The organism is Amycolatopsis plumensis (assembly GCF_042652605.1).
Lineage (GTDB): Bacteria > Actinomycetota > Actinomycetes > Mycobacteriales > Pseudonocardiaceae > Amycolatopsis > Amycolatopsis plumensis.
Window position 1 is genome coordinate 2776210 of sequence record NZ_JBHSJY010000001.1, and the last position, 55348, is coordinate 2831557.

Sequence of the window (55348 nt, forward strand, 5' to 3'; positions counted from 1 at the left end):
CGGTGCCCAGCTCCTGCGAAGCGGCGTTCAGCTTCTCGATCGCCTCGCGGATCTTGGTCGAGTCCGTGCCCTTCAGCGACTCGTTGGCCTCGTCGATCGCGGACTTGACCTTGCCCTTGAGCTCCTCGGGCAGCTTGTCGTCGTTGTCCTTGACGAACTTCTCGGTCTGGTAGACCAGCGTCTCCGCCTGGTTGCGGGTCTCCGCTTCCTCGCGGCGCTTCTTGTCTTCCTCGGCGTGGGCCTCGGCGTCCTTGACCATGCGCTCGATGTCGTCCTTCGGCAGCGCGGAGCCACCGGTGATCGTCATCGACTGTTCCTTGTTCGTGCCCAGGTCCTTCGCGGTCACGTGCACGATGCCGTTGGCGTCGATGTCGAAGGTGACCTCGATCTGCGGCACGCCACGCGGGGCAGGCGGGAGACCGGTCAGCTCGAACATGCCGAGCTTCTTGTTGTGCGCGGCGATCTCGCGCTCACCCTGGAACACCTGGATCTGCACCGACGGCTGGTTGTCGTCCGCGGTGGAGAAGATCTCCGAGCGCTTGGTCGGGATCGTGGTGTTGCGCTCGATGAGCTTGGTGAAGACGCCACCCTTGGTCTCGATGCCGAGCGACAGCGGCGTGACGTCCAGCAGCAGGACGTCCTTGACCTCGCCCTTCAGCACGCCGGCCTGCAGCGCCGCGCCGACCGCGACGACCTCGTCCGGGTTCACGCCCTTGTTCGGCTCACGGCCGCCGGTCAGCTCCTTGACCAGGTCCGACACGGCCGGCATGCGGGTGGAACCACCGACGAGCACGACGTGGTCGATGTCACCGACGGCGATGCCCGCGTCCCGGATGACGTTGTTGAACGGGTTGCGGGTGCGCTCGAGCAGGTCCGCGGTGATCTTCTGGAACTCGGCGCGCGAGAGCGTCTCGTCGAGGAACAGCGGGTTCTTGTCCGCGTCGACGGTGATGTACGGCAGGTTGATGCTGGCCGAGTTCGAGCTGGACAGCTCGATCTTCGCCTTCTCCGCCGCCTCGCGGATGCGCTGCAGCGCCATCTTGTCCTTGGTCAGGTCGATGCCGTTCGTGGCCTTGAACTTGTCGACCAGCCACTTGACGATGCGCTCGTCCCAGTCGTCACCACCGAGGTGGTTGTCACCGGAGGTGGCGCGGACCTCGACGACGCCCTCGCCGATCTCCAGCAGCGAGACGTCGAAGGTGCCACCACCGAGGTCGAAGACCAGGATGGTCTGCTCCTTTTCGCCCTTGTCCAGGCCGTACGCCAGCGCCGCGGCGGTCGGCTCGTTGACGATGCGGAGCACGTTCAGGCCGGCGATCTGCCCGGCCTCCTTGGTGGCCTGCCGCTGGGCGTCCTCGAAGTACGCCGGGACGGTGATCACGGCGTCGGTGATCTCCTCGCCCAGGTACGCCTCGGCGTCGCGCTTGAGCTTCATCAGCACGCGCGCGCTGATCTCCTGCGGGGTGTAGGCCTTGCCGTCGATCTCGGTCTTCCAGTCGGTACCGATGTGCCGCTTCACGGACCGGATCGTCCGGTCGACGTTCGTGACGGCCTGGTTCTTCGCCGGCTGGCCGGTCAGCACTTCACCGTTCTTGGCGAAGGCGACGATCGAAGGGGTGGTCCGGGAGCCTTCCGAGTTGGCGATGACCGTCGGCTCGCCGCCCTCAAGGACGGCGACGACCGAGTTGGTCGTGCCGAGGTCGATGCCGACCGCTCGCGCCATGGTGCTTCCTCCTGTGTACGGCTGCTATGTTCGTGACCTGCAGGTTCGTTCTCGCCTTGAGCGAGGCCCTGGCAAGTTTTATCCGGCCTTCGCGCACTCCGTCAAGCCGGACTTGAGTCGACTGCGCTCAACCTCTGTACCCAGCCTAACGAGGCGGTTCGGGTTCTTGTTCCCGGGTCCGGCGGCCAAGTGCGGTGTGACGCCGCCCACTCGGTGGTCGGGCCGGCCGGAATCCCGCTCGCGGCAGGGAGCGCGGCCGACCGGCCGCCGCCGCTCCCGAGCCCGGGCGCGGCCTCCGCCGCCGGCTGGGTGCCGGAGGGCGCGGGGGAACGTCTTGAATGACTCATTCATGACCTCCGAGGTCATGAATGAGTCATTCAAGACACCCGCCCCGGGCTTCTCCCGGCTTCGGGTCCCCGGGCTTCCCGGCCCCCGGCCCCCCGGCTCCCGGCCTTTTCGGCCTTCCCGGCGCTCGGCTCCCTTCGGCCCCTGGGCTTCCTGGCCCCGGGCTCCCCGGCCCCGCTCCGGCCCCGGCTCCCCGGCTAGGCCTTCCCCGGTCCTCAGCCCGGACTTCCCGGCTCCCGGCGCTCCCGGCCCTCGGCGCTCCCGGCTCCCGGCCCGGCTCCTCCAGGCTTCCCGGACTTCCCGGCCCCCGGCCCCCGGCCCCCGACCCCCGGCCCCCGACCCCCGACCCCCGACCCCCGACCCCCGGCCCCCGGCCCCCGGCCCCCGAGGGATGATCCCGCCTCACCGGCAGACCGCGCCGCGACCCGGCACGACCCGATCCACCAGGTAAGCCACCTCGGCCGCCCGCGCGCACGCGGAGTTGAACAGCCCGGTGTGCCCGTCGTCCGTGCGGGTCAGCAGGGCCGCGCCGTCGATGGTCGCCGCCAGGCCGCGGGCCCAGGCCAGGGGTGTCGCCGGGTCGTGGGCGCCGCCCACCACCAGGATCGGCGGGGCGCCGTGCACCGGGTGGGTCTGGGGTGGGTTCTTCGCCTCGACCGGCCAGCCCGTGCAGCCGCTGGCGAAGTCCCAGTACTCCGAGTACCGCCAGCTGTGCGGCGCCACCGCGCGAACCAGCCCTGCCATGAGGCCCATGTCCGCCGGTCCGGTGAACGGCGACGGGAAGTCGTGGCAGCCGATCGCCCGGTAGGCCGCGTAGAGCGGGGACAGGAACTGGCTCCGCTCGGTCAGCCCGCGCGCGTCCGGGAACTCGCCCCCGGCCGCGGCCAGGGCCGTGCCCAGCATCGGCCAGTCACCGCGGATGTAGAGGTGGCCGTACACCCCCGCCGAGACCTCGTCGGCCGTCGCGGGGCGGCCCAGGTCGCTCGACCAGATCGCGCCGCGGGCCGCCCGCGCCACGACGTCGTCGTAGAAGCGGAGGACGTCCTGGCCACGCAAAGCACAGTCGGCCGCCCCTCGGCACCAAGCCGCGAACCGGACCAGCGCGTCCTCGGTGGCCGCGGCCTCCTCCAGGATCGCTTGGTTCATCGGCCGCGCGTGGTCGATCGCGCCGTCGAGCACCATCGCCCGCACCCGGCCGGGGTACTTCGACGCGTAGACCGCGCCCAGCTCGGTGCCGTACGAGAGACCCAGCCACGAAATCCGGGGCTCGCCGAGCGCCGCCCGGATCGTCTCGATGTCTTCGGCCGCGCTTTGCGTGTCCGTGTGGGCCAGCAGCGGCCCGGTGCGCGCCAGGCAGTCCTCGCCCGCCTTCCGGTTGTGCGCGACCAGCGCGTCGAACCCCGCCCGCGTCGACGGGTACCGGTCCAGCACCGGGTCGAACAGCGTCGCCGCATCGCACGTGATGCGTGGCGTGCTGTACCAAACCCCGCGCGGGTCGAACCCCACGACGTCGAAGCGCTGCCGCAGCGCATCGAGCTCCGGCGAGGCCAGCCCGCCGAACTGCGCGAACCCGACTCCCGAGCCGCCGGGCCCGCCCGGGTTGACCAGCAGCGAGCCGATCCGGTGGGCCGGATCGCGCGCGGGCAGCCGGGCCAGCGCCAGCTGCGCCGACCCCAGCTCCGGCCGCGCGCGGTCGATCGGCACCTCGACCGTCGCGCACTCCGCCGACGGCTCCTGCTGCGTGGCGCATGGATGCCACGTCAGCACCGAAGCCGAAGCGACGGCCGGTACCGCTGCCATGACCACTACCGCCGCGATGACCGCGACGATCCGGCGCACGTCCATGATGTTTCCTCCCCCTGCCCACGCCGGCCTTCGGCGTGCTTCCTTCCTAACAGCGGCCACCGACAGTTCAGGAGCGGCGGGCGGTCCAGGAGGAGAGGAAGAAATCCGGATTTCCTTGCTGCACAAAGACTTCCGCGGGAGAGCCAACCCAAGAAGTCACACGATAGTGGTAATCCGCGGGGACCGGCACGCCCTGCGCCGGCGTTTCCGACGCCCCGCCCCGCGCGAAGCCGACGGCCCCGAACATCGTGACGGCCCCCAGCAGCGCGGCCACCAGCACGCGCCGTTCGATCCTGCCCATCGAAAACCCCCGTCGTAAAAGGAAAGTCAGGCCGCGTGGACCGTGACGCTGCCGCTCTCGGTGGTCAGGTCCAGCAGGTGCTGAGCCGAACCGTCGGTCGGGACGTCGAATTCGCGGTGCCCGCTGTCACTGCTGCCCTGGATGCGGTACGGACCACCCGGCACGGCCAGTTCGATGCTGCCGCTGTCGGCGTGCACCTTCACGTCGTTCGCCTGGGCCAGCGTGAAGTCGACGCTGCCGCTGGAGGCCGTCACGTCGACCGGGCCGCGCACGTCGCGACCGGTGATGCTGCCGGAGTCGCTCTGCAGCCGGACCTCGCCGACGTCCCGCAGGTCGATCGAGCCGCTGGCCAGCCGCAGCTTCACCGCACCGGAAACGTCCTCGACGCGGGCGTGCCCCGAATCGGACTGAATGTCCACACTCGACACCCCGGCGATGTCCAGCCCACCGGAGTCGAGGTTCCCCGTGACGGGCACCCCCGCGGGCACGACGACCTCGAAGTCGACCGTGCAGTTCGTGCCGCACGTGCCGAGCACCAGCTGGTCGCCGTCCACGCGGTAGAAGGACCCCTCCGGCTTGCTCCGCCAGTTGTAGTGCACCTCTTCGCGCACCGTCGACGGCCCCGAGCCGGTGCGGATCTTCACCGATCCCGAGTCGCCTTCCAGCTTCACGCTGCGGATGGCCTGCGAAACGGTGCTGGTGTTCTCGTACTTCGAACCCCAGCCCCAGCCGAGCGCGGTCGCCAGGCCGACGCCGATCAGAACGATGCCACCCAGAGCCAGAAGCGGGCGCGCCATGGTCGTTGGTCCCCTCAGTGTTGTTTCCTCTGCGTGAGAAAACGTTAGGGCGGGGTGAGCGGGCCGTACATGGGGGTATCCCCCCGAAAGACCCTGAGATCCCTCCCTGAGACGGGGTGGTGCTCGGGGGCATAACCTGGCGCAAGTCTCCAGTTCCGTGATCAGGAGGATCCATGCCGCAAGCACCCGGCCCGTACGAATCCCTGCCCGAAGTGCCGTCGTTCACCCTGCGCAGCAACGACGTCGCCGACGGCGAAACCCTGGCCACGCCGCACTTGTCGGGCATCTTCGGCGCCGGCGGCGAGGACCAGTCGCCGCACCTGGCGTGGGAGGGCTTCCCGGCGGAGACGAAGAGCTTCGCGATCACCTGCTACGACCCGGACGCCCCGACCGGCAGCGGGTTCTGGCACTGGGCGGTGTTCAACGTGCCGGTGTCGGTGACGGAGCTGGCGTCCGGCGCGGGCGACGGCTCGGGCCTGCCCGAAGGCGCGGTGACGCTGAAGGGTGACGGCGGGGTCAAGCGGTTCCTCGGCGCCGCGCCGCCGCCCGGGCACGGCCCGCACCGCTACTACTTCGCCGTGCACGCGCTCGATCTGGACAAGCTGGACGTACCGGAGGACGCGACACCGGCGTTCCTCGGCTTCAACATGTTCGGGCACACGCTGGCCCGCGCGGTGATCACGCCGGTGTACGAGAACAAGGGCTGAGTTTTCCCCGCGGGCCCGGCGCTGTTGCGGATCGGCAACGGAGCCGGGCCCGTTTTTGTCGGACCCCGATGACACACTGCGCTCATGTCACCACCGATAGCGACACCCCGGTCCAGAGCGCTGGGGTTCGGACTGCGGAAAGCGCGGAAGGCGCGCGGGTACGGGCTGCGCGAGCTGGCCCGCGCCACCGATGTGCACGCGGCGGAACTGTCCAATTGGGAGCTCGGCCTGCGCGTGCCCAAGATCGAGGAGGTCGCGCTCCTGCTCGGGCAGCTGCGGGTGCTCGGCGCCGAACGCGACAGGTTGTTCGAGCTGGCGCGCACCGCGCGTGAGCCGAACTGGCTCGAGAAGGAGATGCCCGACGCCCCGGCGATCCTGACGTCGCTGGCCGAGTACGAGCGCACCGCGGCCGCGATCTTCAGCTGGCAGCCGATGCTCGTGCACGGCCTGCTGCAGACGCCGGACTATGCGCGGACGATCCTGGCCTACGGCGGCTCCGCTCCCCAGCTGGTCGAGCAGCGGCTGCGGGTGCGCACGATCCGGCAGACGGCCATGCGCGAGCACCGCGCGCCGGAGTACTCGATCGTGCTCGGCGAAGCCGCACTCCGGCAGGAGATCGGCGGGACGGAGATCCTGACCGAGCAGCTCCGCTACCTCGTCGGTCTCCCGCGGCGGCTGGCGGTGCGGGTCGTTCCGGCGGGCGGCGGATTTCACCCGGGCCTCAACGGCTCGTTCAGCGTCTTCGAGTATTCGGACCTGCCCGCGATCGTCTTCTTGGACCAGCATCGCGGCAGCGCCTACATCTACGATGAGGACCAGGTGACGGACTACAAGTCCGCCGCGAAGACCATGGGATCCCTCGCGCTGGACGTGGACGAATCGCGCGCGTTCATCGAGGGGGTGATCGCGGAACTGGAGGCCTGACGTGACTTGGCGGAAGTCGACTTACACCGGGCAAGAGGCCGAGTGCGTGGAAGTCGCGCTCGCCCAGGTGGTGCGGATCCGCGACACGAAGGACCGCCAGGGCGGAACGCTCGAAACATCCACCCGATCGTGGGACGCCCTCCTCGACGACCTGCGTTAGCCGACGAAGTTCGCCGAGTTCGGCCCTTCGCGCTCGAGGTAGTGCCCGCGGGTGTGCTCGGCGAAGCCGAACTGGCGGTAGAGGCCGTGCGCGTCGGCGGTGTGGAGCATCCAGCGGAACTGCGCGCCGGGCCCGTTGTCGATCATCTCGCGCACGATCTCCTTGCCGAGACCGCTGCCGCGGGCGGCGTCGACGACGAAGACGTCGGCGAGGTAGGCGGACGAGACGCCGTCCGAGAACGCGCGGGCGAACCCGACCATCGTGCCGTCGCGGTAGGCGCCGACCACCCGCCACGAGCCGTCGATGGCGGCTTCGACCTGCTCACGCGTGCGCCAGCGGCCCCAGTAGGCCTCGGTGGAGAGGAACTTCCACACGACGTCGAGGTCCAGCCGCGCGCGGTCGTCGTCGAGTTCGTAGTCGCCAAAAGTCCGCATGATCCGAAGCTAATCGAGGCGTCAACGCGGTTTCAGCAGGTAGTCCACCACCGGGCGCAGCTCCTCGGCCGACGGCGGCTCGTCGTCGATCAGGCCCTGGATGAGCAGCCCGTCGATGCCCGCGAGGAAGACCCGGAACGCCACTTCGTCGTCGTGCCGGACCATCGACGTCAGGACGTCCAGCCAGCGGCGCGCGGCCGGCCGCAGCTCCGGCTTCCGCGCGGCCAGGAGGTACAGCTCGTACTCGGCCATCGTGCGCCCGCGCCGCGGCCCGAGCGCCTCGGCGAGCAGCGCCGCGACCTCCTCGGCGCCGCGTGACCCGCGCGACCGGGCCCGGTCGATCATCCAGTAGACCTCGGTGGCCATGTCGCGTGCGCACGAAATGAGCGTCGCGACCAGCAGGTCGTCCAGCGACGAGAAGTGGTAGGTCGTCGACGTCGTGGGTACTCCGGCCTCGGCCGCGACCGTCCGGTGCGTGACACCCGCGACGCCGTCGCGCTCGATGATCCGCAGCGTGGCCTCGATGAGCTCGGTGCGCCGCTTCTCGCCGCGCGCCTTCCGGCCGTCGACTTGGAGCTTCACCATAGGGTGAAAACTACCTGAACGATCGTCCCAAAACAAAGAGCGACGTACACCACATCGGTGGGACTTAAGGCCACTCAACGGGTTACTCATCAGTAAGGACGGTTAGTCTCCCGGCACCACCACAGTTTTTCCCGGACGAAAGGCACCCGAACGATGGGCGCTCTGCAACTGACGCTCGGCGGGCTCTCCGTCGTGCTCGGCCTCGTCGCCTGGGGCATGTTCGCCGCGACCATCGCCCGTTTCGTACGGGTGATCCGCCTCGGCCAGCCCGACTCGACGCGCAACGGGCCGTTCATGCCGCGCATGAAGACGCTGATCAAGGAGTTCGCCGGCCACACCCGGATGAACCGGAAGCGCAGCGTCGGGCCGGCCCACTGGCTCGTGATGTGGGGCTTCCTGATCGGCTCCCTGGCCCTGTTCGAGGCCTACGGCGAGGTCTTCGTGCCGACGTGGGGCTGGCCGATCCTCGACGACTTCCCGCCGTTCCAGCTGCTCATGGAGCTGCTCGGGCTCGGCACGATCGTCGGCGCGCTGGTGCTGATGGCCATCCGGCAGCGCAACCACCCGCGCCGCGCCGACCGCCAGAGCCGGTTCGCGGGCTCGAACTTCAAGTGGGCGTACTTCGTCGAGGCCGTCGTGCTCATCGAAGGCATCGGCATCATCGGCGTCCGCGCCGCGAAGTCCGCGCTGGACACGCACGAGGGGCCACTGTGGGCGTCCTTCGTCTCGAACCCGATCGGCCAGCTGCTGCCGCCCAGCCCGAACCTGGTGACGATCTTCGCGTTCGTCAAGCTGATGAGCGCCACGGTCTGGCTGATCGTCGTCGCGCGGACCATGACCATGGGCATCGCGTGGCACCGCTTCAGCGCCTTCTTCAACATCTACTTCAAGCGCGAGGACGACGGTGGCGTCGCCTTGGGCGCGCTCAAGCCGATGATGAGCGGCGGCAAGGTCCTCGACCTGGAGGAAGCCGACCCGGACGAGGACACCTTCGGCGTCGGCAAGATCGAGGACTTCAGCTGGAAGGGCTGGCTGGACTTCTCGACGTGCACCGAGTGCGGCCGCTGCCAGGAGCAATGCCCCGCGTGGAACACGGGCAAGCCGCTGTCGCCGAAGCTGGTCATCACGCAGCTGCGTGACCACGCCTACGCGAAGGCGCCATACCTGCTGGCCGGCGGCAAGCGCGACATGGCGGGCGACGAGGTCGGCCTGTCCGGCGACAACATGTACGCGGGCATCGACGTCCTCGCGATCGCCGAGTCCCAGAAGGCGCTGGTCGGCGACGACGGCGGCGTCATCGACCCGGACGTCCTGTGGTCCTGCACCAGCTGCGGCGCCTGCGTCGAGCAGTGCCCGGTCGACATCGAGCACGTCGACCACATCGTCGACATGCGCCGCTACCAGGTGATGATCGAGTCGGCGTTCCCCAGCGAGCTGAACGGCATGTTCAAGAACCTGGAGAACAAGGGCAACCCGTGGGGCCAGAACGCCAAGGACCGGCTGGCCTGGACCGAGGACCTCGACTTCGAGGTGCCCGTGTTCGACGGGGACCTCGGCGACGCCGAGTACCTGTTCTGGGTCGGCTGCGCGGGCGCGTTCGAGGACCGCGCGAAGAAGACCACGCGGGCGGTCGCCGAGCTGCTGCACATGGCGGGCGTCAAGTACACCGTGCTCGGCTCGGAGGAGACCTGCACCGGTGACCCGGCCCGCCGCGCCGGCAACGAGTTCCTGTTCCAGATGCTGGCCCAGCAGAACGTCGAGGTGCTGAACTCGGTGTTCGAGGGCCGCGAGCGCAAGGCCCGCAAGGTCGTCGTGACCTGCGCGCACTGCTTCAACACCCTCGCCAACGAGTACCCGGAGCTGGGCGGCCAGTTCGACGTCGTGCACCACACGCAGCTGCTGAACCGCCTGGTGCGCGAGAAGCAACTGGTGCCGGTGGCGCCGGTCGCCGAGGACGTCACCTACCACGACCCGTGCTACCTCGGCCGCCACAACAAGGTGTACGAGGCGCCGCGCGAGCTGGTCGGCGCGACCGGTGCGCAGCTGCGCGAGATGCCGCGGCACGGCGACAAGTCGATGTGCTGCGGCGCCGGCGGCGCGCGGATGTGGATGGAAGAGAAGATCGGCAAGCGGATCAACATCGAGCGCGTCGACGAGGCGCTCGGCACCGCGCCGTCGAAGATCGCGACCGGCTGCCCGTTCTGCAAGGTGATGCTGAACGACGGCCTCACCGCGCGGCAGAGCGACGGCACGGCGAGCGAGAAGGTCGAGATCGTCGACGTCGCGCAGATGCTGCTGGAGTCGGTCAAGCGCAAGCCGGAACCGAAGCCGATCGCGCTGGGAGCGCCGTCACTCGCGGAAGAGTGACACATTTCCCGAGAACGCACGGCCCCGGTCAGGTCTCCTGGCCGGGGCCGTTTTCGTGATCACGAAGATTGGTGATCAGGTAGCCATTCCGCTACCCATTGTCACATCTTTGTCCTGCCCGGCAGGCCCACTAGCTGGAACTTCGTCGCGGTAATCGTTTTCCTGAAAGATGTTCATGATAATCACTGAAATGGCCCATCAGGTTGAGGAGAAACGACGGCCTGAACCCTGGACAAGCGGCGTATCCTGGCCTTTCCTCGCCGCCGCCGTTGCCAGCGAGGGCACCTTTGACGATCACGGAAACAGGGGGCGGCACGGATGGCCGAGGACCGGCGGACCACGACGACCGGCCGACACGCACTCCACCCCATCCCGGACGAAATCCGGCTCGCCCAGGACTACGTACCCACGCAACGCACCCTCGTGCGCCCGTACGTCCTCACGCGCGGCCGGACGCAGTCTCGGCGGCACCTCGCGATCGAGGCGATGGTCTCCACCCGGGCCGAGGCGCACTGGGACGGCGCCCGGGTGACCGGCGAGATCCGCTCGGTGCGCTCGCTGTGCCTCCACCCGCGTTCGGTCGCCGAGGTCGCGGCCACGCTGAGCGTGCCGCTCGGCGTCGTGCGCGTCCTGCTCGACGACATGGCCGAGCAGGGCCTGGTGACCATCCACGACAGCCGGACCAACGCCGACGGCCGTCCGGCGATGGCGCTCATGGAACGCGTTCTGCACGGCCTGCGCCGCCTCTGAGCACTACGCTCACCGGGGTGAGCGAGGAATCCGGCAACTCCGGCGGCGAAAGCACCCTGACCGTCCTGCTGGCCGGCGGGGTGAACCTGGCGATCGCCGTCATGAAGCTGATCGCGGGCATCATCACCGGCTCGGGCGCGATGCTGTCCGAAGCGGCGCACTCGGTGGCCGACACGATCACCGAAGTCCTGCTGCTGACCGCGTTGAAGCGCTCCGAGCGCCCCGCCGACCGCGTGCACCCCTTCGGCTACGGCAAGGAGCGGTACTTCTGGTCGCTGCTCGCGGCCGTCTCGATCTTCGCCTCGGGCGCGATGTTCGCGCTCTACGAAGGCGTCTCGACGCTGTTCGGGCACGGCGAGGCGCAGAGCACGTCGCTGCTCAGCTACATCGTCCTCGCCGTGGCGTTCCTGCTCGAAGGCACGTCGTGGCTGCAGGCGGTGCGGCAGGTCGTGCGGGAGTCCCGCGCGGAGAACCGCTCGCTGTGGACGTACCTGCGGCTCATCGACGACCCGACGCCGAAGACGGTCCTGTTCGAGGACTCGGCCGCGCTGGTCGGCCTGCTGCTCGCGTTCGGCGGCATCGGGCTGCACCAGCTCACCGGCTCCGAGGTCTGGGACGGCATCGCGTCGATCGCCATCGGCCTGCTGCTCGCCTGCGTCGCCTACCTGCTCGGCCGCACCAACCGCGGCCTGCTGGTCGGGCGCCAGGCCGACCCGACCCTGGTCCGCGGCATCCGCGAACACCTGACCGCCGCGCCGGAGATCGAGGCCCTCGTCGACCTGCAGACCATGCTGATGGGCACCGACCAGGTGCTGGTCTGCACCCGCGTCGACTTCGACGACTCACTCGGCGCCGCGGACCTCGAGCGCGCGTGCGTCCGGCTGGCTTCGGAGCTGACGGAGTCGTTCCACGACGTCACCGAGGTGTTCATCGAGCCGGTGCCGCGGTCCGATCCGGACCTGCGGGCGACGGTGCTGGCGCGGTACGGCGACATCGCCGAGCGGTGGAGCAAGCCTTAACGGGCCTCAGTACCCGAAGTCCTGGACCCAGTACCAGCCGTCGGTGGTGACGCCGACGCCGATCTTCTTGAGCGAGCAGTTCAGGATGTTCGCGCGGTGGCCTTCGGAGTTCATCCAGGAGTCCATCACCTTCGCCGCGGACGTCTGCCCCCGCGCGATGTTCTCCGCGCCCGGCTTCGGGTAGCCGGCCTGCTTGATGCGCTGGTCGAACGTCGTGCCGTCGGGGCTGGTGTGGGAGAAGAAGTTCTTCTCCGACATCAGGTCGCTGAAGTCCTGCGCGGCCTTCGTGACGTGGGATTCCTCGGTCAGCGGGTCGCAGCCGGCTTTCGCCCGTTCGTCGTTGACCAGCGCGATGACCTGAGCGGTTACGGAAGGCGCCGCGGGCTTGGTGCTCGACGGCGGAGGCGGGGCCTCGGACGTCGATGGCTGCGGCGCGGCGGACGTCTCGGTCGGCGTGGGCTGCGCGCTGGACGTCGTCGGGGCGGGGGCCGAGGTGGTGGGGGCGGGCGGCTGACCGGGGGTGGTGGTCTGGACCTGACCGCCGGCGAGGTCGGTTCCGCTGCCGGCACCGGCGCCGGCGCGCTCGTTCGGCAGGACCAGCGCCGCGGCGCCGAGCTCGGCGGTGTTTCCTTCCGCGGTGGCCATCCAGGTGCCGGCCGCGGCGGAAAAAACGCCGAGCAGCACACTGAGTGACACCATCACCACGTGAGCACGTTCACCAATGGGGGACACGGCGCAGGAACGTATCACGGGACAATTACGGCGAGAACCCTACGAACGCCCTGGTCACATTTCCCGTCGGCGACAGGTATGGATTTCGGGGCAATCGGCCGCTTCCGCGTTACTCCATTCAGCGCATTCGGACCACGAAGGTCGTTTCGCCGGACCCACTCACCGGACGACGGGTCGGGTCTTGACCGGTGGCGGTTGCTTTGCTCGTGAAGCCAACTTTCCCGGCGGTCGTTGTGCAGGTGTACGAAAGTTCGGCGTCCACGGCCAGCGCGGATGCGGCGTGCGCGCACGACGGCGCGTGGTCGTCGGCGACGACCACGTCGACGAGCGGGACGTCACCGGTGTTCTTGACCAGGATCGAAAACGTGACGGTGCCGCCTTCCCGGACTTCGTACGGTGCCGCGTCTTTCATCACCGCGATCCCGGGGTGGATGACGTCGACTTTTGCGTCACCGGTCGATTGCACGGTGCGACCACTCGGGTCAATTCCGGTGATCTCGAGCGCTTGCCCGAAGTCGTCGGACGGCGCTTTGCGGGTGCAGGTGTAGGTCTTCGCCGTTCCGGCGGCCACGGTGTCGAACCTGTTCGCGCAGGTGGCCTGTTCGTCCACAATGGATACGGAAGCCAGCGGGACGTCGCCGGTATTGCGCGCGGTGACGGTGAAGGTGACTTCGTCTCCCTCGCGGGCCATCGGGGACTTCGCGTCGATCGTGAGCTTGACGGCGGGGTGGATGACGTCGAGCTCGTCCGTGTCCTTGGTGGTGAGCGGCGGGCCGACCGGGGCGGTCGCCGTCGCTTCCGCGGCGAGTTCCGCGTCGTCGGCCGGGGCGGCCGTGGTGCAGTCGAAGTTCTTCCGGTCGTGGGGTTTCAGCTCGTCGAAGGTCTTCGTGCAGGCCCCGCTCCGGACGTCGACGGCGGTCAGCGGGACGTCGCCGGTGTTGGTGACGGTGAGGGTGGCGGTGACGGCGTCGCCGGGACGGAAGGGGCCGCCATGGAGAACCTGGGTGAGCTCGAGGGCGGGGTGCAGCACGGTGTAGGCCGCGTCGTCGGTCGCGCTGACCTGGCGTTTCACCGGATCGGTGCCACTTGCGGTGGCCGAGCTCACAAAACTGTCGGTCCCGGCGTTTACATTGCAGGAGTGGCGCTGCCGGGCGCCGGGAAGGAGGGTGCCGATGGACTGAGCGCACGCCGGAAGCTGGCTGTCCACAAGGGACACATCGGTCAGCGGGACATCGCCGGTGTTCGCGACGAGGAGGGAGAAGGTGACGGTGTCGCCTTGCCGGACGCGCGTGGGTGAGGCGTCGTCGGTGACGGTGATCGCGGGGTGGATGACGTCGACTGCGGCTTGGGCAGTGGCAGTCACCGGACGGTTCGTGGCGTCAATACCGGTGGCTTTCGCAACGGCGGCGAAGTCGGTCTCACCGGCGGCTTGGGTGCAGCTGTAGGTGTGTTCGGCCTGCGGTTCGAGCATGCCCAGGGCCTTGGCACAGCCCGGCGCTCGTTCGTCGGCGACGGTGACGTCCTGGAGCGCGCTGTCACCGGTGTTGGTCACGGTGATGGTCGAGGTCACGGAGTCGTCAGCGTGCACCACGGCGGCGTCGACGGTCCTGGTGACGGCAATGGCGGGGTGGATGACGTCGACGTCGGCACTGGCCGCGGCACCGACATCCGGGCCGACGGGTGGCGTGGCGACGACCCGGAGGGTGCGGCTGACGTCGTCGGCCGGAGCGGTGGTGGTGCAGGAGAAGTCGCGGGTGGTACCGGGGTCGACGGTGCCCTCGATGGCTTGGGTACAGCCGGTGGGTGGGGGCGGGGACGCCGAGGAAGTGGCTCGCGCGTCGGCGACCTGCCCGTCTGTGGCCCGCACGCCAGCGAGCGGCTCACCGGCGGTCCACCCGCCCACGGCCCGCATGCCGCTGCCCGGCGCGTCCGCGACTTGCCCGCCCACGGCCCGCACGTCGCTCGTCTGCGCGTCCGTGACCCGGAGGCTCGTCAGCGGCACGTCACCGGTGTTGCGGACCGTGATCCGGAACGGCACCTTGTCGCCCTCGCGGAACGGGCCGCCCGGTACCTCGGCGGTGATCGCCACCGCCGGGTGCTGGACCGCGAACGCTCCCTCGGCCTCCGTCGTCACCGGGCGGGCGGTCGGGTCCGTGCCCGTCAGCGTCGGCTTGCTCGCGAAACCCGTCGCGCCCGCGACCGTCGTGCACGTGTACTCCCGCTGCCCCTGCGGCTGGAGCGCGCCGAGCTGCTTCGCGCACAGCGGGACCTGGGCATCCGCGACCGCAACCTCCGTCAGCGGTACGTCGCCCGTGTTGGCCGCGGTGATCGTCCACGTCACCGTGTCGCCTTCGCGGACCTGGGCCGGTGTCGCGCGCACGGCGAGCTTGGCCGCCGGGTGGATCACGTCCACCGCCGCGTCGTCGGTGACCTTCACCGCGCGGCCGAGCTGGTCCTTGCCGGTGGCTGCCGCCGTTGTGGCGAAGTCGTCCGGTGGGGCCGGTGCGGTGCACGTGTACGTGACCGTCGCGCCCGGGGCGAGCGCACCGATCGCCTTGGCGCACGCCGGGACGTCGTCGGCCACCGCCACCTCGGTCAGCGGTGCGTCGCCGGCGTTGGCGACCGTCAGCGTGTACGTGATCGGGTCGCCCGCGCGCGCGACACCGGGCGTCGCGGCCGCAGTGAGCGTCAGCGCCGGGGCGAGCACCGTGACCGTCGCCGACGCGGTGGCCGTCACGGGCTGGCCGGTCAGGTCGGTTCCGGTCGCCGTCAGCCGGGACGTCGTGGTCCGGGACGGGTTCGCCGTGCACGTGTACGTCTGCGTCGCTCCGGCGGCCAGGCCGGCGAAGGTGCGCGCGCACGCGGCCGTCGTGTCGTCGGTGAGCTTCACCGGGGCGAGCGGGGTGTCGCCGGTGTTGCGGACCGCGACCGTCCAGGTGACGGCGTCCCCGGCGTGGATCACCGGCAGGTCCACGGTCTTGGTGACCTCGACCGCGGGCGCGATCGTCGGCGCGGGTGCGTCGGCGGTCGCCGTGACCTGCTGGCCGAGCTCGTCGGTGCCCAGCGCGCTCGCCGTGTTGACGCCGTCGGCGATCGGCGCCTGCGCGGTGCACGTCGTCGTGCGGCTTTCGCCCGGCGCGAGCGCTCCGCTGAGCGCGCACGACGGCGTCTTCGGGTCGGCGACCTGGACGTCGGACAGCTCCGTGTCGCCGGTGTTCGTGACCTTGATCGCGAAGGTCGCGGCGTCGCCGGCGCGGTACGCGGGCCGATCGGCCGTCTTCGTCAGGCCCAGTGCCGGGTGCAGGACGTCGACGGGGGCGCTCGCGACGCCGTCGAGTGCGTCGCCGAGCGCGCTCGTGCCCGTCGCCTGCACGGTGTTCGTGAAGTCGCCGGGCGGCGCGGTTCCGGTGCACGAGTAGCTGACCGTCTGGTGCGGAGCGAGCGTGCCGAGCGGTTTGGCGCAGCCCGGGACGGCCTCGGCGCCGACCTCGACTCCGGACGCCGGGACGTCGCCCGGGTTGGTCACGCCGACGACGAACGGCACCGGCTCGCCGGCGTGCACCTTCGGCTGGGTCGCGCGCACGGCGACCTGGAGTTCGGGCACCGGCACCGAAAACGCCAGGTTCTGCGCCAGGACGGCGTCGCCGCTGGTGACGAAACCGAGCTTGGCGCTCGTCGCGCCGGCGGGGATGCTGTCGACGTTGAACGCCTTCGCGTCGACGCTGAAGTTGTTCTTCGCGCCCGGTGCCGCGGCGTTGTCGGCGTTGGAGACGAAGAAGTTGGACGTGCCGCCGGTCGCGGGCTCGGCGGCCGGGGTGCCGTCGATCAGGAACTGGTCGCCGGACTTGCCCCAGTCACCGTCGTACGCCGTGACGCCGAGGTGCGCGTCGGCGGCCGCGGCGCGGAAGCCGGCGATCGTCGTCTCCGTGGGCGGGGCGCCGGCGGCCTGCCGGACGTGACCGTCGTAGACCACCACCTTGCGTTTGCTCGGCGCGTAGTCCGCATTGCGCTCCGGGTAGGCGTAGACGAGCACGATCGACCAGCCGCCGGCGCAGTCGAAACCTTGGGGCGCCCAGACGTTGCCGACCGTCACGTCGAAAACCGGCGGGACACCGGCGAACCGGCTGGTCACGTCCGCGTGCGCCGAGTAGTAACCGCCGTCTTCGGCGTACCCGGAAGGGGCGACGTCCACCGGTGACGCGCTGCCGACGGAAATCCGGACGTTCTGCTTCGCGGGCGTCCCGGGCGGCGCGACGGCGGAGGGACCGCAGCTGGTGCTGCCGGCCCAGTTCAGCAGGGCGAAGGCAACGCGCGCTCCCGGCGGGACGCCCACCGACGCGCTCGCCGAGTCGAAGGTGGCCGCGTCGGCGTCGACGTCGGCCCACTGCATGAAGAAATCGTCGTTGGCCAGATTCTCCTTGCGGTCGGCGGTGTTCGCGCACGCCGCCGGGGAGGCGACCGGGCAGCGCAGGACGCCGTTGCCCGCGTAGACGAAGTCGCCGTACACCACGGCGTCGTACCCCACCTCGAACGGCGGGGCGGCGGCCGCGCCCGCCGACGGCACGAAGGCCGAGGCCAGGAAGACCAGTGCCAGCACGAGAATCGGGCGAAGCGGTCTTTCGGGCAACGGCACTCCTCGCCACCTCCGGAGCCGAGACGACCTTCGGAGCGTGGCACGAGACCCGGTTTTGCGCCCTTAAACTCACTCGTTCGTGGCGGCGGTCAGCTTCTCCGTCGACTCGTGGGTGAGCGTGGTGGCGGTCCGGACGAACCCGATGATCGTCCGCAGCTCGTCTTCGGTGTAGCGGTCGCAGAGCTCGTGCATGCCCTTGACGAGGTGGTCCCACAGGTGCACGCCGCTCTCGATGGACCGCAGGTCCAGGGCGATGAGGATCTTGCGCCGATCGTCCGGGTGCGGCTCGCGGTTGACGATGCCCTTGCCCTCCAGCCGGTCGATCATCGCCGTCACCGACGCGGGCGCGAGCCCCGACAGCCGCGCGAGCTCCTTCGGCGTCTGCGAGCCGAAGCGCGCGAGGTAGTCGAGGACCTTGGTCTCCACCGCCGACAGTCCCCGGGTCGCGGCGATCGCGGTGTGGAACATGACCGTCTCCGTCGACAGCTCCCGTGACCTGAGCAGGACCTCTTCGACGAGTTTCGTTCGCTCGCTTGACACGGCGACCAGCCTAGCTCACTCTTTAGTTCGACAGAACGAATTAATTTCTAAGACATTCGAGGGGTCGAACGACATGACACGGGCACTGATCATCGGGGGCGGCGTCGCGGGCACGATCACGGCCATCGCCCTGCACGAAGCCGGGCACGAGCCGTTGCTGTTCGAGGCGTACGACCGCGGCGCCGAGGGCGTCGGCGCGTTCCTGACGCTGGCGGTCAACGGCCTCGACGCGCTGCTCCCGCTCGGCCTCAAGGACGTCGTCCGCAGCGCCGGTTTCGACTCCCCGCGGATGTCGATCGGGCTCGGCAACGGCACGCGGCTGGCCGAATTCCCGCTGGGCGGCGCCCTCCCGGACGGCACGGTGAGCCAGACCGTCCTGCGCTCCGACCTCTACGTGGCGTTGCGCGACGAGGCCGCGCGCCGCGGCATCCAGGTCGAGTACGGCAAGCGCCTGATCGGCGCGAGCCAGACGGACACGCACGTCAGAGCCGACTTCGCGGACGGCTCGCACACCGAGGGCGACCTCCTGATCGGCGCCGACGGCCTCCGCTCCCGGGTCCGCACGATCATCGACCCGGACGCGCCGTCACCGCGGTACGTCCCGCTGCTGAACACCGGCGGGTTCGCCGAAGGCCTGGACCTGCCCGACGAGCCGGGCGTGCTGAACATGGTGTTCGGCAAGCGCGTGTTCTTCTGCCACGTCGTCAGCTCGGACGGCCGCGTCTGGTGGTTCGCGAACCCGGCCCGCAAGACCGAGCCGACCGCGTCCGAACTGGCCACGCTGGCCGGGGACAAGCTGCGCGCCGAGCTCCTGCACCTGGTGGCCTCCGACCGGACACCGGCCGCCGAGATCATCCGCGCGACGCGGGAGATCTACCCGGCCTGGCCGACGTACGACTTCCCGACGGTCCCGGTCTGGCACCGCGGCCGCATGGTGATCATCGGCGACGCGGCGCACGCGACGTCACCGGCGGCGGGCCAGGGTGCCTCGATGGCCATCGAAGACGCCGTCACGCTGGGCAAATGCCTGCGCGATGTGCCGGACGTCGAGCGCGCGCTGGCCACGTACGAAAGCCTGCGGCGCGGGCGCGTCGAGGCGGTGGTCGCGGCCGGCAAGCGCAACGGCGATCAGAAGGTGATCGGCCCGGTCGGGCGCGTGGTCCGCGACTTCTTCATCAAGCGGGCGTTCGCGAAGCCGTTCGACGAGGACCCGAACGCCTTCATGTGGAATCACCACATCGACTGGGACGAAAAGGTCGCCGCTTAGCGCCAGGTGTCGACGCGGTGGAAGTTCTTGTACGCCCGGCTCGGGGTCGGGCCGCGCTGCCCCTGGTAGCGGGACCCGGCCTCGCTGGAGCCGTACGGGTGCTCGGCCGAGCTCGACAGCCGGAAGATGCACAGCTGGCCGATCTTCATGCCCGGCCAGAGCGTGATCGGCAGGTTCGCGACGTTCGACAGCTCCAGGGTGATGTGCCCGGAGAAGCCGGGGTCGATGAACCCGGCAGTCGAGTGCGTGAGCAGCCCGAGCCGCCCGAGCGACGACTTGCCCTCGAGGCGCCCGGCCAGGTCGTCGGCCAGGGTGACGAGCTCGAACGTCGAGCCGAGGACGAACTCGCCAGGGTGCAGCACGAAGGGCTCGTCGCCCTCCTTCTCGACCAGCGAGGTCAGCTCGTCCTGCTGCAGCTGCGGGTCGATGTGGGTGTACTTGCTGTTGTCGAAGACGCGGAAGAACCGGTCGAGCCGGACGTCGATGCTGGACGGCTGGACCATGCCGGCATCGAAGGGGTCGATGCCGAGCCGGCCGGCGTCGAGCTCTTTGCGGAGGTCACGGTCACTGAGCAGCACGCCGGAAGCCTATCCGGTGGGTTCAGGCGGCCCGCATGTGCTGCGCGTACGTCGTGTCCGGCGCGAAGATCTTCTCGAGCCGCTTGACGTATCCGCGGCGCCCGGCCTGGCCGATCCGTTCCTGCAGCGCCGTGGCCCCGGGGATGAACCGCCGCACGGTCTCGGCGGCGAAGTTGACCCCCGCCACCGCGACGATCGCCGCCTGCGCGACCGGGTCGTTCGGCAGCCCGAGGAAGTCGGCGTTGGTCTTCCCGAGCACGAGCCGGCTGATCGAGGAGTGCACGGCGACGGAGACGTGCGAGAGCACCTTCCCCACGGCCCCGCGCCCCTCGCCGACGGCGGCGTTGGCCTCGATCAGCGCCTTGGCGAGGCGCTTCGAGTCGTCGTCCGGGATGAACTCGGTGGCGGCGAGCAGCCACAACAGGCGCCAGGCATCCTCTTCCGAGGTGGGCAGCAGTTCGTCGTCGACGCCCATGAGCCAGCCGATGTACCGCCAGAGGTGCAGGATGTCACCGCGTTCACGCGCGGAGTAGCGGAGGCCGAGCAGCTGCGTGCCGAAGACGTAGACGAGCGAGAAGAGCAGAAGCGTCCCGGCGGTCTGCACCTGGTTCACGGGCCGATCCCAGGCGGCGTAGTCCCAGTCGTCCCGCCGGTTCATGGCGGCGCGCACGTGGGCGTGCACGAGCCGGATCCGCAGCGCCGAGGCGTACCCGCGCTCACCGTGCTTGAGCGCACCGGGCGTGGTGACGTCGATCCACCACGCGGCGGTCTCGACGAGCCGCCGGGTGGCCTTGTGCTCGATCTCACCGGTGCCGACCAGCGATTTCGTGGCGCGCGAGGCGAGGTAGCCGCCCATCAGCGACATGTCCCCGAGCGGGAAGAGCCCCAGCAGCCCGGCCCGGGTGATGGCTTTCGCGCCCCGCTCGAGCCGCTCGTCGTCGACCCAGTAGGGCTTGGCGTCGACCTGCTCGAAGAAGTCCTTGAGCGGCCCGGTGGCGTTGGCGCGGTCCGTGAGCGCCGCCTCGAAGAGGGCGCGCCCCTGCCCCTTGGGCTGCTGCGCCATCCAGGCGACGACGTCGTCGGCGAGCTTGTCCTGCACCTGGGCGAACTCGCGGATCCGGGCGATCTGCCGTTCGTCGCCACGGATGTCACCGTCGATGAACAGCCGCTGGGCCAGCCGGAACCCGCCTTGCCGGAACAGCTCGGGCTCGTCCATGGCAGTCACCTCCGGAGTCGACAACAAGTGTTGTCACTTGACGGGCGCGAGTCAAGGCGGAGGGCGCTGGACAAGGGGATCACGGTGCCGTGTATGCTGACGACGCACTGCGGATGTAGTTCAATGGTAGAACATCAGCTTCCCAAGCTGAATACGCGGGTTCGATTCCCGTCATCCGCTCTCATCGAAACCCCGGGCGTTCTGCCCGGGGTTTTCGCTTTCCATTCTCGCGCGCAGATGCGCCACATGAGCGGCAGGCAATCCCGTTTCTTCCGCACGCGCCAACGCCGAAAAAGCCGACGGCGAACCCAAGCGGTGCAACAACTCCGCCCGCGAGGCGTGCCACCACGGGTAGTCATCCAACCCCGCCAAGGCGTCCACCAGCGCCAATGCCGAAGCCGGCCCGTCGCGTTCCGCCACCGCGGCCGCGCGGTTCAAGCGGACCACCGGGGTGTCCTGCACCGACAACAACACGTCGTACCAGGAAATGACCGCGTCCCAGTTCGTTTCGCCGTACGACGGTGCCAGGTCGTGGCAAGCCGCGATCGCCGCCTGGACCACGTACGGGTTCGGCAGCGCCGGCGTTCGGCGCAGGCCGCGGCCGACCAGCTCCACTCCTTCATTGATCAGCTCGGCGTCCCACCGCGAACGGTCCTGCTCGGAAAGCAACACCGGCACCCCCGACGAGAACCGCGCGGGCCGGCGGGCGTCCTGCAGCAGGACCAAAGCCAGCAGCCCCAACGCCGTCGGCTCGTCCGGCATCAGGGAGGCCAGCAGGCGCGCCAACCGCACGCCCTCCGCGAGCAACACAACGCGGCCCGTGTAGCCCTCGTTGAAGATCAGGTACACCGTCGATGCGACGCCGGCCAAGCGAGAAGGCAGCTCCTCCGCCGACGGCACCCGGTACGGGATGCGTGCCTGCGCGATCTTCTGCTTCGCGCGCGTCAGCCGCTTCGCCATCGTCGCTTCCGGCACCAGCAAGCCCCGGGCGACCTCCGCGGTCGACAAACCGCCCAAGGTCCGAAGCGCCAAAGCCACCTGCGCTTCCAGGGACAACGCCGGGTGGCAGCAGGTGAAGACCAGCCGCAGCAGGTCGTCGCGGACCGACATCGGGTCGGGGTACGGATCGACGGCGGGCATCGCGACGGCCTCCTTCCCGAGCCGCTTCGCCTCGCGGCGAACCACGTCCACCGCGCGGTGGCGGGCCGCGACCAGCAGCCAGCCGCGGGGATTGGCCGGGACGCCGTCGCGCGGCCACGTCTCCAGTGCGCGCACGACGGCGTCCTGCACCGCGTCTTCGGCCAGGTCGACGCTGCCGGTGACGCGGACCAGCGTGGCCAGTACCCGGGTGCCCTCGTCCCGGACCAGCCGCGCGACCGCGTCCCCGGCGCCGGTCACTTGCCGAAGTCGACGACCGGCCGGACCTCGATCGCGCCGTCCCAGGCACCCGGGATCCGGGCCGCGACCTTGACCGCCTCGTCGAGGTCGGCGCATTCGAGCAGGTAGAAGCCGGTGAGGGCTTCCTTCGTCTCCGCGTACGGGCCGTCGCTGGTGACGATGTCGCCGCCCTTGCCGCCGGTGACGCGGACCGTCGTCGCGGTGGCCGTCGGGTACAGGGCCGCGCCGCCGCGGATCACCGCGGCCGCGCCCGCGCCGAACTCGTCGTAGTCCTTCATCATGTCCGTGGCTTCGGGCGTGGTCGGGTCGATGTCGGTGGCGTAGATGATCGCGGCGTACTTGGGCATGAGCTGCTCCTCGCGGGTCCTGACCGGCGCCGATCGCCGGTTCTCACTGTAGGGACGAACGGGCGAAGCCGCGCCGGGACACTTGTCGCGAAGAAACTTCGGCGGGCAGGGTGGCCGCATGGGAGAGCCCGCGCTGTTCGGTCCGGACTTCGATCGCGACCCCTCACCCGCCTACGCGTGGCTGCGCGAACGACCACCGCACCGGCTCGATTTCCCGACCGGCACCTGGGCCTGGCTGATCACGCGGTACGACGACGCCCTGACGGCGCTCAACCACCCCGCGCTGGTCAAGAGTCCCTTCGCCGGGAACGAAGAGTGGCAGCGTTCAGGTATGGGCCTGCCGCTGGACCACCGGCCGTCACTCGCCACCAACATGATCAACACCGACCCGCCCGAGCACACGCGGTTGCGCCGCGCGTGCGCCGGCGCGTTCGGCTCCCGCCGGATGCAGAACCTGCGCGAGCGCGCCCAGCAGGTGACCGACGAGCTGCTCGACGCCGTCGAAGCGCGCGGGCACGGCGATCTCGTCACCGACCTCGCCTACCCGCTGCCGATCGCGATCATCTGCGACCTGCTCGGGGTGCCCGAGCGCTACCGCGAGGACGTCCACGAGTGGTCGCTCGTCATCGACTCCGCCGACGACACCGACGGCTCGAAGGTCCGCGAAGCCACCGACGTGCTGGAACGGCTGGTCACCGAGGTCGTCGAGGCCAAGCGGGCGACGCGGGACACCGACCTGATCAGCGACCTCGTCGCGCAGGAGGCCACCGGCACGCTGTCGCCGGACGAGGTGACGTCGACGGCGTTCCTCATCCTGATCGGCGGCCACGAGACGACGGTCGGGCTGATCGCGACCGGCGCGCTCGTCCTGCTGACCCACCCGGACGAGGCAGCGAAAGCCCGGGCCGACCCCGCGCACCGCGCGGCCGTCATCGAGGAGACGTTGCGGCTGCACGCGCCGCTGCAGAACGCGACCTGGCGGTTCCCGACCGAGGACGTCGAGATCGGTGGCCGGGTCATGCGCCCGGGCGACCCGATCCTCGTCTCGGTGCTGGCGGCCAACCGTGATCCCGCGGTGTTCGAAGACGCGGACGCCTTCCGGCCGGGCCGGCGCGGCGAAGAACGTCGGCACATCGCCTTCGGCGTCGGACCGCACCTGTGCATCGGCGCGGCCCTCGCCCGGCTGCAGGCGGACGTCGCCTTCGAGACCTTGCTCCGCCGCCTGCCCCAAGCTCGGCTCGCGGTGCCCGAGGAGGAACTCACCTGGTGGCCGAGCCCGATCACGCGCGGGCTCTTCCACCTGCCGATCGAGCTGTGACAACCGGGGGCTCCGCCATCCGGAACCCCCGAAAAGACAGTCAGCCCTCGACGAGCTCCCAGTCCGAGTCCGGCGTCGCCCGGTCGTACACCTGGCCCGGCGCGGCCTTCAGCACCGAGCGCACGTCCGGGTACAGGTTCGCCACGTGCTCCAGCTCCAGCCCCTCGACCTCGAAGTCCTCCGCCTCGGGGACCTCGAAGCCGACGAACAGCCAGGTGCCGTCCTGCTCGCGGACCACCTGGCGGACCGCGCGCACCGGCTGCTGCGGGCCGGTCGGGATCTCGGTGAGGCCGCTGCTGATCTGGGCTTCGTCGTCCGGCGAGCCTTCGTACTTCCACGCCGCGCGGCGCTGGGCGAGCAGCCGGACGTCCTCGTCCTCGTCGTCGGACCCGGTCACCGACGAGAGCAGCCACGTGCGGCGCTCCGGGTCCCAGTCGGCGGCCATCCCGGTCGGCAGGTCGGCCAGCGCGCCCAGCTGCGGCAGCAGTTCGACGGCTTCGCGCAGCGACATCTTGCCGAAGCTCTCGCGATTGACCAGCACGTCGTCGGACAGCTCGGTGCCGTCGCTGATGAACCAGTCGTCCTCGTCGTCCAGCACGACGAAGCCCAGCGCGTCGGGGTCGTTCACCAGGGCCAGCGCGATGATGACCGGCCCTTCCGGGTCCTGGCGCAGCGGCCATTCGGTCGACATGCGCCATATCCCACCATCGGGCGACCTCGGGCCGCGATCCGGGGTCACCGCTCGATTAATTCATCGAGCGTTGATATTATCGGGTCATGGTGCTGCCCAAAGGACTCGCCCGCTTCAACCGCGTGGTGACCAACCGGATCAACAAGTACGTCGTGAACTGGGCGCCGGGCTTCGGGATGCTCGTCCACAAAGGACGCAGATCCGGCAAGGAGTACCGCACGCCGCTCAACGTCTTCCGCACCGATGACGGCTTCGTCGTGGCGCTCACCTACGGCCCGGACACCGACTGGGTGAAGAACGTGCTGGCCGCGGAGAGCTGCACCATCATCACCCAGCGGAAAAATTACCGCGTGCACTCGCCGCAGCTCGTGCATGATGAGTCACGCCGAGCGATGCCGACGCCCGTGCGCCAGTTCCTCGGCCTGCTGAACGTCCACGACTTCCTGCTGCTGAAGCGGGAGTAGGGGGAGAAATGCTGCTCGAGGGGGAACTCGTCCGGCTGCGCGCGCTCGAACCGGAGGACGCGGAGCGGATCCACGCGTTCGTGACCGACCCCGAGGTCGGCCGCTGGATGGAAAACGGCCACCCGCTCTCGCTCGCCCAGGTGCGCAAGCGCTGCGAAGAGCGCGCGGTCAACACCTACGAGAAGGTCGTTCTCGGCATCGAGGCCAAGGCCGAGCGGAAGCTCATCGGCGTCATCGACCTGCGCGACGCCGAACCCGAAATCGGCGAGGCGTACCTGGACGTCTACATCGGCGACGCCGAGTACCGCGCGGGCGGCGGCTACGGCACCGAAGCACTCCGCCTGCTGTGCCGGTACGGCTTCAACAACATGCGGCTGCACCAGATCACGCTGTGGGTCGTCGCCGAGAACGAGGTCGCGCGGCACGTCTACCGCAAAATCGGGTTCGTCGAGGAGGGCCGGCACCGCGAAGCGTTCGTCGGCCTCGACGGCAAGCGCCACGACATGATCCTGATGAGCATGCTCAAGGGCGAGCTCAAGTGGTGAGCCGCTTGGGCGCCCTCAGCCGCCACGCCTCTTCGAGCAGCTCACGCAGCTGATCGACGTCGACGCGGTCGAGGTCGACGATGACCATGCCGTGCCCGTCGTAGTGCGGGGTCGTGAAGAAGGCCGCGTCGCCGGAATCCAGCAACGCGGCCTTCTCGTCGAGCCCGCACAGCACCACCAGGCCGCCTTCGGCCTCGGTGCGCAGCCGCGCGAACCCCTTGCCCGCCACCTTCAGCGCGGGCGTCCGATACCACGTCGACGCCTCCACCTCCGGCAGCCCGGAGGCGAGGCGGACGACGTCTTCCCAGGTCGTCATGGGTTCATTGTCGACCCGGTGTCTTGGAGAAACCGGACCTACGGCAGGCGCGTGATCCGGTCCGCCGCGGGCGGCGCCAGGTTCGGGTGCGCGCCCAGGTAGGCGATCAGCGCGTCGAGGTCCACCGGGCCGCCGGACAGGTTCGTGCCCTTGGTGAACTCGGTGAAGCCGTCCCCGCCGGCGGCGAGGAAGTTGTTCACCGACACGCGGTACGACGCGGCCGGGTCGACCGGCGTGCCGTTGATCGTGAGGTTCGAGATCCGCGAGCCCTGCGGCGCGGACGCCGAGTAGGTGTAGTGCAGCGAGCTCGAGATCTGCAGGAACCGGGTGACCGAGCCCTGCCACTGCTGCTCCAGCACGTTCTTCAGGTTCGCGCCGGTCAGCGTGATCGTCTGCATGATGTTCGCGAACGGCTGCACGGTGAACGCCTCGCCGTAGGTGACCACGCCGTCGCCCTCGCCGTTCGGCGACGACTTGTACGTCAGGTCGGCGCGGATGCCGCCCGGGTTGGTCATGGCGACGACCGCGTTGTTCGACTGCGTGCCCGCGAGCTGCGCGTCGGCGATGACGTCGCCGAGCGGCGACTCACCGGCCGCGTTGCCCGCCGCCGGCAGGTCGGCGGTGATGGTGCCGACCTGCTTGTTCGCGATCGGCGCGGACTTCGTCTTGGCCTCGGCGACCAGCGCGGCCACGGCCGGGTCCGGCGTCACCGTGCGGGTGACGATCTCGTTGAACGCCTTGGTCTGCGACCGCACGACGTCACGGGTCTTGCGGCTGATCTTCAGGTCGACCACCGAAAGCAGGCGCCCGAACGACGAGCCCTGGATGACCGGCCGCGGCTGGCCCGCCGGGTCGTTGATCACGCAGTTGTACTGCTGGTGGCTGTGCCCGGTGAAGAAGGCGTCGACCTTCGGCGTCACCGCGGCCGCGATCGCCGCGGCCGGGCCCGGGCGCAGCTTGCAGTCGTTCGGGCCCTCGACCTCGGTGCCGTCGCCCTGGTGCAGGAGCACGACCTGGGCCTTGACGCCGAGGAAGTCGAGCAGGTTCGCGGTCCGGTTGATCGCCTCGACCTCGTCGCCGAACTTCAGGCCCTTGATGGCCTCCGGCGTGACGACGGTGGGCAGGTCCTTCAGCGTGGCGCCGATGACGCCGATCGGCACGCCGCCTTCGAACTTCACGGTGAACGGCAACAGCGCCGGCAGGCCGTTGGTGAAGTACACATTGGACCCGATGAACGGGAAGTTCGCACCCTTGAAGGTGGTCTGGAACTGGCAGCCGTCGGTCGGGTGGCAGCCGCCGAACTGCATGCGCTGCAGTTCCTTGTAGCCCTCGTCGAATTCGTGGTTGCCGACGACCGAAGTGTCGACACCCAGCATGTTCAGGAAGTCGATGGTCGGCTCGTCGTGGAACAGCGCCGAGATCACCGGCGACGCGCCGATGTTGTCACCGGCGGACACGACGAACGAGTTGGCCACCTGCGCCCGCAGCTGCTTCACGTGCGTGGCCAGGTACACGGCGCCACCGGCGTCCACAGTGGTCCCGTCCGACTGCACCACGCGCCCGCTGGAGCCGGACGGCGGCTCCAGGTTGCCGTGCAGGTCGTTGAACCCGATGATCCGGACGTCGGTGGTGGGATCCGGGCGCTGGCCCGCGGACGCGGGTGCGGTGGTCACCGCCGTCGTCGCCAGCGCGGCCGCGGCGAACACCGCGAGCCGGGTCGAAAGCCTCATGAGTGTTCTTCCTCCGATTCGCGCCCCAGGTCCCCGAACGGGCGCACGGCGGAGGATTCTGCCTCGCGAAGCAGTCACCTACCAGGGTCAAAAGACGGACGTAAAGCGAATGTCACCCAACGGCTTCCCTCGAGCAGCACCCGCGCGACGAGTTCCGGGTCGTCGTTCATCGGCACGTGCCCGCAGCCCGGCAGCAGCCGGAACACCCCGTCCGGCGCGACTTTCCGCAGGTCGGCGACGCGCGGCCGGGCGAGGATCCGATCACGCTCGGCCCAGGCGATGGTCACCGGGACGCCGGTGACCGGTCCGGTGAACCGGAAGTCACCGCGGGACTGGGCGGCGGTCGGCTCGAAGCCCGGTGCGGTGGCGAGCGCGTGGGCGTCCTCGACGACGGTGTCGGGAGTCTGCAGCTCGGGGCGTCCGACGATCATCCCGGTCAGAGCGCGGCGTCCGGACGCGGTGGCGGCGATGCGGCGCACGACGTGCGGCGGCGTGCGCTGCGCGAGCGCGCGGTGGGCCTTGAGCGTGGCGATCGCGTACATCTTCTGGCGCCGGTTCCACAGCCCGGCCGGGGACAACGCCGTGACGCTGCGGACCAGCCCGGCCTGCCCGAGTGCCAGCGACAGCAGGCCGCCGAGCGAGTTGCCGGCCACGTGCGGCCGCTCGAGCCCGAGGTCGGTGAAGAGCTCCTTGAACATCACCAGCGCCGGCTCGATGCCGTACCCGCCGGCCGGTTCGGGCGACTCGCCGAAGCCGGGCAGGTCGACGGCGATGACGTCACGATGAGGCGTGAGCAGCGGGAACACCGGAGCCCACGCCTGGCGGCGGTGACCGATGCCGTGGATCAGCACCAGCGGCTCGCCCCGGCCCGCGCGGTCGTAGACAACGTCGTCCATGACCCGAGAATAGTCGAATCTGCAACCGGCGGTAACAGTTACTTTGCGTCCGGTACGACCCGGCTCCCGCTGTCGGCCGACCGCTGGACGGCGTCGAGCACCCGGTGCACGCCCACGGCGTGCGCGAAGTCCGGCAGGTCGCCCTTGAGGTGCCGGGCGTAGGCGTGCGCAACGTTGTACGACGGCTCGGCGCTGCGGCCGGCCAGCTGCGGCAGCTCGTAGCGCGCGGGCACGGTGAGCTTTTCCAGGGTGCCGGTCCGGCTGCCCCGCAGCGTCAGCTTCGCGATCCAGAACAGCGAGTCCGCGGCCTCGACGACCAGCGTGCCCTCGGTGCCGTTGATCTCCCAGTGGAAGTTCGTCGCCGGTGACGTCCCGCCGCGCAGGTGCAGGGACGCGACGGCGCCGCCGGTCAGCACGCCGGTGACGGCGATCTGGTCCGGCGCGGTCATCTCGACGGACTCGCCGGTGACCTCGTCACGCACCCGCGGCCGCACGGTCGCCATCGTCGCCGACAGCTCGGCGAAGCCGCCGAGGACCATGGCCACCGTATCGACGGTGTGCGCGAACGGGATGGTCAACATCGTCGCCCCGCCCGCGGGGTGCAGCTGGTAGTCGCGGCCGGCCCGCACGCTCGGGCCCCAGTTCGCGCCCGAAGCGATCAGCGACGTCGACAGCACCCGGCCGACGTACCCGTCCTTGATGAGGTCACGCAGGTAGCGCAGCGCCGGGGCCGAACGTCCCTGCAGGCCGACCGCGGTCGTCCTGTCCCGCGCGGCTTCGGCCAGCGCCTCGGTCTCGGCCAGGCTGACACCAAGAGGCCACTCGCTCAGCACCTGCTTGCCGGCGGCTAAGGCGGGCTCGATGAGCGCCCGGTGCTCGGGCACCTTGACGGCGACCACCACCAGGTCGACCTCGGGGTGCCGGGCGAGTTCGCCGGCGTCGCCGAAGGTCAGCGGCACGCCGTACTTCTCGCCGGCCACCCGCGCCGTCTCCGCGCTGCTCCCGGCGAGCGCGCGGAGCTCGTAGCCGTCCACCGCGGCCAGCGCGGGCACGTGCGCGGTCGCGGCCCAGCCGCCGTTCGCGCTGAGCCCGACGATGCCGACCCGGACCGGTGCCATGAGCGTTCCTTTCGTTGCCCCCTAAAGACTCCGACGTGCCGAGCGTCGTAGTCATTCCCGTATCGGCGCAAGCCGCATCCGGTTACGACGGCATGACTTCGATCACCCGCGAGCCACCGATCGGCCGCACCCGGGTCGGCCGAGTGGCCGAGGGAGCCGGGCTCATCGACCGAAGCGGCACCCCGGCCAAGATCCATAACGTCGGTGGCATGACGAACGCACAGCTCACGGCCCTGCAGTACGGCTTCATCGCCTTCCTCGCGCTGTGGGCCGTGGTGCTGGTGCCGCAGCTGATCACCCAGCTCGCCCGGCACGGCGGCCTGCGGTGGCGCGGGATCGCGACCACGGCGGCGGTGCTGCTCTACGGCTGCATGACCCTCGCGGTCGTTCTCCTGCCGCTGCCGGGCCCCGGCACCCGCCGGCTCACCCAGACCGTGCAGCTGCACCCCTTCCAGTGGATCGCCGACATCCACACCGAGCTGCTCAAGCACGGTGGGCAGTGGTTCATGACGCAGACGTTCCAGCAGGCGTGCCTGAACGTCCTGCTGTTCGTGCCGCTCGGGGTCTTCGCCCGGATCCTTTGGCGCCGCGGCCTGACGGGCACGGCCCTGATCGGCTTCACGGCGTCACTGTTCATCGAGATCACGCAGCTCACGGCCAACTTCGGCACGGCTCCGTACGTCTACCGCATCTTCGACGTCGACGACCTCATGAACAACACGGCCGGGGCGATGGTCGGCTGGATGTTCGGGGCGCTGCTGCTGACGCTCCTGCGTTCAACGGTCGACGTGCAGCCGGCCCGGAGCGAGCGGGTCCACTTCGCCGAGACGCGCTAGCCGGGCTTTCCGCTGCAGCGCGGCCCGCTTGGCGGCCCGCCTGTCTTCGAGGACGACGACGAGCGCGGCGACGGCCAGGACCAGCGCGACCAGCCCGAGGACGATCGGAAGCTGCACGAAATCCTCCTCGGTACGGCGCTGTGCGGGAGATCACACAGGTTACGCAGGTCAGTACCGAATTCGCTACCCCACGCGACCGGCCCGGGCGGCGAACCAGGTCCGGTCGGCGGTGAGCCAGCCGTCGAAGGTGAGATCGGCCGAGGTCAGGAGGGTTTCGAGGTCGAGGCGGCGGCAGGTGAATTCCTGGTGCCACCGCCGGCCTCGGGCCGAGTAGCGGACCGTGGCGGACAGCAGGTCGCCGTCGCGGACGACATCGGCCAGTTCGATCTCGACCTCGCCGAGCCGCCCGCCCTGGCCGGACGCGGCGGTGGTGAACCACTCGGGCGGATGCCACTCGACGATCAGCCGCCCACCCGGCGCGAGGTGCCGCCTCGCGGCGGCGAGCATGGCTTCCCGGTCCGCGGCTCGTTCGGTGTTGACCAGGTGGCTGGCGAGCAGGACGGCATCGAAGGTGCGGCCGAGCTGCAGGTCGGCGATACGGGAGCAGACGGTCTCGGCGCGGACGTGGGACAGCATCGCGGCCGACTCGTCGACGGCGACGACCTCGTGCCCGAGCTCGATTAGCGGGTGCGTGACCCGGTCGGCGCCGCTGCCGAGCTCGAGGATCGAGGCGCTCGGCGGGACCGCGGCGTGCACGATCTCCGCCTCGCCGTCGGGCGGGAGCAGCAGGTAGACGTCGACGGGCGAGCCGTCCGCGGTGACCTCCATCCCCCGAGCGTGCCGGAAACGCCGCGCGTGGCGTGGCCCGGCGGCGACAAAACCGGCGCGACGTGGCCGTCGCGATGCCGCACCGACCGGGGACGGGCCGGTTAGAAGAACGGCGCAGAAGGAAACCCCGGCCGATCCGAAGACGGCAGCGGGCAGACTCCCAGCAACCACCCCCGGTACCCGAGAGCGTGCCGGAAACCCGACCGCGCCGCCGTCGGCCCGAGCGTGCCGGAGACTGGACGGGTGAGCACCCGACCCACCAAGGACCAGCTGGCCGCAGCCCACAACACCACCATCCCCGACGTCATCGCTCCCGGCCTCGACGTCCTCTTCTGCGGCATCAACCCCGGCCTCTACTCCGGCGCGCTCGGGCAGCACTTCGCCCGCCCGGGCAACCGCTTCTGGCCCGCGCTCCACAAGGGCGGCTTCACCCCGCGCCTCTACGCGCCCAGCGAGCAGGACCAGCTGCTCGACCTCAAGCTCGGCATCACGAACGTCGTCGCGAGGACCACCGCCCGCGCCGACGAGCTCACCGACGACGAACTCCGCGAAGGCGGGCGGATCCTCACCGCGAAAGTCCTCGAGTACCGGCCGGCCTGGCTGGCCGTCGTCGGCATCACCGCCTACCGGACCGCCTTCGGCTTCCCGAAGGCGCGCGTCGGCCCGCAAGACCACCGGATCGGCGACACCCACGTGTGGGTGCTGCCGAACCCGAGCGGGCTCAACGCACACTGGACGCCCGCCGGCCTGGCTGCGGAGTTCGCCCGGCTGCGGGCCGCATCCGAAAACTGTCGAAATCGTTGAACGGTCTGCGGGCCACCCTCAGTAGCGCCGACTGCCCCATCAGGCCCCATCACGCCCGGCCGCGCCAGCTCTCGAAGATCCACTTCTACGGAAAGTTTGCTGTGACCGGCAGATTGGGCCATGAGGGGGATTTGGCGTCATGAGCTGCGCAATCGCGACTCGTACCAAGCAGGAGGAGTCACTCAACCGGTCCCGGCAGGGGGATCGGACGGCGCCGGAGACGTCCGGCGCCCGTGAGCGACGGCGCAGAGACGGAGGCCCGCGATGCACGGCATCGAGCCCACCCGCAGGCCCACGGGGCCGCCGGCCGGACCCGGTGGCGGGCGCAGCCTGGGTGTGGCGGTCGTCGATCCCGTCCCGATCTTCCGCGACGGCCTCGCCGCGCTCGTGCACCGCAGCCAGGGGCTGCACTGGGCCGGACAGGCCGCCAGCCACCACGCCGCCCTGCAGCTGTGCGAGCAGGTCAAGCCGGACGTCGTCGTGCTCGACTCGGCACTGGACCCGAACTGCCACCTGACCAAGCTTCTCAACGCCGGCGACCCGGCCCTGCTCCTGGTCACCCTGATCCGTGACGCGAATCGCACGCAGCAGTACCTCGCCGCCGCCATCGCCGCGGGCGCGCACGCGATCGTGCCGCGGTCGATCGATTCACGACGTCTCGCCGAAGCGATCCGGCGGGCGCACAGCGAACGCCGGTACATCGACCCGGCGCTGGCCGCGCTGACCGCCCGGCCGAAGCGCGCGACCGCCCCGAAGGGTGACCCCGCCGCCGACAGCCCGCCGTCGCCGCGCGGCGCGATGCCGCTGTCCAGGCGCGAGTACCAGGTGCTCCAGCTGGTCGCCGAAGGACTCGAAAACTCGGCGATCGCCAAGCTGCTGTTCCTGTCCGTGGAGACCGTCCGGACCCACGTGAAGAGCATCCTGCGCAAGCTTTCCGCCCGGGACCGGACACACGCGGTGACGATCGCCTTTCGCAGCGGGATCCTCATCGCCCGGCCCGAAGACGGGTACGTCCCGGTGACGGCGGACACAACGGCGATCCCGGGCCACCGCTGACGCCTCTTCCCCAGGAAGAAGGCAACATTCAGGGGAATTTCCGATACTCGGAAGTGCGGATCTGCTTGCTCTGGTTACCCACAGGTAATATCCTGAAGTTACCGGCGAGTAAGGCGAACATGTGCCCGGCCGGGGAGCCGAACACATTGGAGTGACGACATGGGCCACTACAAGAGCAACGTCCGAGACCTGGAGTTCAACCTCTTCGAGGTACTCGGCGTGCAGGACCGCCTGGGCAAGGGTGTGCTCGCCGAATCCGACGAAGAGACCGCCCGCGGTGTGCTGTCCGAGCTGAACAAGCTCGCGACCGGCCCGCTCGCCGAGTCCTTCGCCGACGCCGACCGCAACCCGCCCGTGTACGACCCGAAGACGTTCAGCGTCAAGATCCCCGAGTCGTTCAAGAAGAGCTACAAGCAGCTCCTCGACGGCGAGTGGTGGCGCCTCGGCCTGACCAACGACCTCGGCGGCTTCGGCCTCCCCCCGACGGTGCAGTGGGCGGCCTCCGAGCTCATCCTCGGCGCGAACGCCCCGCTGTTCATGTACATGGCGGGCCCGAACTTCGCCATGATCGTGAACAAGAACGGCACCGAAGAGCAGAAGCACTGGGCCCAGATCATGATCGACCGGCAGTGGGGCGCCACCATGGTGCTCACCGAGCCGGACGCCGGCTCCGACGTCGGCGCGGGCCGCACCAAGGCCACCAAGCAGGAGGACGGCTCCTGGCACATCGACGGGGTGAAGCGGTTCATCACCTCGGCCGAGCACGACATGAGCGAAAACATCATGCACCTCGTGCTCGCCCGCCCCGAGGGCCCCGGCATCGAGACCAAGCCGGGCACCAAGGGCCTGTCGCTGTTCCTCGTGCCGAAGTTCCACTTCGACACCAAGACCGGTGAGCTGGGCGAGCGCAACGGCGCCTTCGTCACGAACGTCGAGCACAAGATGGGCATCAAGGCCTCGACGACCTGCGAGCTGACCTTCGGCCAGCACGGCACCCCGGCCAAGGGCTGGCTGCTCGGCGAGGTGCACGACGGCATCGCGCAGATGTTCCAGGTCATCGAGTACGCCCGGATGATGGTCGGCACGAAGGCCATCGCGACGCTGTCGACCGGCTACCTCAACGCGCTCGAGTACGCCAAGGAGCGCGTCCAGGGCGCCGACCTGCCGAACATGCTGAACAAGACCGCGCCGCGCGTCACCATCACGCACCACCCGGACGTCCGCCGCTCGCTGATGCTCCAGAAGGCCTACGCCGAGGGCCTCCGCGCGGTGTACCTCTACACCGCCTCCTTCCAGGACCAGCTGTGGACCGGCGAGGGCGACCAGAAGCTCGCGCACGGCGTCAACGACCTGCTGCTGCCGATCGTCAAGGGCGTCGGCTCCGAGCGCGCCACCGAGCAGCTCGTGCAGTCGCTGCAGACGCTGGGCGGGTCCGGCTTCCTGCAGGACTACCCGATCGAGCAGTACATCCGCGACGCGAAGATCGACTCGCTGTACGAGGGCACCACGGCCATCCAGTCGCTGGACTTCTTCTTCCGGAAGATCGTCCGCGACAAGGGCCAGTCGCTGGCCTACGTCGCCGGGGAGATCACCAAGTTCATCGAGTCCGAGGCGGGCAACGGCCGGCTCAAGAACGAGCGTGCGCTGCTCAAGCAGGCCCTGGAGGACACCCAGGGCATGCTCGGCTCGCTGATCGGCTACCTGACGGCGTCCCAGGAGGACCCGCAGAGCATCAACAAGGTCGGCCAGCACACGGTCCGGCTGCTGATGTCGGTCGGTGACCTGCTCATCGGCTGGCAGCTGCTCAAGCACGCCGAGGTCGCCATCGGCAAGCTCGACGCGGGCGCGTCCGCCAAGGACACCCCGTTCTACGAGGGCAAGATCGCCGTGGCGTCGTTCTTCGCGAAGCAGGTGCTGCCGGAGCTGACCGCCCGCCGCGCCATCGTGGAGGCCGCCGACAACGCGCTCATGGAGATCGACGAAGCCGCGTTCTGATCAATGCGTTCCGCCGAAGGGCCCCTTCCGACCCCGGAAGGGGCTCTTCGGCGTTTCGGGTTCGGAAAGCCGGGGAATTCGGTCTGCGAGTTCGCGGGACCGAGTGGCCGGATCCGCGATCACCGAGAGGAGAAAGTGATGACTGTCGCCGGCATCATCAGCGCCATCGTCGTCGGGCTGATCATCGGCGTTCTGGGCCGGCTGCTCGCTCCCGGCAAGCAGAACATCCCGATCTGGCTGACCATCGTGATCGGTATCATCGCCGCCTTCATCGGCACCGCCATCGCGCGTGGTCTCGGCTACGCCGACACGAACGGCATCGACTGGCTGGAGATCCTCACCCAGGTCGTGCTGGCCGCGATCGGTGTCAGCATCGCCGCCGGTGCCTACGGTCGCCGTGGTGTAACCAGGTAACGCTTTCGGATCTGCGGCCCGGCCGGTCCACCTTCGGGTGAACCGGCCGGGCTTTTCCGTGGGCTACCGCCGGGCCGACGCGCGGGCGAGCGCGACGCCGAACCCGGCGCCCACCAGCAGCAGCACCGCGGCCAAGGTCATCGTCGTCGTCACGGCGTGGGCCGAAGAACCGGCGGCGAGCGTCAGGAAGAGGCTGCCGAACGTCGCGACCCCGACGACCTGGCTCAGCTGCAACGTCGTCGTGAGCAGCCCGCTGGCGTCCGCCGCGCTGGCGAGCGGGACGTGGGTCAGCGCGTGCGCCATCAGGGACCCGAACGCCAGGCCCATGGAGAGGCCGAACAGGATGAGCGCGGCGAAGAACAGCGCGCCGCCCCGTCCGCCGTCCTTCAGGCTCAGCGCCAGCAAGGCGTACGCGATCGCCGACCCGACGTAGCCGCACGGCGTCAGTGCCGTGTGGACGCGTGCGGGCAGCTTGTGCCAGAAGAAGCCGCACACACCGAAAACCACGCCTCCAGGCACCATGGTGAGCCCCGCGGACAGCGCCGTCTCCCCGAGGCCCGTCTGCAGGTGCAACGCCACGCAGAACAGGAAGCCGCCGTAGGACGCCATGCCGGTGGCGAGCGCGGCCAGCCCGGGTGCGACCCCGCGGACCTTCAGGACGCCGAGGTCGACCAGCGGGTCGCGAACCCGGCGTTCCACGACCACGAACAGCACGGCCAGCAGCACGCCCGCCGCGAGCGACCCGAACGTCCACATCGGCCAGCCGGTTTCGTGCCCGAGGACGAGCGGCAGCACGACGAGCACCACCGCGGGCACGGCGAGCGCGAGGCCGGCGAGGTCGAGCCGGCGGCCCGCTCCCGCCGCGCCGCCGGGCACCAGCCGCAGGGCCAACGCGGCCACGAGCACGCCGATCGGCACGTTCACCAGGAAGATCGGCCGCCAGCCCGCCCCGAAGAGGTCCGCGCCGACGAGCACCCCGCCGAGCACCTGGCCCGCCACGAACGCGACCGAGATGACCGCGGTGTACGCGCTGAGCGCCTTGGCCCGCGCGGGGCCGCTGAACTGCGCCTGGATGACGCTGATGACCTGCGGCATCATCAACGCCGCGCCGGCGCCCTGGGCGATCCGCGCGACGATCAGCGTGGTGGGGTCCGGCGCGAACCCGCACAGCAGCGAGCAGACGGTGAAGGCGGCGACGCCGGTGACGAACAGCCGTCGCCGCCCGAACAGCTCGCCGAGGCGGGCGCCGGTGATCAGCAGCATCGCGTAGCCCACGGTGTAGCCGGAGACGATGAGCTGCAGCGCGGCGCCGGAGGCGTGCAGGTCGGTGCGGATGTCGGTCATGGCGACGTTCACGACGGTGACGTCGAGCAGCGCCATGAACTGGCCGAGCAGCAGGACGGCCAGCATGAACCACGGCCGCCGGGTGGCCCGGTCCGGGACGGCCGGGGCTGAGGTGGTCAGAGTCATGCCTCTGACCTTGGGTTTTTCCGGCTTGGCGCGGAGAGAGCCTGTCGATGCTGGTACTGGCAGCACCTGCTTCGCCGAAAATTGTCGTACCCCTCGGGCACCATGGTCCGCATGACGTCGACGCAGGTGCACACCAGCCGCCGGGAGGAACTCGGCCAGTTCCTCAAGGCGTGCCGGGCGCGGATCGGCCCGGAGGAGGTGGGACTGCCGCCCGGCGTGCGCCGCCGCACGAGCGGGTTGCGGCGGGAGGAGGTCGCGCTGCTCGCGGGCGTCGGCGTCACCTGGTACACGTGGCTGGAGCAGGGGCGGCCGATCAACGCGAGCGCGCAGGTGCTCGACGCGGTGGCGCGCACGCTGCGGATGGACCACCCCGAGCGGGAGCACCTGTACCGGCTGGCGGAGCTGACGCCGTCGCGGCTGCCGTCGTCGGTCGAGGTGGTGCCGGACGCCGTGCGCGAGGTGCTGCGCGCGCTGGATCCGCTGCCCGCCACGGTGGTCAACGGCCGGTTCGACGTCCTCGAGTCGAACGCGGCGCAGACGGAGCTGTTCTGGGAGTGGCACAGCCTGCCGTGCCTGCACAAGAACCTGCTGTGGTGCTGCGTGACCGAGCCGAACGCGCGGCGGATGCTGCTGAACTACGACGAGGAGGTCCCGCACATGGTGGCGCGGATGCGCGCCGAGTACGGCAGGCACGTCGGTGATCCGTCCTGGGAGGAGGACATCCGGCGGCTGACCGCGCTGAGCCCCGAGTTCGCCGCGTTGTGGGCGCGGCACGAGGTGGCCGAGCCGCGGCCGCGGTTGCGGGAGTTCCAGCACCCACGGGCCGGCCGGATGCGCCTCCGGCTGACCGAGCTGGCCGTCTCGGAGGCGCCGGGACTGCGGATCCAGGTGTCCACTCCGGACGACGCGTCGACGTGGGCGCTGCTGCCCTTGACTCGCCGGGAGGGGTCATGACGGAACTGGACCTGAGCGATCGCGGGCTGACGTCGGTGCCGTCGATCCCCTCCGACGTCACCCGGCTCGATCTGTACAAGAACGCGATCGCCGAGGTGCCCGGGTCGCTGTGGTCGCTGACCGGGCTGCGCGTGCTGAACCTCGCGGCGAACCGGATTTCCGTGCTGCCGCCGGGGATCTCGGCGCTGACGTCGCTGCACACGCTCGACCTGGCGCACAACCGGTTCGACGTGTTGCCGGACGAGCTGGGCGAGCTGGCCGGGCTCACCGAGTACCTGTACGTCAGCGACAACCGGCTGACGAAGTTCCCGGCGGCCTGGTGCCGGCTGGGCAGGCTGCGGTACCTGGGGTGCACGGACAACCGGCTCACGTCGCTGCCGTCGGACCTCTCGGGGTTCGCGGCGCTGCGCGAACTCCGGTTGTACCGCAACGAGCTGACCGCGCTGCCCGAGTCGATCGGCGGGTTGAGTTCGTTGCGGGAGTTGCACCTGCGGGGCAACCGGCTCACTTCGCTGCCGTCGTCGATCGGGATGCTGAGTGAGCTGCGTCAGCTGGACCTGCGGGAGAACTCCTTGACGGAGCTGCCCGCGTCCTTGGCTCAGCTGTCCAAACTGGACAAGCTGGATCTGCGGTGGAACAAGCAGCTGCGGGAGCCGGCGTGGCTGCGCGACTTCGAGGAGGCGGGGTGCATGGTCCTTCGCTGACAACTCAACAGAGAACGGTCGGGCGCGGACCGTAGGTCGCCGTGTGCGACGTCCGCCGGAGCTCGGTGCCGCTCGCGAGGTCGTAGAGCACACGCGTGTCGGTGACGCTGAAACCGGACGAACCGATCGAGGGTCGGCAGGCGGCCGCCCCACCGGAGCCGAACTGGATCGTGGGCGGGTCGCCGGGGGTCTGCGCGCCGGTCTGGCTCTCGACGCGGAAGTGCCGGGTGCCCCAGATCCGGACGGTCACCGAGCCGCCGGAGACGGTGGCCTGGATGGCGATGCCGGTCGCGGCGTCGTTGGTCACCTTGAGCTCGACGGGGCTGCCGTCGGCGTTGACGGCCTTGGCGTCGCGGCCCACGGGGTAGCGGTCGAGGTAGTGGTCGTGCTCCAGGTGGCCGGCGTCGGCCAGGCCGGCGAGGTAGGCGGCGTTGTACAAAGTGGACGCCAGCTGGGAGACGCCGCCGCCGACCACGGCCGGGCCGGTGCCGTCCTCGTCGACCGGGGCGGGCAGGTACCCGGCGGCCGCGGTGCGCGGGCCGGAGCGGGCGCCGAGGCTGAACGTCTCGCCGGGCTTGACGATCGCGCCGGAAACGCGGGCGGCGAGCGTCCGGTTGTTCGTCTCGGCCGGGCCGGTCAGGCCGTCGGTGGTGAACTCGCCGATGACCTCCTTGATGCCGAGCGCGCTGGCGGCGTCGGTGGTCACGCTGGGTGCCGACGAGCTGTAGACGACGGGGAGATCCCGCCCGTCGGTCTTCTTCAGCACGTCGATCAGGGGGAGGAAGGTCTTCTCCCAGTCCACCTTGCGGGCCTCTTCGGAGGGCTCGACCGTCGGCTGGTCACCGGTGAAGACGATCTGCGCGTCCTTGCCGTCGGTCTCGGTGCTCGCGAGCCCGTCCTTGAGGGCCGCCTGCAGCTTGCCCTGGTCGATGCGGACCTCGATGGCCCCGCCTTCGACCGCGGCGAACTGGAAGGAAGCCGCGATCGTGGCGGGCTTCAGCGGGACGTCCTTGCCTTCGCCGTGCACGACGACCGGCTTCGCAACGGCGGGCACGACGATCTGCCGGCAGGCGGCCTGCACCCCGGCGGCGGTCGCGCGCACGGGCGTGATGGCCATGGCCAGCTTGACCCCGCCGGGGTCGAGCCAGTGGTCGGTGACGGTGTGCACGGCGCCGGCGAGGTCGGTCAGCTGCTGGCCCTGCCGCGGCAGGATCGGGAAGGCGGTGACACCGCCGTCGCTGCCGTCGATGGGCGTGAACCCGACCGAGCCTTCGGTGGCGGGGTGGTTCAGCTTGCCCTCGGCGAGCTCCCGCACGGCGTCGGCGATGCGGTTCTGGTCGGTGCGCGTGGCCACCCCGACCTCGCGGCTGGAGAAGAAGGACATGATCCGCGTGATCGGGCTCAGCGGCTGGTGCCCGGCGAGCCCGAGGGTGTTCGGCCAGTCGAGCCCGAGGCCGGACTGCGCGGGCAGGAGTTCGGCCTGCACGTCCCCACCGTGGACGGCCACGGGCCGGACCAGCCGCGGCTCGAGCTCCTTCCGCAGCTTGGCCTCGGCCTCGGCATGGCTGAGCCCCCCGACCTCGACACCGGCAACGGTCACCCCGCGCGGCACGTCCCCGAGGCTGACGACGAGATCGACGGCGTAGAGGATGACGAAGAGGCCAAGAGCGAGCCCGACGGCCATCATGGCCCGGGCAACACCCTTGCGCAGCTTCCGCGCGGGCGTCTCCGGAACAGGCGGCGGCGCGGGGTTTTCGAGGAGCTCGCCGAGCAGGTCTTCGGAGAAGAGATCGGTGGTGGCAGCCGGGGGCGGTACCACCGGAGGCCACTCCGCGACCGCGACGGTCGGCGCCTCCGACGCCAGCGGCGACTCGGCAGCAGCGGCCGGCGAATCGGCGGCCGTGGGCCACTCGGGCCCCGCGGCCCCGACCGGCTCGGCAGGTGGTGGCGCCACACCGCCATCAGCCGCCACGGATGGCTGGGCGGGGTCCGGCCACTCGGGTTCGGCAGGCAGCGCGGCCTCTCCCGTCGCGGGCCGCCCGGGAGCTTTCTCCGGCTCGGCAGCCGCCGCGAGCGCCCCCTCGGTGGCGAGCTCGCCCGACTTCGCGCCCTCGCGTCCCTCTTCGTCTGCCACGCGCCTGCCTTTCGCGGGACCCGACCTACAGGTAGAGCCCCGTCCCGTGCTCGGTGCGCTCGGTCGCCACCGCGTGGATGTCGCGTTCGCGCATCACCAGGTGCCCCTCGCCCTGGATCTCGACCTCGAGCTGGTCCTCCGGGTTGAAGAGCACGCGGTCGCCGGTCTTGACGTTCCGCACGCTGTTGCCTACGCCCAGTACATCACCCCACGCCAGCCGGCGCGCGACCTGGGCCGTTGCGGGGATCACGATGCCGCCGCTGCTGCGGCGCTCCCCTTCTTCCGGCGACAGCCGCACGAGTACCCGGTCGTGCAGCATCTGGATTTCGAGTTTCGGCCCGTCAGACACGGCCTGCATGTTACCCGCCGGTCCGCGGCTCCCCGGCCATGACCAGGCTCAATTCGCTCACGCCGCCGTCTTCGATCCGCACCGGGACGCCCCAGTCCTGCCGGGTGATCCGGCACGCCGGGTGCTCGCCGCCGTCGTCGCAGCTCGCGGCCTGCGCGACGACCTGCAGCACGCCCTCGGTGACGCCCGGGGCCAGCCGGATCTTGCGGTTCAGGTCCGTGCCCGTCCCGCCGCCGTCGGCCAGCAGCGACGGCGGCGACGCGCTGATCTCGAGCCGCGTCGACGGGCCGAAGCGGTCGTCCAGCTTCTCGCCCGGCGGTGCCGTGAACACCACCGAAAAGTCGATCTCGCCCGGGGCGAGCACCGTCGACGGGCGGCGCACCGCGTGCGCGTCACCGGTCACCACCGTCGGCTCGGCCGCCGCGACCGGGGCGATCCGGTTGCCCGCGGACTCGACGGCCAGCAGCTCGCCGTCGTGCAGCAGCAGGCCCTGCGGCTCGGCGAGCCCGCTGGCGATCGTGGTCACCTGGCGGGTGAAGACGTCGAAGCGGCGGACCGCGCCGTTGTAGGTGTCGGCGATCGCGATCTTGTCGCCGGGCAGCACGGCGAGGCCGAGCGGGTGCTGGAGCAGCGCCTGGTCGGCCGGGCCGTCGGTGTGGCCGAAGGAAAACAGGTCGACGCCGATCGCGGTCTGGACGGTGAACGACTCGCCGTCGGGCTCGATCCAGCGCAGCGCCGACGTCTCGGCGTCGACGAGCCACAGCTTGTCGCCGTCCACGGCCAGGCCGGACGTTTGCGCGAAGAACGCTTCGCGGACGTCGCCGTCGCGCAGTCCTTCGACGGTCGTCCCGGCGAAGCGGCGGATCGTGCCGCCGACCGGGTCGAACACGCTCAGCGTGTGGTTGCCCGCCATGGCGACGACGACCCCGCCGGCCGGGCCCCACCAGGCGACGTCCCACGGGCTGGTGAGGTCGACCTCGGCGGCCTTGCCCAAGTCCGGCCCGCTGCGCCACTGCGCGCCGGTGCCGGCGACCGTCGTCACCTCGCCGGTGATCAGGTCGAGACCGCGCAGCCGGTGCCCGGCCGTGTCGGCGACGACGGCGTGGTAGCCGACGCGCTCGGCGATGTCGTACGGCAGGAGCGCGATGCCCGACGGCTCGGTGAACGTCGCGATGTCGAACGGGCCGTCCTGGCTCCCGCGTTCCCCGCTGCCGAAGCGGCGGATGACGGTCTCGCCGTCCGAAGCGAACTCGACGATGGCGTGGTGCCCGGTGTCGGCGACCAGCACGCGCCCCTCGGCGGTGGCGACGGCCTTGCTCGGGAACCGCAGCTCGGCGGGCTGCTCCTCGACCGGCACGTACGGGCTGCCGCCGCGGCGGAGCGTCCCCTTCGCTTCGTGCTTCGTCACGAGGTCCTTGATGACGCGGCGAAGCGCTTCTTCGTGTCCTTCGCCCGCCGCGACGTGCACGACGTACCCCTCGGGGTCGACGACGACCAGCGTCGGCCAGGCGCGGACCGCGTACTGCGACCACAGCTCCATCTGCGGGTCGTTGACCACCGGGTGGTGCACGTCGTAGCGGCGGACTGCGGCTTCGATCGAGGCGCGCTCGCCCTCGTGCAGGAACTTCGGCGAGTGAACACCGACGGTGACCAGCACGTCCGCGAACTCGGCTTCCAGTGGCCGCAGCTCGTCGAGCACGTGGAGGCAGTTGATGCAGCCGCTGGTCCAGAAGTCCAGCAGCACGACGCGGCCGCGCAGCTCGGCGAGGGTGAGCGGGCGGCCGCCGGTGTTCAGCCAGACGTCGCCGCGCAGCTCGGGGGCGCGCACGCGGCTCTGCGGTCGTGGAGAAGTCACGGCATGAGTGAACTACACGCGCTCACGCTCTGTTCCACGGTCCGCCCGATGAGAGAACAAACTCACCCCGTGTGGGTGGTCGAAAAAGGACGGGCGCGCGGGTGAGCCGCCGCTTAGGCTCGGGTCATGACCCCAGTCCAGCCGGCCGGCGCCCTCACTCCGGAGGAGGCGCGGCACCTGCAGGAGAACCTCCGGGAACCCGTGCGCCCGGGGCTGAGCGAGGCCGAGCTCGACGACGTCGAGCACCGGTTCGGCTTCCGCTTCGCCGCGGACCACCGCACGTTCCTGTCCGCCGGCGTCCCGATCGGCGACCGCTGGCCCGACTGGCGCTGCGGCAACCCCGACCAGCTGCGCAAACGATTGGCATGGCCGGTCGACGGCGTGCTGTACGACGTCGAGCACAACGGTTTCTGGCTGCCGGACTGGGGCACCCGCCCGGTCGGCCCGGAGGACGCGGTCCGCGAGGCCCGCCGCCGGCTGGCCGACGTGCCGCAACTGGTGCCCGTGTGCGGGCATCGCTACCTGCCCGGCCTCCCGGGCACGGTGGGCTACCCGGTGCTGTCGGTGTACCAGACGGACATCATCGTCTACGGCAGTGACCTGCGGGATTACCTGCACCGCGAGTTCGCGACGGGCGGCATCAGCACGGCCCCACCGGACGGCCCCAGGTACATACCGTTCTGGTCCCGCTTCATCGACTAGCTTCGGCGGCCCGCTTCAGCCGGGCGAGGGTGGCGGCGATGTTGGCGGTGTTGGCGACTTCCCGATCCCACACGCCGGTGACGGTCGACGTCGCCACCTTGAACCACGCCGGCCGCCGTTCCCACATGCTTTCGACGACGACGCACCCGTCAGAGGCGGGCTCGAAGTCGTACTGCCACCGCGCCACGGGCAACCCGGCGAACGAGGTGACCTCGAACCCGAACCGCCGCCCGGGCTCGGCATCGGTGATGGTGGAGAGGGTGCTCCACCGCCGGAAGCCGCGCTGGTTGTGCCCGCGGAACTTCGCGCCGACGACGGGCCCATCGGTGCCCCCGACCCACCGGTGCCCGGCGTACTCCTCGGCGGGGGAGGTCTGGGTGGGGTGCGGGTTTGGGCGTCGCCGTCCCGTTCGCGCCGGATGAGGCAGCCGAAAGAGGGCGGGTCCCTGGCTGGGCCTCGCTCAGTTCTCCCGGCGCAGCATGCGGCTCACGCCCGCCGCCACCGTGGTTGCCAAGATCCAGCCCGACGCCGTAAAGCCTGCCGCGACCCAGTTGTCCGGGCCGTGCATGTACCACCTCGACTTGTTGCCGAAGTCGACGATCGGGACCAGCAGGTCCGCCGTGTAGATCACCGGGTTCCACTGCAGCCCCGTGTCCTGCTGGTTCACCACGCAGCGGTCGCCGCTGCGCATGTAGCGGCCGGACGTGTCGTGGATGCAGTCGTCGGTGCCCAGGCCGAACCAGAGGCTGCCCAGCACCAGCAGCGTGAACAGCCAGCCCAGCGCGCGGACCGGGCGGTAGCCGTAGCCCACCATCGATCTCTGCAGCCAGCTCCACAGCCGCACCCCCGGGCCGAAGAACTTGAAGCCGCGGGCCAGTGCCTCGTAGCGGAACTGCTGCTTGCGCAGCGCCACCGTCGAGGCGTGCTCTTCGTTCCCCGCCGCGCGGAGCATGTGGGCGAGCTGGTCGTACGGGCCCGGGCGGTAGCCGCGCATCGCCTTGCGCAGCAGCTCGATGCGGTGGTCGAGAGCTTTGTCGTCGTCGAGGGGGATGCCCTTCTTCAACGCGTCGTAGCGGAAGTCCTCCAGCTCGATGCCCTCGGACGCGGCCCAGAACTGCTCGTTGTCGCTCAGCGTTCCGCAGTGCGCCCGCCGCAGCACCACCCGGCCGGCCGGGGCGGTGCTCGGCGTGAGGATGAACTCGTCCGAGGCGACGTCGCCCGCGTCGAGGGCCACGCCGAACGGGGGCAGCGACCCGAGCTGGGAACCGCGCAGGTCCACGCGCCGGGCCACCTGGGCACCGTCGAGGTTGACGCCGCCTTCGGCCACGAAGGGGCGGCCGTTGTTGTCGCGGAGGGTCAGGTCGCGGCCGACCCGGCCGGTGCGGACGTCGAGGGAATAACTGCTGGTCGCGCGGCGGCCCGGGTCGGTCAGCCTGGTGCCCGCCAGGTTGATGCTGCCGCCGACGTCCACGCCCTGCAGGCGCAGCGTGCCGTGGATCGTGGCGTCGGTGAGCTGGAAGTTGCCCGCGATCTTCGAGCGGCGGGCGGAGAACACGTCGCGGCCGGGGTGGCGGAACATCGAGTTCCAGGCCAGGAAGTTGCCGCCCACCGTCACGTCGGCCAGGCGCAGCTGCCCGGCCGGCACGCGCAGGCTCGTCGCCTCGATGTCGCCGCCGATCTCGGTGCCGTCCAGGTGCAGCGCGCGGTCGTAGTACGGCACCGACTTGCCGCGCTCGACCCGGATCTCGGCGCCGGCCAGCCGCAGCGAGCCGCCGATCCGGGCGTTCACCATGCGCAGCGTGCCCAGCGCCTGCAGGCCGTCCGAGAGCTCGATGTTGCCGTCGACGCGCATCCGGTCGGCGACCAGCGCCGGCCGCGGGTCGATGTACGGGTCGTTGGACTTCCACGCGTCGACCGCGATCGGGCCGTGCTGGGACACCGTCAGCTTGGCCTCGCGGAGGGAGATGTCGCTGTCCACCGTGGCGCTCGGCAGGTACATGATGCCGGTGGCGGAGAACCGCTTGCGCTGGCTGGCCGGCCCGTAGTTGTCGACCTCGCACAGCAGGCTGCCGCCGATGTGCAGGCCGTTGCCGTTGAGCGCGAAGCCGTCCGGGTTGTTCAGCGTGGCGCCCGAAAAGTTGACGTTACCGCCGGTCCGCACGCCGGGGAGCCGGACTTCGCCGTTCGCCACCATCCGGTAGGCCAGCAGGGCGCCGGTCAGCACCAGCCGATCCGCCTGGATCGCTTTGCCGTGCGGGTGCGAGATCACCGTGCGGGTGAGCACCATCGAGCCCTCGATCACCGCGTCGGTCAGGTTGACCGCGGCGTTCGGCATGCCGCGTTCGCGGTCGTCGCCGCGCTGCACGGTCGTCTCTTCGATCTCCCGCCGGTCGCCGTCGACCTGCACGACGCTGCGGATCAGCCGGACGTCGTTGCGGCTGCGCATGTTGCGGGCCTTGAGCCCGGGCAGCCAGCACTTGCGGAACACGAGCCCGAGCAGGTTCGCCTCGCGCACGTCCGGCGGCTGCTCGAACCGGCAGCGCTCGAACCGGAACAGGTACTTCAGGTCCGCGGCCCGCAGGTCCAGCGTCCCGGTGATGTAGGCGTCCTCGACGTAGACGATGGGGGCGTTCGTGGCCTGCCGCCGCCAGCGCATCAGGCCCGCGTTGCCGGGTTTCAGCAGCTCGGAGGCCTTGACTTCGTAACGGCGGTCCGGGATGCCCGCGAAGGGGTCCAGCGGCGGCAACGCGCTTTCCGTCGACATGAGCCCTCCCTCACCCCGCCATCAAGGTAGCGAAAAAACGGCGGAAACGGTGCCGGAACACCGTTTCCGCCGTCGAACACCTCAGGCGTTGGGGTTGAGCACCCGGGCCAGGAACTCCTTGGTGCGCTCCTCGCGCGGGTTCCCGATGACCTGGTCGGGCGGCCCCTCTTCGACGACGACCCCGCCGTCCATGAACAGCACCTTGTCCGCCACTTCGCGCGCGAACTGCATCTCGTGCGTGACGACGACCATGGTCATGCCGTCCTTGGCGAGCTGCTTCATCACGCCGAGGACGTCGCCGACCAGCTCCGGGTCCAGCGCGGACGTCGGCTCGTCGAACAGCATCAGCTTCGGCTGCATCGCCAGGGCCCGGGCGATCGCGACCCGCTGCTGCTGCCCGCCGGACAGCTGCGCCGGGTAGTTCTTCGCCTTGTCCGCGAGCCCGACGCGCTCCAGCAGCTGCATCGCGCGCTGCCGGACCTGGGCCTTCGGCTCGCGCCGGACCTGGACCGGCGCCTCCATGACGTTCTCGAGCGCCGTCATGTGCGGGAAGAGGTTGAAGCGCTGGAACACCATGCCGATGTCCTTGCGCTGCAGCGCGACATCCTTCTCGCGCAGCTCGTGCAGCTTGTCGCCGCGCTGCTGGTAGCCGACCAGCACGCCGTCGACGTAGAGCCGGCCGGCGTCGATCTTTTCGAGGTGGTTGATGCAGCGCAGCAGGGTCGACTTGCCCGAGCCGGACGGCCCGATCAGGCAGAGCACCTCCCGCTCGTGCACCTCGAGGTCGATGCCCTTGAGAACGTCGACGCTGCCGAAGCTCTTGCAGATCCGCTGCGCGGACACCACGGGGGTCATGTGACGTTCCCTCCACCCCGGCTGAACATCCGCGACGCCCAGCCCTGCCGCTGGACCACGTCCCGCGAGGTCCCGCGGGCGAAGCGCTTCTCGATCTGGATCTGGACCAGCGTCAGCACCGACGTCATGAACAGGTACCAGGCCGCGGCCGTGATGAGCAGCGGAACCGTCTTGTAGTTCTGCGCGTAGATGGTCTGCACGGCGACCATCAGCTCGTAGTACCCGATGGCCACGACCAGCGACGTCGTCTTCAGCATGGAGATGGTCTCGTTGCCGGTCGGCGGGATGATCACCCGCATCGCCTGCGGCAGGATGATCCGCCGCAGCGTCTTCGTCCGGCTCATGCCGAGCGCGCTCGCCGCTTCCAGCTGGCCGGAGTCGACCGACTGGATGCCACCACGGACGATTTCCGCCATGTACGCGGCTTCGTTCAGGCCGAGGCCCAGCAGCGACGCGGTGAACTGCGTGATCAGCTGGTTGGTGTCCCAGCTGACGAACTCCGGCCCGAACGGGATGCCCAGGCCGAGGCGCGGGTAGGCCAGCGCCAGGAAGTTCCAGATCACCAGCTGCGTGATCAGCGGGGTGCCGCGGAACAGCCAGATGTAGATGGCGGCCGCGCCCGAGGTCAGCGGGTTGGGCGACAGCCGCATCACGGCCAGCAGGATCCCGCCCACGATGCCGATCAGCATTGCGATCACGGTCAGGATCAGGGTGTTCTGCAGGCCCCGCAGCACCCGGGCGTCGAAGAGGTAGTCCCCGACGACCGGCCACTGCAGTGCGTTGTTCGTGATCACGCTGCGGATCACGATGAACGCGAGGAAGAGGATGACCACCCCGGCCACCCAGCGCCCGTAGTGGCGCACCGGGACGGCCTTGATGGGCTCCGCGTCGATCGGCGCCTCGGTCGGAGGCGCTTCGGAGGAACTCACGAACTACGTCCTATCTCAGGAAGCCGGGTTGATCTCCGACTTGGTGACCGCGCCGGCGGCGTTGAGACCCCACTTGTCCAGGATCTTCTTGTACGCGCCGCTGTCGATCAGCTTCTGCACCGCGCCCTGGACGGCCTTGCCGAAGTCACCGCTGTTCTTCGGCAGCACGATGCCGTAGGGGGCGGTGTCGTACGGCGTGCCGACCGACTCGAGCTGGCCGTTGGTCTGCTTGACCGCGTAGTCGATGACCGGGGAGTCGGCCAGCTCACCCTGCACGCGCTTGGCGGTGAGGGCCAGGTTGACGTCGGTCTGGGCCTGCAGCTGCGTGACCTCGATGGCGGGCTTGCCCGCGCCGGTGCAGGCGGCGTTCTTCTTGTCGAGGTCCTCGACCTGGGTGGTGCCCTTCTGGACGGCGACCTTCTTGCCGCACAGGTCGTCGGCCTTCAGGCCGTCGGGGTTGCCCTTCAGCACGGCCAGCGAGGTGCCCGCGCTGTAGTAGGAGATCATGTCGACCGACTGCAGCCGCTCGGCGTTGATGCTGAACGACGACATCGCCAGCTCGTACTTCTTGGCGCCGATACCCGGGATGATGCCGTCGAAGGCGGCGTTCTGGAAGTCCATCTGCACGCCGAGCACCTGGCCGATGGCGGTGCCCAGGTCGACGTCGAAGCCGGCCGGCTTGCCGCCGTCGACGAACTCGTTCGGCGGGTAGCTCTGGTCCTGGCCGACCACGATCTTTCCGTCGGCCTTGATGTCGGCGGGCACCATGCCGGCCAGCGCGTCGTCCTTGGCGACCGCGACCGCGTCACCCGATGCGGTGCCCGATGCGGCGGAGCTGCTGGTGTTGACGTTGCCCGCACCGCTCCCTCCCGCGCCGCACGCCACGGTCAAGCCGACCAGGGCGAACGCAGGCAGCAGGGCGATCGCCTTGAGCTGGGTTCCTCGGGCCACGTCGTCACTCCTCGTAGTTCTCAGGTTCTGAGAGCACGCATATTGCCACTCATCCATACCAAAGCACAGCACCGTGAAGTTACAGCGATGTTTAGAGGGGCGCGCGACTGTCGCGTCCGGAGCGCACGGTGAGCGAGGATGTCGACCATGAACGCCACCCCGCCGCGGCTGCCCCCGTCCGGTCGACGCGCGAGGAAGGCGGCGACCAGCCGGATCACCCGTCCGGGCGACCGCTTCGAGGGCTATCTCTCGCCGGAACGGCCGCACGCCGGCGCCTACGACGAGATGTTCGCCGCCGACGGCACGGTCCGCGGCCCGTACCGGGCGCTGTACGAGTCCATCGCGGCCCTCGACGCGCACGACCTGCAGTCCCGCTCCCAGGCCCTCGACCGGGCGATGGTCGACCAGGGCATCACCTTCTCGCTGTCCGGGCAGGAGCGGCCGTTCCCGCTGGACCTGGTGCCACGGGTGATCCAGGCCGCCGAGTGGACGAAGCTCGAGCGCGGCGTCGCCCAGCGCGTCCGCGCGCTCGAGGCGTTCCTCGCCGACGTCTACGGCGACCGGCAGATCCTGCGCGACGGCGTGCTGCCGCGCCGGCTGATCACCTCGTGCGAGCACTTCCACCGGGAGGCCTTCGGCATCACCCCGCCGAACGGCGTGCGCATCCACGTGTCCGGAGTGGACCTGGTCCGCGACGAAGAGGGCACGTTCCGGGTGCTGGAGGACAACCTCCGCAACCCGTCCGGGGTGTCGTACGTGATGGAGAACCGGCGCACGATGGCCCGGGTCTTCCCCGACCTGTTCGCCCAGCACCGCGTGCGACCGGTCGGCGACTACGCGTCGCACCTGCTGCGGGCGTTGCGCGCGGCGGCCGCGGCAAACGTCGCCGACCCGACGGTCGTCGTGCTCACGCCGGGCGTGCACAACTCGGCGTACTTCGAGCACTCGCTGCTGGCCCGGCTGATGGGGGTCGAGCTCGTCGAAGGCCGCGACATGTTCTGCCGCGACAACGTCGTCTACCTGCGGACCACCGAGGGCGAGCGCCAGGTCGACGTCATCTACCGGCGGATCGACGACGAGTTCCTCGATCCGGTGCACTACCGGCCGGACTCCGTGCTCGGCATCGCCGGCGTCCAGAACGCCGCCCGCGCGGGCAACGTCGTCGTCGCGAACGCGATCGGCAACGGCGTCGGCGACGACAAGCTCGTCTACACCTACGTGCCGGAGATGGTGAAGTACTACCTGAACGAGAAGCCGCTGCTGCCCAATGTGGACACCTTCCGCTGCTGGCTGCCGGACGAGTTCGACCACGTCATGGCGCACCTGGACGAGTTGGTGATCAAGCCGGTCGAGGGCTCGGGCGGCTACGGCATCGTGTTCGGGCCCGAGGCGTCGAAGAAGGACCTGGACACGCTGCGGCGGAAGGTGCGCGCGAACCGGCGCGGCTGGATCGCGCAGCCGGTGGTCCAGCTCTCGACCGTGCCGGCCAAGGTGGACGACCGGCTCGCGCCGCGGCACGTCGACCTGCGGCCGTTCGCCGTCAACGACGGCAAGGAGATCTTCGTGCTCCCCGGCGGCCTGACCCGGGTGGCGCTGCCGGAGGGCAGCCTGGTCGTCAACTCGTCGCAGGGCGGTGGTTCGAAGGACACCTGGGTGCTGACGTCCCGGACGTCGACGGCCGAGCGCGAGCTGGAGCAGCCCGCACTCGGCGCGATGTCCACAGTGGACGGCTTGGTCGCCGAGCAAGGTCCCGAGCTCACGACGTCCCAGCAGCAACAGCAGCAGCAACAGAGCTAGGGAGGCCGCATGCTGGCACGCAACGCGGAGTCGCTGTACTGGATCGGCCGGTACGTCGAACGCGCCGACGACACCTCCCGGATCCTCAACGTCTCGGTCCACCAGCTGCTCGAAGACGCGACCGTCGACCCGGACCACGCGAGCCGCCAGCTCCTGGCCGTCCTGGGCATCGACCCGGCGGGCGCGCAGGAGCTCGACGTGTGGAAGCTGACCGAGCTGGTGGCGTACGGCAAGGACAACCCGGCGTCGATCGTCGGCTCGATCAACTCGGCGCGCGAGAACACCCGCGGCGCCCGCGAAGTCGTCTCGACCGAGCTGTGGGAGTGCCTGAACGCCACCTGGAACGCGGTGCCCGACCGGCAGCGCTACGCGCGGCGCGCCGGACCGCACGCCTTCCTGTCCTTCGTCGAGGAGCGCGCAGCGATGTTCGCCGGGCTCGCGGATTCGACGATGTCGCGGGACGACGGCTGGCTGTTCATGGTGCTGGGCCGCTCGATCGAACGCGCCGACATGGTGGTGCGGCTGCTGCTGTCCCGGGTCGCGGACCGCGCGTCCTCGCCCGGCTGGATCACCGTGCTGCGCTCGGCCGGCGCGCAGGACACCTACCTGCGGACGTACCGGGGCGCCCTGGACGCCGGCCGCGTCGTGCAGTTCCTGTTGCGGGACACGCTCTTCCCGCGCTCGGTGTTCCACGCGCTGCGGCAGGCCGAGGAGTGCCTGCAGCGGCTCGACCCGGGCGGTGGCTCGCGCAGCAACGAGAAGTCGGAGGCCCTGCGCGAGCTCGGCCGGGCCCGCAGCGAGCTGGAGTTTCTGCGCCCGTCGGAGCTGCTCACCGACCTGCCGCGGCGGCTCGCGGCGTTGCAGACGTCGATCAGGGAAATCGGGGAAGCGGTGTCGTTGCAGTACTTCAGCACGTCACCGTGGGTGGCGTGGAGCGGTGCGGAGGTTTCGCTGTGACGTGGCAGCTGCGGGTGGCGCACCGGACCGGGTACCGGTACGCGACACCGGCGACGCAGTCGTACAACGAGGCCCGGCTGACCCCGCGCTCCGACCGCCGCCAGACGACGGTGGCGACCCGCATCGAGACGACCCCGGCCACCCGCGCGTACCGGTACACGGACTACTGGGGCACGGTCGTGACGTCGTTCGACCTCCACGCGCCGCACACCGAGTTCACCGTGCTGGCGACCTCGGTGGTCGAGACGGCGGACGAGGCCGAGCCGATCCGCACGGCGTCGTGGAAGGACCTGCGGTCCGAGACGGTGATCGACCACCGCACCGAGTACCTGAGCCCGACCGACTACACCCCGCGCGACGCCGAGCTGGCGCGCGAGGCCCGGGCGCTGCGCACCGGCCTCGACCCGGCGGACGCGGTGCTGGCGGTGTGCGCGTGGGTGAACAAGCAGCTCAAGTACCAGCCGGGCACCACGGGCGTCCACTCGACGGCGACGGACGCCTGGCAGGCGCGCGAAGGCGTCTGCCAGGACTTCGCGCACGTGACGCTGGTGATGCTGCGCGCGATCGGCGTTCCGGCGCGGTACGTATCGGGCTACCTGCACACGAAACCGGACGCCAAGCTCGGCGAGGTGGTCGAAGGCGAGTCCCACGCGTGGGTCGACGTGTGGACCGGCGGCTGGTGGGCGTACGACCCGACGAACGCGATCCCGGTCGGGCCGCGGCACGTGTGGGTGGCCATGGGCCGGGACTACGCGGACGTGGCGCCGTTGAAGGGCATCTTCACCGGCGGCGGTCAGTCCACTTTGGACGTCTCGGTGCACCTGACCCGGCTGGCTTAGAGCAGGAAGGTCCCACCCGCCGCCTCGGCGAGGTCCGCGCCGAGGGCTGACGCCGGTGTGTGCGCGCCCGGTTTGCCTTCGCCGCGGGCCAGGCGGGCTGCCGTTTCGGCCACCACCGCCGCGGTGAAGTCCATGGCTTCGCCCGCGCGGAGCCAGCCCTCGCGTGCCGAGCCGTCCGGCCAGGTGACGACGGCATGGCCCCAGGTGTGCGTGCGGGGGCGGGGTGCCGCCTTCGTCCGGATCGCGGCGAGCCGCCGGACGGCAAACCGGCGGACGGCCGGGATCGACACCAGCCGCCCGAGCAGAGGAAGCAGGGCCCGGACCAGCGGGGCGGTCGGGGCCAGCCCGGAGGAGACCGTGACGTCCGGTGTGCCGCTCGCGCGCCGGGCGGCGATCAGCTCACCCGAGTCGATGCCTGCCACCTTCGCCGTCTCGCCGTCCGGCAGGACGAGGGTGCGCGGGCGCGCGCCCCCGGCCGAGACCGCGGTCATGGCGTCGACGATGCTGGCGGCCAGCGCGACCCCCACGGTCCCCTCTTCGACGGCGACGGAAGCCAGCGCGTCGACCTGCACGTGGCTCGGCGTGTCCCGCCCTTCGCACAGCTTCGCGACGACGCCTTCTGTGGCCAGGACGCCGAACCCGGCGCCGGTCACGAACGTGCTGCCGCCGGCCAGAGCCTCCTCGTGCAGGTCGAGCAGCCGCTGGACCGCGACCGGGTCCGCGGCCATGTCCACGTAGTGCCCGCCGGGCAGGGCCGCCCGCGCGATCGTCGCCGCCGTGGCGGCGTACTCGCCGATCGTGTTGATCACGACCGTCGGCCGCTGCCGCCGGATCTCCGCCGCGATCGCCTCGACGCCGTCCGCGACGACGTACTTCGAGCCGGTCGCTTCCAAGCGTTCCCGGTTGCGCCCGACCAGCACGGCAGGCAGTCCGCGCGCAGTCAGTTCGGCGGTGATGGCCCGGCCGGTGCGACCCAAAGCGCCGAGTACCCAGATCTCCATGTCAACTCCCGTCATGTCTCAGTGTGTCATCACCGAGGCTAGCATGTGATGACACACTGAGACGTCAGTTAGGCTGAGGCGTGGCCAGATGGGATCCCGGGACCGCGGACCGGCTGCGGAAAGCCGCGCTGGAGCTGTACGCCGAACACGGCTACGACGCCGTGACGATCACGCAGATCGCCGAGCGCGCCGGGATCACGCGCCGCTCGTACTTCCGCTACTTCCCCGACAAGCGCGAAGTCCTCTTCGCGGGCGCGGAGCAGCTGCCGCCCGCGGTTGCCGAAGCCGTTCTCGCCGTCGAAGAAGGCGAGTCACCCCTGCGGACGGCGCTCACCGCGTTGGCCGAGGTCGGGACGCGGGTCACGCAGCTGGTCGACCCGTCTCCCGAACGCCGGGCGGTCATCGCCGCCACGCCCGAGCTCCGCGAACGCGAGCGGAGCAAGGGCGCGGCGATGACGACGGCGATCCGGGACGCGCTCGAGCAGCGGGGAACCCCGCCCGAGCTGGCGAAACCGGCGGCGCAGGTCGCGGCGACCATCCTCGGCGACGCCTTCGACCGCTGGATCGACTCGGGTGGCGACCAGCAGTTCCCGGCCTACCTCGACGCGGCCACCGAAGCGTTCCGGGAGGCCTGCCGCTAGCCGCGGGCGTGCGCGTCCAGGATGTGCGCGACGGCCTCGGTGACCTGCTGCGCGTACTCCAAGTGCAGCCACTCGTCCGGCACGTGGATGTTCGAGTCGGCCCCGCACGCGCCGGTGACCAGGAACTGCGCGTCCGGGTACTTCCGGGAGAGCAGGCCCATGAACGGGATCGAGCCGCCCATGCCGGTCGCGCGGTGGGGGCGGCCGAAGACCTCGTCGCCGACCGTGCGCAGGGCCGTCGTCAGCCACGGCGATTCGGCCGGCGCGTTCCAGCCGTTCTCCGCCTGGGGTGCGCCGAGCGTGACCTTCGCGCCATAGGGCACGTCGGTGGTCAGGGCGCGCTTCACGGCTTCGATCGCCTTCTCGGCGTCGGCCGTCGGCGGGAGGCGGAAGCTCAGCGTCAGGGTGGTGCTCTCACGCAGGACGTTGCCGGCGTCGGCGGGCTTCGGGAAGCCGTCGGCGCCGATCACCGAGAGCGTCGGGCGCCACGCGTTGTTGAGCATCAGCTCCAGCGCGTCCTCGGTGACCACGCGACCGCCTTCGACCAGCGGGAACGCCTTCGACAGCGCCTCCGGGAACTCCTCCGAGACGGCCTTGAGCTCCGAGAGCCGGTTCGCCGGGACGTCGACCTTGAGCTCGTCGAGCAGCAGCTCGCCGGTCGCGCTGTCCTCGAGGCGTTCGATCAGGTGCCGCAGGATCCGGAACGAGCTCGCGACCACACCGGACGCGATGCCCGAGTGTTGGGCGGCGCCGAGCAGCTGCACGGT

Annotated in this window: 54 protein-coding genes and 1 tRNA gene (2 of these 55 running past the window's edge); 24 read left to right on the top strand and 31 right to left on the bottom strand. The window is 70.3% G+C overall.

Going from position 1 to position 55348, the window contains the following annotated elements:
* A protein-coding gene (gene dnaK, locus ACFPLC_RS13275; protein ID WP_191315880.1) for a molecular chaperone DnaK crosses the window boundary here: on the bottom strand, positions 1 to 1723 show its 5' portion. Its footprint begins 149 nt before the window's first position; the window shows 1723 of its 1872 coding nt (coding positions 1–1723); it begins with the start codon at positions 1721 to 1723; the stop codon falls past the left edge of the window.
* Between the two features lie 189 nt (positions 1724 to 1912).
* On the opposite strand from dnaK, the gene ACFPLC_RS13280 reads away from it, so the two are divergent.
* The gene (locus ACFPLC_RS13280) at positions 1913 to 2065 is read left to right on the top strand and encodes a hypothetical protein (RefSeq protein WP_378235821.1); all 153 of its coding nucleotides are present in this window, start codon (positions 1913 to 1915) and stop codon (positions 2063 to 2065) included.
* Between the two features lie 405 nt (positions 2066 to 2470).
* Here the strand turns inward: ACFPLC_RS13280 and ACFPLC_RS13285 are convergent, their stop codons facing one another.
* The 3 genes from ACFPLC_RS13285 to ACFPLC_RS13295 form a co-directional block, all read right to left on the bottom strand.
* Entirely contained in the window at positions 2471 to 3913 is a 1443-nt protein-coding gene (locus ACFPLC_RS13285; RefSeq protein WP_378191561.1) for an alpha/beta hydrolase, read from the bottom strand.
* Positions 3914 to 3980: 67 nt separating this feature from the next.
* The gene (locus tag ACFPLC_RS13290; protein WP_378191564.1) at positions 3981 to 4214 is read right to left on the bottom strand and encodes a hypothetical protein; all 234 of its coding nucleotides are present in this window, start codon (positions 4212 to 4214) and stop codon (positions 3981 to 3983) included.
* A 26-nt stretch (positions 4215 to 4240) separates the two neighbouring features.
* On the bottom strand, positions 4241 to 5011 hold the full coding sequence (locus tag ACFPLC_RS13295) for a DUF4097 family beta strand repeat-containing protein (RefSeq protein ID WP_378191566.1): 771 nt from the start codon (positions 5009 to 5011) through the stop codon (positions 4241 to 4243).
* Between the two features lie 173 nt (positions 5012 to 5184).
* Here ACFPLC_RS13295 and ACFPLC_RS13300 point away from each other — a divergent pair, with 173 nt between their 5' ends.
* The 3 genes from ACFPLC_RS13300 to ACFPLC_RS13310 all read left to right on the top strand — a co-directional run bounded on the left by ACFPLC_RS13300 (position 5185) and on the right by ACFPLC_RS13310 (position 6802).
* A complete protein-coding gene (locus tag ACFPLC_RS13300; protein ID WP_378191568.1) occupies positions 5185 to 5718 on the top strand; it encodes a YbhB/YbcL family Raf kinase inhibitor-like protein in 534 nt (177 codons plus the stop codon).
* Between the two features lie 84 nt (positions 5719 to 5802).
* Positions 5803 to 6642, top strand: coding sequence for a helix-turn-helix domain-containing protein (locus ACFPLC_RS13305; RefSeq protein ID WP_378191570.1), 840 nt, complete (start codon positions 5803 to 5805; stop codon positions 6640 to 6642).
* Between the two features lies 1 nt (position 6643).
* Positions 6644 to 6802 carry a DUF397 domain-containing protein gene (locus tag ACFPLC_RS13310; protein WP_191313595.1) on the top strand — a complete coding sequence of 53 codons (159 nt, stop codon included), beginning with the start codon at positions 6644 to 6646 and terminating at the stop codon, positions 6800 to 6802.
* Here the strand turns inward: ACFPLC_RS13310 and ACFPLC_RS13315 are convergent.
* The gene (locus ACFPLC_RS13315; protein WP_378191572.1) at positions 6799 to 7236 is read right to left on the bottom strand and encodes a GNAT family N-acetyltransferase; all 438 of its coding nucleotides are present in this window, start codon (positions 7234 to 7236) and stop codon (positions 6799 to 6801) included. The genes ACFPLC_RS13310 and ACFPLC_RS13315 overlap by 4 nt on opposite strands.
* A 21-nt stretch (positions 7237 to 7257) precedes the next feature.
* Entirely contained in the window at positions 7258 to 7818 is a 561-nt protein-coding gene (locus ACFPLC_RS13320; protein WP_167384557.1) for a TetR/AcrR family transcriptional regulator, read from the bottom strand.
* 156 nt (positions 7819 to 7974) lie between these two features.
* Here ACFPLC_RS13320 and ACFPLC_RS13325 point away from each other — a divergent pair, with 156 nt between their 5' ends.
* From ACFPLC_RS13325 to ACFPLC_RS13335, 3 genes are all read left to right on the top strand, one after another.
* The gene (locus ACFPLC_RS13325; RefSeq protein WP_378191574.1) at positions 7975 to 10188 is read left to right on the top strand and encodes a (Fe-S)-binding protein; all 2214 of its coding nucleotides are present in this window, start codon (positions 7975 to 7977) and stop codon (positions 10186 to 10188) included.
* Between the two features lie 318 nt (positions 10189 to 10506).
* Complete coding sequence (locus ACFPLC_RS13330) at positions 10507 to 10938, top strand: DUF742 domain-containing protein (RefSeq protein ID WP_013230882.1); 432 nt, start codon at positions 10507 to 10509, stop codon at positions 10936 to 10938.
* 17 nt (positions 10939 to 10955) lie between these two features.
* A complete protein-coding gene (locus tag ACFPLC_RS13335; RefSeq protein WP_378191577.1) occupies positions 10956 to 11957 on the top strand; it encodes a cation diffusion facilitator family transporter in 1002 nt (333 codons plus the stop codon).
* A 6-nt stretch (positions 11958 to 11963) separates the two neighbouring features.
* Here ACFPLC_RS13335 and ACFPLC_RS13340 read toward each other — a convergent pair whose 3' ends face one another.
* From ACFPLC_RS13340 to ACFPLC_RS13350, 3 genes are all read right to left on the bottom strand, one after another.
* Positions 11964 to 12662 (bottom strand): CAP domain-containing protein, encoded by a 699-nt coding sequence (locus tag ACFPLC_RS13340; protein ID WP_378191579.1) that lies wholly within the window; start codon positions 12660 to 12662, stop codon positions 11964 to 11966.
* Positions 12663 to 12807: 145 nt separating this feature from the next.
* Positions 12808 to 17286, bottom strand: a complete 4479-nt coding sequence (locus tag ACFPLC_RS13345) for a DUF7507 domain-containing protein (RefSeq protein WP_378191928.1) — start codon at positions 17284 to 17286, stop codon at positions 12808 to 12810.
* A gap of 105 nt (positions 17287 to 17391) precedes the next feature.
* A complete protein-coding gene (locus ACFPLC_RS13350; RefSeq protein ID WP_378191581.1) occupies positions 17392 to 17862 on the bottom strand; it encodes a MarR family transcriptional regulator in 471 nt (156 codons plus the stop codon).
* Between the two features lie 73 nt (positions 17863 to 17935).
* Between ACFPLC_RS13350 and ACFPLC_RS13355 the strand changes: the two genes are divergently transcribed.
* Positions 17936 to 19129, top strand: a complete 1194-nt coding sequence (locus tag ACFPLC_RS13355) for an FAD-dependent oxidoreductase (RefSeq protein WP_378191583.1) — start codon at positions 17936 to 17938, stop codon at positions 19127 to 19129.
* Here the strand turns inward: ACFPLC_RS13355 and dcd are convergent.
* Together dcd and ACFPLC_RS13365 are read right to left on the bottom strand one after the other, a co-directional pair.
* Complete coding sequence (gene dcd, locus ACFPLC_RS13360; RefSeq protein ID WP_003058109.1) at positions 19126 to 19707, bottom strand: dCTP deaminase; 582 nt, start codon at positions 19705 to 19707, stop codon at positions 19126 to 19128. The two genes, ACFPLC_RS13355 and dcd, sit on opposite strands and share 4 nt — an antisense overlap.
* Before the next feature lie 22 nt (positions 19708 to 19729).
* The gene (locus tag ACFPLC_RS13365) at positions 19730 to 20923 is read right to left on the bottom strand and encodes an oxygenase MpaB family protein (RefSeq protein ID WP_378191585.1); all 1194 of its coding nucleotides are present in this window, start codon (positions 20921 to 20923) and stop codon (positions 19730 to 19732) included.
* 109 nt (positions 20924 to 21032) lie between these two features.
* On the opposite strand from ACFPLC_RS13365, the gene ACFPLC_RS13370 reads away from it, so the two are divergent.
* Positions 21033 to 21103: transfer RNA gene (locus ACFPLC_RS13370), tRNA-Gly, on the top strand.
* Here the strand turns inward: ACFPLC_RS13370 and ACFPLC_RS13375 are convergent.
* Together ACFPLC_RS13375 and ACFPLC_RS13380 are read right to left on the bottom strand one after the other, a co-directional pair.
* The gene (locus ACFPLC_RS13375; RefSeq protein ID WP_378191587.1) at positions 21095 to 22321 is read right to left on the bottom strand and encodes an RNA polymerase sigma factor; all 1227 of its coding nucleotides are present in this window, start codon (positions 22319 to 22321) and stop codon (positions 21095 to 21097) included. The two genes, ACFPLC_RS13370 and ACFPLC_RS13375, sit on opposite strands and share 9 nt — an antisense overlap.
* Positions 22318 to 22668 carry a YciI family protein gene (locus tag ACFPLC_RS13380; RefSeq protein WP_043787244.1) on the bottom strand — a complete coding sequence of 117 codons (351 nt, stop codon included), beginning with the start codon at positions 22666 to 22668 and terminating at the stop codon, positions 22318 to 22320. The genes ACFPLC_RS13375 and ACFPLC_RS13380 overlap by 4 nt, the downstream gene beginning before the upstream one ends.
* A gap of 118 nt (positions 22669 to 22786) precedes the next feature.
* On the opposite strand from ACFPLC_RS13380, the gene ACFPLC_RS13385 reads away from it, so the two are divergent.
* Positions 22787 to 23986: a cytochrome P450 family protein gene (locus ACFPLC_RS13385; RefSeq protein WP_378191590.1), complete on the top strand. Its 1200-nt coding sequence runs from the start codon at positions 22787 to 22789 to the stop codon at positions 23984 to 23986.
* A gap of 40 nt (positions 23987 to 24026) precedes the next feature.
* Here the strand turns inward: ACFPLC_RS13385 and ACFPLC_RS13390 are convergent, their stop codons facing one another.
* On the bottom strand, positions 24027 to 24677 hold the full coding sequence (locus ACFPLC_RS13390) for a hypothetical protein (RefSeq protein WP_191313585.1): 651 nt from the start codon (positions 24675 to 24677) through the stop codon (positions 24027 to 24029).
* A gap of 86 nt (positions 24678 to 24763) precedes the next feature.
* Here ACFPLC_RS13390 and ACFPLC_RS13395 point away from each other — a divergent pair, with 86 nt between their 5' ends.
* Positions 24764 to 25141 carry a nitroreductase family deazaflavin-dependent oxidoreductase gene (locus tag ACFPLC_RS13395; RefSeq protein ID WP_378191592.1) on the top strand — a complete coding sequence of 126 codons (378 nt, stop codon included), beginning with the start codon at positions 24764 to 24766 and terminating at the stop codon, positions 25139 to 25141.
* Between the two features lie 8 nt (positions 25142 to 25149).
* The gene (locus ACFPLC_RS13400; RefSeq protein ID WP_378191594.1) at positions 25150 to 25686 is read left to right on the top strand and encodes a GNAT family N-acetyltransferase; all 537 of its coding nucleotides are present in this window, start codon (positions 25150 to 25152) and stop codon (positions 25684 to 25686) included.
* Here the strand turns inward: ACFPLC_RS13400 and ACFPLC_RS13405 are convergent.
* The 4 genes from ACFPLC_RS13405 to ACFPLC_RS13420 form a co-directional block, all read right to left on the bottom strand.
* Positions 25676 to 26002 (bottom strand): MmcQ/YjbR family DNA-binding protein, encoded by a 327-nt coding sequence (locus tag ACFPLC_RS13405; RefSeq protein ID WP_191313582.1) that lies wholly within the window; start codon positions 26000 to 26002, stop codon positions 25676 to 25678. The genes ACFPLC_RS13400 and ACFPLC_RS13405 overlap by 11 nt on opposite strands.
* 38 nt (positions 26003 to 26040) lie before the next feature.
* On the bottom strand, positions 26041 to 27732 hold the full coding sequence (locus tag ACFPLC_RS13410; RefSeq protein ID WP_378191596.1) for a bifunctional metallophosphatase/5'-nucleotidase: 1692 nt from the start codon (positions 27730 to 27732) through the stop codon (positions 26041 to 26043).
* Between the two features lie 74 nt (positions 27733 to 27806).
* Complete coding sequence (locus ACFPLC_RS13415) at positions 27807 to 28628, bottom strand: alpha/beta fold hydrolase (RefSeq protein ID WP_378191598.1); 822 nt, start codon at positions 28626 to 28628, stop codon at positions 27807 to 27809.
* Between the two features lie 38 nt (positions 28629 to 28666).
* The gene (locus ACFPLC_RS13420; protein WP_378191600.1) at positions 28667 to 29746 is read right to left on the bottom strand and encodes a Gfo/Idh/MocA family protein; all 1080 of its coding nucleotides are present in this window, start codon (positions 29744 to 29746) and stop codon (positions 28667 to 28669) included.
* 209 nt (positions 29747 to 29955) lie between these two features.
* Between ACFPLC_RS13420 and ACFPLC_RS13425 the strand changes: the two genes are divergently transcribed.
* A complete protein-coding gene (locus tag ACFPLC_RS13425; protein ID WP_378191602.1) occupies positions 29956 to 30582 on the top strand; it encodes a VanZ family protein in 627 nt (208 codons plus the stop codon).
* Here the strand turns inward: ACFPLC_RS13425 and ACFPLC_RS13430 are convergent.
* Together ACFPLC_RS13430 and ACFPLC_RS13435 are read right to left on the bottom strand one after the other, a co-directional pair.
* Positions 30523 to 30699, bottom strand: a complete 177-nt coding sequence (locus ACFPLC_RS13430) for a hypothetical protein (RefSeq protein ID WP_003058066.1) — start codon at positions 30697 to 30699, stop codon at positions 30523 to 30525. The genes ACFPLC_RS13425 and ACFPLC_RS13430 overlap by 60 nt on opposite strands.
* A gap of 66 nt (positions 30700 to 30765) precedes the next feature.
* Positions 30766 to 31410 carry a methyltransferase domain-containing protein gene (locus ACFPLC_RS13435; protein WP_378191604.1) on the bottom strand — a complete coding sequence of 215 codons (645 nt, stop codon included), beginning with the start codon at positions 31408 to 31410 and terminating at the stop codon, positions 30766 to 30768.
* 243 nt (positions 31411 to 31653) lie between these two features.
* Between ACFPLC_RS13435 and mug the strand changes: the two genes are divergently transcribed.
* From mug to ACFPLC_RS13455, 4 genes are all read left to right on the top strand, one after another.
* A complete protein-coding gene (gene mug, locus ACFPLC_RS13440; protein WP_378191606.1) occupies positions 31654 to 32214 on the top strand; it encodes a G/U mismatch-specific DNA glycosylase in 561 nt (186 codons plus the stop codon).
* Between the two features lie 264 nt (positions 32215 to 32478).
* Positions 32479 to 33270 (top strand): response regulator transcription factor, encoded by a 792-nt coding sequence (locus ACFPLC_RS13445; RefSeq protein WP_378191608.1) that lies wholly within the window; start codon positions 32479 to 32481, stop codon positions 33268 to 33270.
* 159 nt (positions 33271 to 33429) lie between these two features.
* Positions 33430 to 35265: an acyl-CoA dehydrogenase gene (locus ACFPLC_RS13450; RefSeq protein ID WP_378191610.1), complete on the top strand. Its 1836-nt coding sequence runs from the start codon at positions 33430 to 33432 to the stop codon at positions 35263 to 35265.
* A 138-nt stretch (positions 35266 to 35403) separates the two neighbouring features.
* Entirely contained in the window at positions 35404 to 35679 is a 276-nt protein-coding gene (locus ACFPLC_RS13455) for a GlsB/YeaQ/YmgE family stress response membrane protein (protein WP_013230904.1), read from the top strand.
* A 63-nt stretch (positions 35680 to 35742) separates the two neighbouring features.
* On the opposite strand, the gene ACFPLC_RS13460 is transcribed toward ACFPLC_RS13455, so the two are convergent.
* Entirely contained in the window at positions 35743 to 37149 is a 1407-nt protein-coding gene (locus ACFPLC_RS13460; RefSeq protein ID WP_378191612.1) for an MFS transporter, read from the bottom strand.
* Between the two features lie 111 nt (positions 37150 to 37260).
* On the opposite strand from ACFPLC_RS13460, the gene ACFPLC_RS13465 reads away from it, so the two are divergent.
* Both ACFPLC_RS13465 and ACFPLC_RS13470 read left to right on the top strand, forming a co-directional pair.
* Positions 37261 to 38103, top strand: a complete 843-nt coding sequence (locus ACFPLC_RS13465; RefSeq protein ID WP_378191613.1) for a helix-turn-helix transcriptional regulator — start codon at positions 37261 to 37263, stop codon at positions 38101 to 38103.
* Positions 38100 to 38807 (top strand): leucine-rich repeat domain-containing protein, encoded by a 708-nt coding sequence (locus ACFPLC_RS13470; protein WP_378191615.1) that lies wholly within the window; start codon positions 38100 to 38102, stop codon positions 38805 to 38807. Before ACFPLC_RS13465 ends, ACFPLC_RS13470 begins: the two co-directional genes overlap by 4 nt.
* Before the next feature lie 4 nt (positions 38808 to 38811).
* On the opposite strand, the gene ACFPLC_RS13475 is transcribed toward ACFPLC_RS13470, so the two are convergent.
* The 3 genes from ACFPLC_RS13475 to ACFPLC_RS13485 all read right to left on the bottom strand — a co-directional run bounded on the left by ACFPLC_RS13475 (position 38812) and on the right by ACFPLC_RS13485 (position 43118).
* A complete protein-coding gene (locus ACFPLC_RS13475) occupies positions 38812 to 40761 on the bottom strand; it encodes a VanW family protein (protein ID WP_378191930.1) in 1950 nt (649 codons plus the stop codon).
* 205 nt (positions 40762 to 40966) lie between these two features.
* On the bottom strand, positions 40967 to 41299 hold the full coding sequence (locus ACFPLC_RS13480) for a GroES family chaperonin (RefSeq protein WP_013230909.1): 333 nt from the start codon (positions 41297 to 41299) through the stop codon (positions 40967 to 40969).
* A gap of 1 nt (position 41300) precedes the next feature.
* Complete coding sequence (locus ACFPLC_RS13485) at positions 41301 to 43118, bottom strand: NHL domain-containing thioredoxin family protein (protein ID WP_378191932.1); 1818 nt, start codon at positions 43116 to 43118, stop codon at positions 41301 to 41303.
* 153 nt (positions 43119 to 43271) lie between these two features.
* Here ACFPLC_RS13485 and ACFPLC_RS13490 point away from each other — a divergent pair, with 153 nt between their 5' ends.
* Positions 43272 to 43847, top strand: coding sequence for a hypothetical protein (locus ACFPLC_RS13490; RefSeq protein WP_378191617.1), 576 nt, complete (start codon positions 43272 to 43274; stop codon positions 43845 to 43847).
* On the opposite strand, the gene ACFPLC_RS13495 is transcribed toward ACFPLC_RS13490, so the two are convergent.
* The 5 genes from ACFPLC_RS13495 to ACFPLC_RS13515 form a co-directional block, all read right to left on the bottom strand.
* On the bottom strand, positions 43837 to 44274 hold the full coding sequence (locus tag ACFPLC_RS13495) for an SRPBCC family protein (RefSeq protein ID WP_378191933.1): 438 nt from the start codon (positions 44272 to 44274) through the stop codon (positions 43837 to 43839). The genes ACFPLC_RS13490 and ACFPLC_RS13495 overlap by 11 nt on opposite strands.
* A 33-nt stretch (positions 44275 to 44307) precedes the next feature.
* The gene (locus ACFPLC_RS13500; RefSeq protein ID WP_378191619.1) at positions 44308 to 46611 is read right to left on the bottom strand and encodes an oxidoreductase; all 2304 of its coding nucleotides are present in this window, start codon (positions 46609 to 46611) and stop codon (positions 44308 to 44310) included.
* A gap of 81 nt (positions 46612 to 46692) precedes the next feature.
* On the bottom strand, positions 46693 to 47466 hold the full coding sequence (locus ACFPLC_RS13505; protein ID WP_378191621.1) for an amino acid ABC transporter ATP-binding protein: 774 nt from the start codon (positions 47464 to 47466) through the stop codon (positions 46693 to 46695).
* Positions 47463 to 48395 carry an amino acid ABC transporter permease gene (locus tag ACFPLC_RS13510; protein WP_378191623.1) on the bottom strand — a complete coding sequence of 311 codons (933 nt, stop codon included), beginning with the start codon at positions 48393 to 48395 and terminating at the stop codon, positions 47463 to 47465. The genes ACFPLC_RS13505 and ACFPLC_RS13510 overlap by 4 nt, the downstream gene beginning before the upstream one ends.
* A 15-nt stretch (positions 48396 to 48410) precedes the next feature.
* Complete coding sequence (locus ACFPLC_RS13515) at positions 48411 to 49346, bottom strand: ABC transporter substrate-binding protein (protein ID WP_378191625.1); 936 nt, start codon at positions 49344 to 49346, stop codon at positions 48411 to 48413.
* Between the two features lie 138 nt (positions 49347 to 49484).
* Between ACFPLC_RS13515 and ACFPLC_RS13520 the strand changes: the two genes are divergently transcribed.
* Genes ACFPLC_RS13520 through ACFPLC_RS13530 form a run of 3 tightly spaced genes read left to right on the top strand, consistent with a single transcriptional unit; the run spans position 49485 to position 52939 of the window.
* Complete coding sequence (locus tag ACFPLC_RS13520; RefSeq protein ID WP_378191627.1) at positions 49485 to 51143, top strand: circularly permuted type 2 ATP-grasp protein; 1659 nt, start codon at positions 49485 to 49487, stop codon at positions 51141 to 51143.
* 9 nt (positions 51144 to 51152) lie between these two features.
* Positions 51153 to 52100 (top strand): alpha-E domain-containing protein, encoded by a 948-nt coding sequence (locus ACFPLC_RS13525; protein WP_191313562.1) that lies wholly within the window; start codon positions 51153 to 51155, stop codon positions 52098 to 52100.
* The gene (locus ACFPLC_RS13530) at positions 52097 to 52939 is read left to right on the top strand and encodes a transglutaminase family protein (protein ID WP_378191630.1); all 843 of its coding nucleotides are present in this window, start codon (positions 52097 to 52099) and stop codon (positions 52937 to 52939) included. Before ACFPLC_RS13525 ends, ACFPLC_RS13530 begins: the two co-directional genes overlap by 4 nt.
* Here ACFPLC_RS13530 and ACFPLC_RS13535 read toward each other — a convergent pair.
* Complete coding sequence (locus tag ACFPLC_RS13535; protein ID WP_378191632.1) at positions 52936 to 53940, bottom strand: saccharopine dehydrogenase family protein; 1005 nt, start codon at positions 53938 to 53940, stop codon at positions 52936 to 52938. The two genes, ACFPLC_RS13530 and ACFPLC_RS13535, sit on opposite strands and share 4 nt — an antisense overlap.
* Positions 53941 to 54020: 80 nt before the next feature.
* Here ACFPLC_RS13535 and ACFPLC_RS13540 point away from each other — a divergent pair, with 80 nt between their 5' ends.
* Positions 54021 to 54581, top strand: a complete 561-nt coding sequence (locus ACFPLC_RS13540) for a TetR/AcrR family transcriptional regulator (RefSeq protein WP_378191634.1) — start codon at positions 54021 to 54023, stop codon at positions 54579 to 54581.
* Here the strand turns inward: ACFPLC_RS13540 and ACFPLC_RS13545 are convergent.
* Positions 54578 to 55348: the 3' portion of a M20/M25/M40 family metallo-hydrolase gene (locus tag ACFPLC_RS13545; protein WP_378191636.1), read on the bottom strand. It continues 648 nt past the right edge of the window; 771 of the gene's 1419 nt are visible here — the last part of the coding sequence; its start codon lies off the right edge, out of view; its stop codon occupies positions 54578 to 54580. The genes ACFPLC_RS13540 and ACFPLC_RS13545 overlap by 4 nt on opposite strands.

Coding starts and splice junctions, on each gene's coding strand:
- ACFPLC_RS13285 (WP_378191561.1), bottom strand. CDS start 3,913: ATGGACGTGCGCCGGATCGTCGCGGTCATCGCGGCGGTAGTGGTCATG.
- ACFPLC_RS13290 (WP_378191564.1), bottom strand. CDS start 4,214: ATGGGCAGGATCGAACGGCGCGTGCTGGTGGCCGCGCTGCTGGGGGCC.
- ACFPLC_RS13295 (WP_378191566.1), bottom strand. CDS start 5,011: ATGGCGCGCCCGCTTCTGGCTCTGGGTGGCATCGTTCTGATCGGCGTC.
- ACFPLC_RS13300 (WP_378191568.1), top strand. CDS start 5,185: ATGCCGCAAGCACCCGGCCCGTACGAATCCCTGCCCGAAGTGCCGTCG.
- ACFPLC_RS13305 (WP_378191570.1), top strand. CDS start 5,803: ATGTCACCACCGATAGCGACACCCCGGTCCAGAGCGCTGGGGTTCGGA.
- ACFPLC_RS13315 (WP_378191572.1), bottom strand. CDS start 7,236: ATGCGGACTTTTGGCGACTACGAACTCGACGACGACCGCGCGCGGCTG.
- ACFPLC_RS13325 (WP_378191574.1), top strand. CDS start 7,975: ATGGGCGCTCTGCAACTGACGCTCGGCGGGCTCTCCGTCGTGCTCGGC.
- ACFPLC_RS13330 (WP_013230882.1), top strand. CDS start 10,507: ATGGCCGAGGACCGGCGGACCACGACGACCGGCCGACACGCACTCCAC.
- ACFPLC_RS13355 (WP_378191583.1), top strand. CDS start 17,936: ATGACACGGGCACTGATCATCGGGGGCGGCGTCGCGGGCACGATCACG.
- ACFPLC_RS13365 (WP_378191585.1), bottom strand. CDS start 20,923: ATGGACGAGCCCGAGCTGTTCCGGCAAGGCGGGTTCCGGCTGGCCCAG.
- ACFPLC_RS13380 (WP_043787244.1), bottom strand. CDS start 22,668: ATGCCCAAGTACGCCGCGATCATCTACGCCACCGACATCGACCCGACC.
- ACFPLC_RS13385 (WP_378191590.1), top strand. CDS start 22,787: ATGGGAGAGCCCGCGCTGTTCGGTCCGGACTTCGATCGCGACCCCTCA.
- ACFPLC_RS13390 (WP_191313585.1), bottom strand. CDS start 24,677: ATGTCGACCGAATGGCCGCTGCGCCAGGACCCGGAAGGGCCGGTCATC.
- ACFPLC_RS13395 (WP_378191592.1), top strand. CDS start 24,764: ATGGTGCTGCCCAAAGGACTCGCCCGCTTCAACCGCGTGGTGACCAAC.
- ACFPLC_RS13400 (WP_378191594.1), top strand. CDS start 25,150: ATGCTGCTCGAGGGGGAACTCGTCCGGCTGCGCGCGCTCGAACCGGAG.
- ACFPLC_RS13405 (WP_191313582.1), bottom strand. CDS start 26,002: ATGACGACCTGGGAAGACGTCGTCCGCCTCGCCTCCGGGCTGCCGGAG.
- ACFPLC_RS13410 (WP_378191596.1), bottom strand. CDS start 27,732: ATGAGGCTTTCGACCCGGCTCGCGGTGTTCGCCGCGGCCGCGCTGGCG.
- ACFPLC_RS13415 (WP_378191598.1), bottom strand. CDS start 28,628: ATGGACGACGTTGTCTACGACCGCGCGGGCCGGGGCGAGCCGCTGGTG.
- ACFPLC_RS13420 (WP_378191600.1), bottom strand. CDS start 29,746: ATGGCACCGGTCCGGGTCGGCATCGTCGGGCTCAGCGCGAACGGCGGC.
- ACFPLC_RS13425 (WP_378191602.1), top strand. CDS start 29,956: ATGACGAACGCACAGCTCACGGCCCTGCAGTACGGCTTCATCGCCTTC.
- ACFPLC_RS13435 (WP_378191604.1), bottom strand. CDS start 31,410: ATGGAGGTCACCGCGGACGGCTCGCCCGTCGACGTCTACCTGCTGCTC.
- ACFPLC_RS13445 (WP_378191608.1), top strand. CDS start 32,479: ATGCACGGCATCGAGCCCACCCGCAGGCCCACGGGGCCGCCGGCCGGA.
- ACFPLC_RS13450 (WP_378191610.1), top strand. CDS start 33,430: ATGGGCCACTACAAGAGCAACGTCCGAGACCTGGAGTTCAACCTCTTC.
- ACFPLC_RS13455 (WP_013230904.1), top strand. CDS start 35,404: ATGACTGTCGCCGGCATCATCAGCGCCATCGTCGTCGGGCTGATCATC.
- ACFPLC_RS13460 (WP_378191612.1), bottom strand. CDS start 37,149: ATGACTCTGACCACCTCAGCCCCGGCCGTCCCGGACCGGGCCACCCGG.
- ACFPLC_RS13465 (WP_378191613.1), top strand. CDS start 37,261: ATGACGTCGACGCAGGTGCACACCAGCCGCCGGGAGGAACTCGGCCAG.
- ACFPLC_RS13470 (WP_378191615.1), top strand. CDS start 38,100: ATGACGGAACTGGACCTGAGCGATCGCGGGCTGACGTCGGTGCCGTCG.
- ACFPLC_RS13480 (WP_013230909.1), bottom strand. CDS start 41,299: ATGCAGGCCGTGTCTGACGGGCCGAAACTCGAAATCCAGATGCTGCAC.
- ACFPLC_RS13490 (WP_378191617.1), top strand. CDS start 43,272: ATGACCCCAGTCCAGCCGGCCGGCGCCCTCACTCCGGAGGAGGCGCGG.
- ACFPLC_RS13500 (WP_378191619.1), bottom strand. CDS start 46,611: ATGTCGACGGAAAGCGCGTTGCCGCCGCTGGACCCCTTCGCGGGCATC.
- ACFPLC_RS13505 (WP_378191621.1), bottom strand. CDS start 47,466: ATGACCCCCGTGGTGTCCGCGCAGCGGATCTGCAAGAGCTTCGGCAGC.
- ACFPLC_RS13520 (WP_378191627.1), top strand. CDS start 49,485: ATGTCGACCATGAACGCCACCCCGCCGCGGCTGCCCCCGTCCGGTCGA.
- ACFPLC_RS13525 (WP_191313562.1), top strand. CDS start 51,153: ATGCTGGCACGCAACGCGGAGTCGCTGTACTGGATCGGCCGGTACGTC.
- ACFPLC_RS13535 (WP_378191632.1), bottom strand. CDS start 53,940: ATGGAGATCTGGGTACTCGGCGCTTTGGGTCGCACCGGCCGGGCCATC.